Source organism: Bradyrhizobium sp. GCM10028915, from assembly GCF_042666195.1.
In the GTDB taxonomy this organism is placed as follows: domain Bacteria; phylum Pseudomonadota; class Alphaproteobacteria; order Rhizobiales; family Xanthobacteraceae; genus Bradyrhizobium; species Bradyrhizobium canariense_D.
In genome coordinates, this window is record NZ_JBHTFN010000070.1 from 274,552 (window position 1) to 331,901 (window position 57,350).

Here is a 57,350-nt window from a genome sequence, read left to right on the forward strand (position 1 = left end):
CGCATGCGGTCGTTGAGTTCGACGCCGTCCGCGGATCCTCGGAAACTTGTCCACGCCAGGCGATGAAGTCAGCCTAATCAGTGGCGTAGCGCTTGCGGGAGTTGGAAGACCTTTCCGCCTCGAGATAGGCCCGCACCGCGGCCATCGGGTCGACGAAAGCGCCAGGAACCACTAGTCTGCAACTTCAGTCGAGGATCTCACCGGGAACGCCCCCGAAAAGAAAATAGCCGTGAGGTTGCCGATCAACAAAGGACTCGATCTGACGCCTGCGCAGTGGACTGCAGCTGTGCCAGGCTTTTGTGTCAGCGGTCGTGGCTCGAATACTTGTCTTCGAAGGCTACATCCCGCGAAACTGGGCGATAATCCTGGTCATCATTGGATTTGGTGTGCCGCCCGCTTTGATCGGCTGGCCCCAGGAAACGCACGATCTCCCAGGCTCAATGAGGCGGAGCCAGGCCACCTCCGCCGGCTGGAGTCCGTTAAGGGCGCTTATCGGACGTCAGCGGCGGATTGCGAGATGGCGACAAGTGACCGATATTGTTGCAAAAGTCCTTTTTCAGCCGATGACCAAAATTCTACGGGCCGGAGGTGCGACTTTCGCTAACAAGATGCGAGGGACCTCACGGCCTCCCGCAAACCGTATTGTTTTCGCGAAAAATCTTGAGGCCTGCGACTTTCGAGTTTTGCAACACAATCGGCCCATAGCAGACCGACATAGCTGCCCCTGAGGTAGCGGATAGGATTTCAATGCGTATGCGGCGCCGCCGAACCCGTTTTAGATCGCACGATGTAGGCCTTCCGCAGTCGTAGAAGCGGTTTCTCGAAGAACTCGAATGACAGCCCCGCCAACGGTGCGAATGCCGCGAAAAGCACGGTCGCAGCTGGGAGTGCCCACCAAAAATTGGCGTCTTGGCCGGCACGGTCTTCGATGAGGGGTATCGAGACTTCGCGCAGGAAAAAATGCAGGAGATAAATCGAATATGACCACTCTCCGACCTTGCGAAGGCAGAGATCAACCTTTGGAGGAACGCTTATTCCTGAGTTGTCGTACCACGCCACGAAACTGCCAAAGGCGACGGCCTGCGCCGACGGTATTATTATCCACAATGCTGAGGGAGACGGATAGGCCCCATCGAGGTTGAAGAAGCCGCCCTTGGCATCGAATATTTGCCAGAAGACCAGGAACAGCAGCCCACACGTGAAAGCCAGGATGCGACGTGCCTTTACGCCAAGTCCAGCCGTTGCGAAGAACATGCCCATAAGAAATTGGTCGATTGCCCCGACAATGGTCCAATACGCCACGAGCTGGACCTCTCCGTATTTTACCCAAAGGAGCGCACGCAGGCAGAGGCTTAGACAGATACCGATGAGTAGGGCACAAGGCCCAAAGCGGTTGCTCAGCGCAAGTAGGTACGGGAACAGCAGGTAGAAGTGAAATTCGATCGTGATTGACCACGCTCCGTTCGGCAATGTCGGCAACATGACTCCGCGCCAGATCTGACTAAAGTAAATTGGAGACCCGACGTGAAGCTTGCCAAGAATATACCAAGCGGCCAAACACCCGGCGAGCAAGGGTACTAATCTTACTGCTCGACTCCAAAGGAACGCGGGATAGTTGATCGCCTGCCCGTTGACCAGCTTGGCGAATAGGTAGCCACTCAGTGTCATGAAGAGCCCAACGCCAACGTGGCCCTCTTCCACCAGCGCGAAAGGGAATGGCGGCACGGTTGAGAACGGCACCGGAAATTGAGTAGTTAAATGGGTGAAGTGCCACACGAAAACGAGGTAGGCCGCCAGAGCTCTTATGTGATCGAGGCGAGAAAAATATAAGCCACTGCTGGATTTCATGAAATCACGAACCATGCTCGGTCTAAATTGACCAGATATGCTAGGACCAAGTCTTCGGTCTGAGCCTGGAGTGCGGCGTTCCGATAGATGACAATCTCGGACTCGTCAGCCCTGCGAACTATCAACTTCGCCGTCGAGAAGCAAAGCGGCACGCCGCTCGACGTCATCATCAGGTCCTCACGAACCAGTCCTCTTGGAATAATTCGACCGCCTTCCGGAAATTCTTCGCCTCGAACGCGAACGTAGCTTTCCTGTCGACGTCCATTGCGAATACCGAGCCCGAATAAAGCAGTTATTGACACTAACTTTCATGAGCATCGGACAAGCCCGTGCCAAGATAGTCACACAAAACTCTTAAGGCGCGATGACAGGGACCGACATTTAGGTGCGCTCAAGCCAGTCAACCGGCGATGTGAGGAAGACTCCTTTTGGCCCGTTTGGGCCCTATCCACTGGTTCGGCCATTGTTCGCTTCTCGGGAAGACCTGAAACGACGCTCATACTCTCGAACGCGACGATAATGACCTAAGACGTCTCGTTGGTTAAGTTAACTAGCTGCTCGAAGCTTCCGCAACGCCAGGCGTTCCTGCTTCTTGACCGCTGGTGGGCGCCTGTTGCGACTCTTTCAGGAGCAGCAGCGCCGCAGCTGTGACGAGACCGGTGGTGAGCAGGTACACGGGCGATATGTTCAAACCGGGCCCTTCGATGACCAGATAGGAGAACAATCCCGCGGTCGACGCGATGAAGCCGAGCCAGGCAAGCTTCGGAAAGCGAAATCCACGTTCGCCGCGCCAAAGATCAAGCACGAGGTAGTACACGAGAAGGCTGTTGCAGAGTGCAGCCGGCAGCACGCCCAGGACGATTCCGTTTTCGAACGCGAGATAGGATAACACGCCGTCGACCTGAGCCATCACCGCGAAGGGCACATAGCGCGGATTGAGGCAGGCCAGCGCGATCGACACAAGCTCGAATGCGTAGAAGTACCGCTCGTGCATCTTCGGGAGCAGATACGGCATGAGCATGAGCGATACACAGGCGGCGAGCAGAATAAACTCCGGCCCCGCCCGTCGAGAGCGCGCGATGAAGATCGACAAGGCGAGCCCGCTCGCGGCCGCGAGCACCATGCCGACGGCGACTCCGATCGCGTACGGCAGTCCGCCAGCCAGCACCCAGATGTTCGCTGCGTTCATGGTGAGGCGATTGAAGGTGTGAGCTTGGTCCAGATAGACTGCGAACACGGAGGCCAAAGATCTACCGGCGACGAGAACCGGAATGGCGAGAACCACATAGATCCCGGGAAGGGTGGCGAGCCATGCCGGGTGGATCCTGCGGCGCAGAATCATGCCGAGTACGAACGGTCCCAGGAACACGCCCTGAGCCTTCACCGAAAAGGCCATCGCAAATGACGCAACGCCATTTCGGTCCCGCATGAACAGCGCGACGGAAACCAGCGTGAAGAAGGTCCAGATCGAATCACTCTCCGCCCACACTGCGCCGTTGAAGATTACCGTCGGTGCAAGCCAGACAGCGCAGAAGGCCAGGGAAGCGCGCAACGGCAGCTTTGTCGCTCGCCAGACGATCTGGGCCACAGTGATCGCGCAGCCCAACTCGAATACTGCCGAGATCGCTTTCACGAGGGAAAGTGGCTCGCCCAGCCAATCAAATCGGGCGGCAATCAGCAGGAGATAGCTGTAGAACGGCGTGTAGTTGGTAAAGGCTTCGGCCAGCCCGGCGACTCCGTGATCGCGAGCAAAGACATACCAGGGGATCAGGAACTGAAAGGCGTCGTCGGTCGCGTGCTCCCGGGCGAGGTAACGGAGCCCAAGGCCTGCAAACCCGCACACCATCACTAGGCCGATCGCAAGCGGCGAGTTCGTGGGCAACGTCTCGTTAGGACTGATGCAGAGGCCGGGATCGGCCGACGTGCCGATAGTGTCTTTTTTCACGCGATCGCTTTTGCTGTTGAGGTCTTTGAAGGCGCTGCGACTTCATTTTTGCGATCAACCTAGACGAGCAATCACTTCCAGTTTCATAAAGAGCGGTTCTGCCATGGGCAATTTCTCCCAGAAAGATTGTTTGGTTAGCAAAGCCTTAGTGGAACTGATGATCGTTTAAAGTGGGTCGGCCGCAGGGACGCGAGTTCGTATTGGGCCGCCTTCATGGTCCTCACGTCGCCGAACGCGCCCGCGGAAGATGCGTTGACCGCTTGGTCGCCGGCGAGCATTAGTTGCGCCTCCCGTGTGGATTAAAGGGCCCGCCGGTGGCAAGGCCGTTCGCGTGATCTCATCCGTTCGGCACGATGAAGGGTTGAATGGGAGCAACACACTTTCTCACGAGAAAGTTGCCAAAGAAGGCGATCGAGATGTCGCTCAATGTGCTCGCCTACAACATCAGGCGAGCGATTATGATCGTGGGCGTAGGCGGATTGCTGGGGGCGATGCAGGCATGAGGTCGGCTCTTCGCGGCCAAATCAGCGCCTAGATGAAGCTTCTGGTTGTCAGGAGGTCGATCCCATCGCATCAAAGCCCCGGCGGCCGCGGAATGCGCCGGTAGGCCTCAAGTTTCACCGTTTTCACAGGGCCTGGGCCCTTAGCACACATGCGAAACGATGCTCAACAAGGGCCGCTATTGGACGCGTCGCACCATTTACTTCGGTTGCACAAGGCGGCTGCTATTGAAGTGAAGCGGGAGTTCTCAACGATGGACAGCATGGCATCGTAGAGCCCAATGGATTTGATACGTCGGGCAAAACCTGGCAGAATAACATGATCGAGACGAGTTTGTTTTCGCCCGCGCCGGGCCTTTGCGCCGCGGATTTTGCGTCTCGAATAACTGATTTGAAACTGTAGAGCCATTTTCCCTATGACTGAAATTGTGAAGTTCCAGCCGCGCTCTAAGGCAGTTCGCAGGATGAGGCATGAGCACGGAAGCGAAAGGGGCGTCGAAATCGCGTTGAAGCAGGTAGGGGCACCGGATGGCCACAATGGATCGCCGATGGGCTAGCTTATGAACCGGAAAGGCCGGCTCTGGAATTTGGCTTGCCCGGAAACGCAGCCGCACCGGAAGCCGACGAGCGGCGCAACATCCGAATCTTGAGTCGTGTTGCAAAAACCTGATACTCAACAGCATGCGGCGAACCGCGGGCTGTTTGTTTCCGGCGGCGGGTGCACTGCTTCTCGTTACGCCGCAGGCGCCCCGAACCACCTCGTCAGCGCGTCCGCAAGTCCGTGATGACTTTGATCTCTCACCCAGGCCACGTGCCCGTCCGGCCGCACCAGCACGGCGCTTGGTACTGCGACTTGTCCGACGTTCGGAAGCTCCCAGGCGCCCTCGTGTTTGACATCCACTGTTTTGATGCGATCAGCCCATGGTGCGGTATCGAAGCTATTCTTCTCGCCAAGATTGAACAGCAAGCCCCGCGCGTCGTGCAGCAGCGTGAATAGTCGCAGCGGACGCCCTTCGAGTGTCAAATCGAGATCGGGGATGCGGCGCCCCAGCAGTGCGTGTCCTTTGCCGAGGTCATAGTGCACGTCGAGCCCGCTCATCATCGCGCCAAAACGCTTACGCGGCTCGTCCATGCCGAGCAGTTCGGAGACGATTTCGCGCGCGGCCTTGAGGCCGTCCTCGCCGCGCCGGAGCAGGGCGATTTGCGCCATGGTGTTGCGCAGCACGCGCGCGGCGACGGGATGGCGCTCGGCGTGGTAGGTGTCGAGCAGGGTTTCGGGCGACAAACCCTTGACCACTTGCGCGAGCTTCCAGCCGAGATTGACCGCGTCGTGCAGGCCGGTGTTGAGGCCCTGCCCGCCGACAGAGTGATGGATGTGCGCGGCATCGCCGGCGATTAGCACGCGTCCGCTGCGATAGGACACGGCCTGCCGTGCCGCATCGGTGAAACGGGAGATCCAGGACGGGCTGTGGAGTCCGAAGTCGGTGCCGTACACGGCGACGAGGGCTTCGCTGAGATCGCGGGGGCCAGGCGCGCCGGTGCGATCGAGCGTAGCTTCCGTCACGACGACCAGCACGCGCCCGCTCTCGGTCTTGCTGAGGCCGTGAAAGCCGAGCGCGTCGTGGCGCAGGCCCCATTCCGGCTCCACTCGCATCTCGACTTCGGCCATGAGGTTGCTCAGCGTCGGACCTGTGCCGATGAAGTCGATGCCGGCGGCCTTGCGCACCAGGCTGCGGCCGCCGTCACAGCCGACCAGATAGTTTGCGCGCAAGGTCTCGCCGCCGGAGAGCGTCACGTCGATGCCGGTCTCGTCCTGCGCAAAACCCGTCACCTCGCGGTTGCGATAGATCGGCACCGCGAGCTCGCTGACCCAGTCAGCCAGGATGCGCTCGATGTGGCTCTGCCGCAGGGCGAGCCCGTAAGCGTGGCGGGTGGGGAGGTCGCTGATGTCGAGCCTGGTCCAGGCGAAGCCCGCGAGCTGGGTGATCTGTCCTTCGCGCAGGAAGCGATCCGCGACGCCGCGCTGGTCGAGGATCTCGATGCTGCGCGCGTGCAAGCCGCCGGCGCGCGTGCCTGTTAGCTCCTGGTCGGCGCGCCGTTCGACCACGGCGACGTCGACATGCGCGAGCGCGAGCTCCGCGGCCAGCATCAAGCCGGTCGGGCCAGCGCCGGCGATCACCACCGCGTGGTCTTTCACTTGGTGTTGCGCGTGGCGGGCGCCAGCCCCTTTGGCGTGGCCGCGCGTCCGGGACGTCGGAAGCAGTACAGGCATGTGATGACCCTTGGTGTTGGATGGTGTTCGGGTCGAGGGTTCTACGGCAGGGGCGGGGGCTTGAAGCAAGCCCGTTGCACACCACATATCTGCGTGGGGGGAGAGAATCCTTTGTCCGCGTTCGCCGCGTTGACACGTCGGGCAAAACACCGGCATAATGCCATCATCGAAAAAGAATTTGGTTCAACCCGCGCGGACGCGATCCGCTGCGGGTTTTGTTTTGCGTTTTCTGGGCTTGCGACCTTCAGCAGATGCCGGTGGTCCGCTGCATGGTGCTGGCGAGTTCCTCGAACGAAAACGGCTTTCTGATCATGGGAAGGCCGTCGCGCCGGGGTTCACGCCCGGACAATTGCAGGATCTTCAGTTCCGGGCGGTCTCGCCTGGCCCGCTCGGCCAGTTCATGACCGTCCATGCCAGGCATGTTGATGTCGGTGATGAGGATGGAGATATCCTGGTTCTGCTTGAGCCGGTCGAGCGCATCGTGGCCGCTCCGGGCGCTGATGACTTCGCAGCCGAGATATTCCAGCATGTCAACGATGACGTCGAGCACGCTGGGATCGTCGTCAACAACCAGTACGGTATGGCTCATCGCACAACGTTCCTTCTGAAGGAATAAACGCGGGCGCCGTGGCGTAAGTTCCGGCGAGATGCGCCCCGTCTGCGGAGCGGCCTAATCGTCCTTCGACAAATCGCCGGGTTTGGTGGGAAGGTCGATGGGGCCGCCCTCGCCATTCACGAGATCGCAGTCCTTGTCGCCGGCGTCCTCAACGACGGCTTCTAGCGTGTCCCGCTCCTTGTCGCTGCGCGGCTTTCGTCCAGGAAGATTTGGCGACGTGTTTTGTGAGGTCGTCTTGAGTGTCATCTGCCGGCCCTCCTGATCGCCTAACGCGGCTTAAGCGAATTCGTTCGTTTGACACGTCTGCGAAAACACTGGCAGAATGGCATCATCGAAACGAGTTTGGTTCACCCGCGCGGAAAGCTTCCGCCGCGGGTTTTTTCGTCTCGATCGAGATCGGACGGCCGCGGCGCGTTGCGGCCACGCACTCGTCGAACCTGGTGCGCCGCCGGCCGTACCATTGCTGGCCGCGTACGCGCGAACGTGCCGGCCCACGGCGCTGGGCCAGTGCTCGCGCCGCTGCGGTCTCCGGAGCCAATCTGGTTGTCTCCTACTTCGCTACGCGCGGCTTCGAGAACTTTGAAAGGATCATCAAGCGGTGAAGATGACAGATGATGAAGTCAGGGCGATGGTTGCCGAGATGCTGGCTGAGCAACATAGGCTTCAGCAGGCGAACTTTGATGCCATCGTATTGCGGACGGTGGCATCGGTGCTGGCGTCTTTCGGAATTGATAATGACGATCGAAAGGAGCTAAGGGCGGATTTTCAGCATCTGCGCCGATGGCGAACGAGCGTCGAGCAGGCGCAGAGCTACACGCTCAAGGCCGTGATTACGGTGATCGCCACCGGTCTGATGGGTGTGGTTGGGCTAAGCGTCAAGGTCGTGCTCGGCAAGTGAGCCTCAGCCGCGACGACATTGCTGCATTCCATTCACGTCGTCCTTACCCAACGGACCGTCTCATGCACAGAATTCGCATCGTCGATGCATCCGATGGCGACATCGCCGATACATTGGTGGACCTTCACCGGTTGACGTACTTCAATGCGGCTCCCTTGCCACAATTCAACTTAGGGGCGTGGTGGCTTGCCTATCATGGCGATGAGCCAGTAGCTTCGCCGATGTCGTCCCGTCAACACACGTTCGAAATGGCTCCAGGGTGTGTTGCAGCGGCACCGGGGACGTGACCTCCAGTGCAGGCTGATGCGGGTGATCGAGGCAGGACACGGCGTACTGGACGGGACAGCATCGTCCCGGATACGACGGACAATCCGGTGTCTGCCAATAATTCATCCGGGCGGGCTATTGGCTCTTCGAACCCCATGTGCCCTGGGCTTGGCCGCATACGGTACTGGCGAAAGCGGCTTCGCTGAACGAGGAGCCAAGTTTCCCGTGGTGCGGAACGCGATTCACGCAACGCAAAAATGGTTCGCGCGAGATGAAGCGAAACACGGAACGTTCAAGGCCCGGCAGCTTGACAGCTGCCGGCCCTGTTTGCGTATTGAAGCGATACGGGCGAAGGACTTGCGAAGTCCGCGGTGCCGGGCTTTAAGTTTGCTCCTGCGGAAAATTCGGCAACGATAAGCCGATGTAAGGGAGCGCCGTCGATGCCCACCAAGCCTCAATTGCCGGAACGTTCGTCGCGGGCGACGGGCGCGCCTACCGCGCTCGATGGTCTGCTGGTCGTCGATTTCACGCGTGTGGTTGCCGGCCCGGCCTGTACGCAGACGCTTGCTGATTTCGGCGCGCACGTCATCAAGATCGAGAATCCAGACGGAGGCGATGACACGCGTGCGTATGAACACGCCGAGATCGGTGGAGAGAGTGCTGCCTATCTGAGCCTCAATCGCAACAAGCGTGGCATCACGCTCGACCTTACCGTGCCCGAGGCTCGTGAGATCGCCCTGGACTTGATTCGCAAGGCCGACGTGGTCGTCGAGAACTTCTCCAGCGGGGTCATGAAGAAATTTGGCCTGGACTATGAAGCTGTTGCGCCGCTCAATCCGCGGCTGGTCTATTGCTCGATCTCCGCCTACGGGCGCACCGGGCCGTTTGCCTCGCGTCCCGGCTTTGATCCGATCACGCAGGCGGAAAGCGGCTTCATGTCGCTCAACGGATTTGCCGATGGCCCGGCGGTTCGCACCGGCCCTCCGATCGTGGACATGGCGACGGGGATGTCTGCCTGCAACGCCATCCTGATGGCGCTGTTGGCGCGGGATCGGCTCGGTCACGGCCAGCATGTCGAGGTCGCCCTGTTCGACGTCGCGATGGGCATGACCGGTTTCTATGGCATGGCCTATCTGATCAACGGCGAAAATCCCGGCCGGTTTGGTAATTCGCCGAGTGGCTCTCCTACCGTCGGCGTGTACGAGGCCTCCGATGGACCGCTTTACATGGCCTGCGCGAACGACCGGCTCTATCGCCGGCTCGTTGTTGAGGTGCTGAACCGGCCCGATCTCATCACCGATCCGCAGTTTGCAACGCGCAAAGCCCGCTCCGAGCACAAGGAACTTCTGCGAGCAGCCATCGCGGAGGTCTTTGCAAGCGATACCCTCGAGAACTGGATGGCGAAGATGAAGCTGGCCAATATCCCGGTCGGCTATCTCCGGACGGTCGAGGAGGGGTTCAATGCACCGGAGGCGCGAGAGCGCCATCGCTTGAACCGGATTCCACATCGTACGGCAGAGTGGGTCCCGAACATCGAGCCGCCGATTACCATGAGCTTGACCGGCTCGATTGATCCTGTGGCTGCTCCATTGCTGGGCGAGCACACGGAGCAGGTCTTGCGTGATACGCTCGGTTACGACGAGCGTCGGATCTTGGAGTTCAACCAAAAGGGGGCTTTTGGATCGGGCAAGTCATCGGTGCAGGTTTGAGCCCAAGCGGTCGTTCCCTTGGGACGTGCAAATCGCGCCTTAGCGCTGCATCCGCTTGATTTGGCAAGGGTCTCGCCGCATAAATGCATGAAAGCGAGGGATACGAATGGCGCCTGGTCAAGAGCCGAGCGTAGGCCAACCCGCAGGGGCGCAATTCGATGAACCTGCCCATGCGGCAATGGTCGCGAAGGCCCGCGCGCTCGTCCCGCGGCTGCGGGAGCGGGCGGCGCGGACGGAGGAGTTGCGGCATCTGCCGCCGGAAACCGAGAAGGATCTGCACGACGCGGGCCTGTTCCGGATGCTTCAGCCCAAGCGCATTGGCGGCGCAGAACTCGATTATGTCGCCTTGATCGATTGCGCGGACCTGCTCGGACAAGCGGACGCCTCGGTGGCATGGAATCTGGCCAATCTGGCGAGCCATCACTGGATGCTCGGCATGTTCCAGCCGACGGCGCAGGAGCTGGTCTGGGGCCGTGATCCTGACGCGCTGATCGCGTCCTCGTTCATTTTTCCCGCCGGACGTGCCACGAGAGTCGAGGGCGGATACCGGCTCCATGGCAGCTGGCCGTTCTCCTCGGGCGTTGCCTCCTGCGCATGGAACATGCTTGCAAGCGTGGTCTACTCCGACGACGAGGCAGACGGCATCGAGTATCGGATATTTCTGCTGCCGAAAGCCGACTACAAGGTCCTCGACACCTGGAATGTCGCGGGGCTGCGCGGGACAGGGTCTTGCGACGTGGAGGTCAGGGACGCTTTCGTGCCCGAGGACATGACGGTTGCAGTCGGCGATCTTGACGGCGGTCCGACGCCGGGAAGCAAGCTCAATCCCAACCCGCTGTATGCGCTCCCGGTGTTCTCGCTGTTTCCCTACGTTCTCTCCGGCGTCGCGCTGGGGAACGCGCAGGCGTGTCTCGACGATTATGCGGAGGTCGTCCGTCATCGCATTTCCACCTACAACCACGCCAGGCTGAGCGACTTTCAAAGCACCCAGATCAAGATCGCTGAGGCGTCGGCGAAGATCGACGCTGCACGCCTGATCATGCGCTCGGCCTGTCTGAATGCCATGGAGGATGCAAGGCGGGGTCATCTCCCCGATATGGCGACCAAGACCCGATATCGGCGCGACGGCGCTTTTTCAGTGAACTTCTGCACGGATGCGGTGTCGATGCTGTTTGCCGCGAGCGGAGCACGGGGCCTGTTCACGACGGGCGCGTTGCAGCGACAGTTCCGCGATGCGCACGCGATCAACTCGCATCTCGCGTTCAATTTCGATGCGGCCGGGACCAATTATGGACGCGTGGCGCTGGGGCTGCCGTCCGAGAATCTCACGCTGTGAGGCCGGCCGATGAATGATCTGCCGAAGCAGCCGGCCGTTCCCGATCCGGCCAACGAACTCGCGAGCGACAGCTCGCCGATCGATCCCCGCGATTTTCGCAGCGCGCTCGGCACCTACGCCACGGGCGTGACGATCATCACGGCCGCGGCTCCCGACGGCAAGCCCTATGGCCTGACGTGCAATTCGTTCGCCTCGGTCTCGCTGAATCCGCCGCTGGTTCTTTGGAGCCTCGTTGTCTATTCCTCTAGTCTGACCATCTTCCAGAACGCCAGTCATTTCACGGTCAACGTTCTTGGCGTTTCGCAACAGGCGCTTGCGAGCAAATTCGCCAAGTCGTCTGATGACAAGTTCACCGGTGTCGAGTGGACGCCGGGCCTCGGCAACGCGCCGGTGCTCGCCGAGAGCGTCGCCAATTTTCAATGCCGCTCAGTCAATCGCTATTACGGCGGCGACCACGTGATCTTTCTCGGTGCGGTCGAGGCCTATACTTACAATGCGAAGGAGCCGCTGCTCTTCGCGCGCGGCGCGTTCGGCCGATTTCTCGCCGACGGCTAGCACAAGCAGTCACAGCCAGCGTGCTTCACTTCGCGCTCGACGGTTCAGCGCTCCCCGCCGAAAGCTTGTAGATTTCGAGCGCATCCGCGTCCGCGCCTCGCGCGGCCTTGGCAAGCCTGAAAAGTTGTCCTGCGAGCGAGGCCATGGGCACCGGCGTCGACGTCGTCTGCGCGACGTCGGCGACGGTATCGAGGTCCTTGAGCATCGTAGCGATATGACCAAGCGGCGGTGAGTGTATGCCCTGGACCATCCGCGGCACAAACAGCTGCAACGGAATGGAGTCCGCGAAGCCGCCGGCGAGGGCTTCGGGTAACCGGTTGGCATCGATTCCGGCGTTCACGGCAAGGCGTGTTGCCTCCGCAAGAACGGCCATCGCGCATCCGACGATCACCTGGTTGCACAGCTTTGTGGTCTGGCCGGCGCCGGTCGGGCCCATGTGGGTAAACCTGCGTGCCATGGCGAGCACGTAGGGGCGGACCCGCTCGATATCGCTGGCTTTTCCGCCGGCCATGATGGCAAGCGTGCCTTCCTCGGCGCCCTTGGTACCACCTGACACCGGCGCATCGATCCAGCCCGCGCCATTCGCAGCTAACAATCGCGTTGCAAGGTCTCGTGCGGCGTCAGGATGGATCGACGAGAAGTCGACCACGAGCTTGCCCGCGCCGGGCGCAGTTGAGATACTCTCGGGCCCGAAGATCACCTCTTCCACGGCAGCCGCATCCGTCACGCACATGAAGACGATGTCGGAGCTCTCCATCAAGTCACGGGGCGTGGCTGCGCGCCTGGCACCGGCTTCGACGAGCGCGGCCATCTTCCCTTCCGACCGGTTCCAGACAGTGATCTGATGGCCGGTGTTGAGCAGGCGCCGGCTCATCGGTGTCCCCATCAGTCCAAGGCCGAGATAGCCGAGCCGCTCGACGCCTTGCGGGTTTGTCTTGCTCGCTTCAGCCATAGGTTGCCTCCATCTGCCGCCGCGCGACGCTGCACTACCATACATGGCGTAACTCACGACGAAACCGCCCCGCCTGCATGGCTTGCTTGATTGTTTGAACCATGAAACATTTGCCGCGGTCGGGTTGGATGGCGCCGGTCGGCGCCTGGGCAGCGGAGTGGGCACGATGCGAACCGTTTCGAAGTGGATCCTGGCTTTGGGGGCGGCAGCGGCCGTGAGCGCGAGCGCAGGCTCGTCATCGGCACAGCAGACAATTCGAGTCGGCTGGACGATTCCGGCCGAGGAATCCAAATACTGGATGATGCGCCGCCCGGCTGAGTTTCCCAACATCGGCAAGGCCTACAACATCGAATGGACCCAGTTTCAGGGCACCGCTCCGATGACGCAGGCGTTGGCGGCGGGCGCGCTGGATTGCGCGACCCAGGCGCCGCTGTCGCTCGCCAACGGCGTGGTTGGCGGCAACCTCAAGGCCTACATCGTGGCGCAGCATGTCTTCGAGAAGGCCGGTGGTTTCTCGGTCTACTGGGCTGTCATGGACGACTCCCCGATCAAGACGATCGCCGATCTCAAAGGCAAGACGGTCGGTATCTCCGTGATCGGCGGCGGCACCCAAGGCCCGTTCAATCTGTTGCTGAAGCAGAATGGCATCGATCCGGCCAAGGACATCAAGCTGGTCGAGGTCGGCTTTGCCGTCTCCGAAGATGCGTTGCGGCAGGGCCGCGTCGATGCGGTCAACATGAACCAGCCATTTGCCGCGCGCGCGGAGGCAAAGGGCGGCACGCGCAAACTGTTCTCGCTGTCGCAGGCGATGCCGAACATCGTGCACATTCTGGAAGCCTGCCGTGCCGATTTCGTCGACAAGAACCCGGAACTCGTCAAGGCTTACGTGCGTGACATTACCTCCGGCATGAAGAAAGCGCTGGCGAACCGGGAAGAGACGTTGAAGGTCGTCAACGAAGTTCTGAAGGCACCTATTCCGGTTCTCGAGACCTATCTGCTTAAGGACAACGATTTCGGCCGCGATCCGGGCGCGGCACCGAATTTTCCCGCGATCCAGAAGATGCTGGACATCTACGCGGAGACAGGGATGCTGCCAAAATTGGATGTCGCGCAATTCAAGCATTCGACGATTGTCGCTCCGCTGCAATAGGCGATCGGGCGAATGAACCGAGCGAGAACGTCGCCGCGTCCAGGATGATCCGGGACGTTGCATGAAGAAGATGCACGTATGAAGAAGCTCCGATCTCGGATCACGACGGATGGCCTCGACCGGGCTCCGCACCGCGCGTTCATGCGCGCCATGGGGCTCGACGACGCTGCGATTGCCAAGCCGATGGTCGGCGTCGTCAGCATGAAGGGCGAACAGACGCCCTGCAACATGACGCACGACTTTCAGGTCGCAGCGGCCAAGACCGGTATCGAAGAGGCCGGCGGCACGCCGCGCGAGTTTTCGACCGTGTCGGTTTCCGACGGTATCAGCATGAATCACGAAGGGATGAAGTTCTCCCTTTTTTCGCGGGAGCTGATCGCCGACTCGATCGAAGCCGTGGTCCATGGTCTCGCCTACGATGCACTGATCGGATACGGCGGATGCGACAAGACGCTTCCCGGCGTGATGATGGGCATGGTCCGTTGCAACGTCCCGTCCATTTTCATCTATGGCGGCAGCGCGCTGCCGGGCCGCATGGACGGGCAGACCCTCACCGTGCTCGACTCCTACGAGGCTGTCGGCAGCTTCATGACTGGAGAGATCGACGGCGCCACGCTCGAGCGGATCGAGCGGGCCTGCCTGCCGACCATCGGCGCGTGCGCCGGCCAATTCACTGCCAACACCATGGGGATGGTGTCGGAGGCGATGGGCCTCACCATTCCCAATGTGTCGATGGTGCCGGGTGTCTATGCCGAGCGCGCGCAGATATCCAGGCGGGCCGGCCGCCTCATCATGGAGATGCTGGAGCGCGGCGGGCCGTTGCCGCGCGACGTCGTGACGCGGAGATCCCTGCAAAACGGTGCGGCGATCGTGGCTGCCACGGGCGGTTCGACCAATGCTGCGCTGCATCTGCCGGCGATCGCGAACGAGGCCGGGATCGCATTCACGATCGACGATGTCGGCGAGGTTTTTGCCAGGACGCCGCTGATCGGAAACCTGCGGCCTGGAGGCAAATATACGGCGAAGGATGTCTACGACGTCGGCGGCGCTGCCGTGGTGATCCGGGAGCTGATCCAGAGCGGGCATATTGATGGCAGTTGCCTGTCGATCACGGGCCGTACACTTGCCGAAGAGTATGGCGCCGCCAACCCTCCTGACGGAGAGGTCGTTTACGCGGCTCGCGCGCCGATCATGCCAGATGGCGGTGTGGCAGTGCTGAAGGGAAACCTCTGCCCTGATGGTGCGGTGATCAAGGTCGCGGGGCTGAAGAGCCAGTTGTTCGAAGGCGTGGCGCGCATCTTCGAAGACGAAGAAGCTTGTGTCGCAGCGGTTCGCGACCGCAGCTACAAGGCGGGCGATGTGCTTGTGATCCGCAATGAAGGGCCGGTGGGTGGCCCCGGCATGCGCGAAATGCTCGGCGTCACCGCGCTGATCTATGGCCAGGGCATGGGCGAGAAGGTGGCCCTGATCACGGATGGACGGTTCTCCGGCGCCACGCGCGGAATGTGCATCGGCTATGTGTCTCCCGAGGCCTTCGTCGGCGGTCCGCTGGCGCTGGTACGCGATGGCGACAGGATTCGGATTGATGCCGCGAACCGGCGGATGGACATGCTGATCGACGAGCAGGAACTCGCTGCTCGCCGACACGATTGGAAGCCGCGTCCGCCTCGTCACCGTGCCGGTGCCCTCGCCAAATATGCGCGATTGGTTGGCCAGGCACCGGGCGGAGCCGTCACGCATGAGGGCCCGGCAGAATGGCCCTGGTTCGGATGACGCCGCGAAGCTGGCCCCAAAAAGCCGTTGGTCTGGCAAGTTTCTTGCTAAGCTCGCGTCGCTGACGGAGGATGTTCAGCAAGCCTGTTGCGCAGGGTTCGCGCGAATGAAGTGAGACGGGATGAAGGTAGTGCCTTCGAGATCGAGCGAATGGGTGAGACCGGTGACGCCGCAAAAACCGGCTTCTGCAATCATCGAGATCGAGAGCGTCTCGCAGGTATTTCAGACCTCGGCGCGCAAGGACCATGTGGCGCTATCGGACATCTCGCTGGCGATCGAGGAGGGAGCCTTCGTCTCGATCCTTGGTCCGTCCGGCTGCGGCAAGTCGACATTGCTTTACGTCGTCGGCGGCTTCGTCAGCCCGACCAGCGGCTCAGCGAAGATCAGGGGACGGACGATCACGGGACCAGGGCCGGATCGCGGTCCGGTATTCCAGGAGTTCGCGTTGTTTCCGTGGAAGACCGTGCTGGGCAATGTGATCTATGGCCCTCGCCAGCAGGGCGTGCGCACCACCGAGGCGGAAGCACAGAGCCGAGCCTTGATCGAAATGGTCGGGCTCAAGGGCTATGAGAACTTCTATCCCAAGGAGCTGTCCGGCGGCATGAAGCAGCGCGTGGCGCTGGCTCGGACGCTGGCTTACCATCCTGAGGTTCTGTTGATGGACGAGCCGTTCGGCGCGCTCGATGCTCACACGCGAACGCGGCTGCAGAACGATCTGTTGAACATCTGGGAGCGTGATCGCAAGACGGTGCTGTTCGTCACGCATTCTGTGGACGAAGCAGTTTTCCTGTCGGACAAAGTCGTGATGATGTCGAAATCGCCCGGCCGCATCCGCGAGGTGATCGACATCGATCTGCCGCGGCCGCGCCGCCGCAGCGAGCTGCTGCTCGCCCCTCGCTACCAGAAATACGTCGTCGATATCGAGCGCATGTTCGACGAGGTCGAAGATACGGGATCGGCGTCATGACATCGCTGACGGCCCTGGCCAAGCGTGCCGCGCCGGTGTTTGCCTGCATCGGGCTTCTTGCGGCATGGCAGGTTGCGTCACTCGCGCTGAAGAACGACAGCTTCCCGACGGCGATCGAGGCAATCCGTGCAATCCCGGACATCCTCGGAGACAAGGAAGCGCTAATCAACATCCTGGCCTCGCTCCGCCGCATGGCGGTCGGGTTTGGCATAGCGGTGTCGGTTTCGATCCCACTCGGCCTGTTGATGGGCCGCAGCCGGGCCGTCGCGGCTTTCTTCAATCCGCTCCTGATGGTGATTTACCCGGTGCCGAAGGCAGCCTTGATGCCGATCATCATGCTGTGGCTCGGCGTCGGTGACATCACGAAGACGCTGGTGATCTTCCTCGGCGTCAGCCTGCCCGTGATCTATCACAGCTTCGAGGGCGCCAGGGCGGTGGAAGAGAAGATGCTGTGGTCGGGCGCAGCGATGGGACTTTCGCCTGCGCAACGGCTGGTCCGGATCGTACTGCCGGCGGCGCTGCCGGAAATCTTGACCGGTTGCCGCACCGGACTCGTGCTGGCGCTGATCACGATGATTACCAGCGAGATGATCGCGCGTCAGTCCGGCGCCGGCAACATCTTGTTCAACGCGCTCGACATGGGCCAATACGACACCGTCTTTGCGATGATCATCATCGTCGGCGCGATGGGAATCTGCCTGGATGCAATCTTCGAGCGGGTCCGCGCAAGGCTGGTGCGCTGGTCCGAACCGCAGTTCGACTTGCCCTTGAGCTTCTCATGATGCCGCAGCTTCGCTCCACCAGCATCATCCTTGGGCTCGCGCCGATCGTGCTGGTGATCGCGCTGTGGCAGGGCCTCGTATCATTTGGCTTCGCGCCTGCGGTGTTGCTGCCGCCGCCGGGATATGTCTTCGGCAGGCTGCTCCAGCAACTCGTGACATGGACGTTTCAGCAGGAGATCGCGGCGACCCTGATCCGGTTGTTTGCCGGCTTCGCGATTGCGGTCGTGCTCGGTGTCAGCATCGGCATCGCCGCCGCCGCCAGTCCGACTATCAACGCCGTGGTCCGGCCGATCGTGCGCGTGCTGGCGCCGTTGCCCAAGGTCGCGCTCTATCCAGCATTGCTGCTGCTGCTCGGCTTCGGTCATGGATCGAAGATCACCCTGGTGGCGGCGGATGCACTCTTTCCCATTTTGTTGTCTACCTATTACGGCGCTTCAACGGTGGAGCAGAAGCTGATCTGGTCGGCCATGGCGGCGGGAACGCCGCGCTATCAGATCCTGTTCAAAGTGGTGCTGCCGGCGGCGATGCCGTCAATCCTGACCGGTTGCCGGATCGGCCTTGTCATTTCCTGCATCGTGGTGTTTCTGGCGGAGATGATCACGTCGAGCGATGGGCTCGGACATGTCCTCGTCACGGCGGCCCGGACCTTTCAGGCCGTGGATATGTTCGTGCCGCTGATCACGATCTCGCTGCTGGGCCTGATCCTCAATGGCCTGCTCGGGGCAGTGCGCGCGTATCTGCTGCGGGGCTTCCCCGAAGCATGAACTGACGAAGAAGAGACAGGAAGACCGGGAGTAGACCATGCTGGCTGATCGCATCGAGGCAAAATGGATCGACGCATTTTGCGAGATTTTTGAGCGATGCGCCGTCAAGGCCGGCGATACCGCGGCGATCCTCTCGGAAACCCAGTCACGTGCGTTGAATGTTCATCTGGCGGAGCTCGCGCTGCTGCGCATGGGCGCGCGACCGTTCCACGTCGTCATGCCGACCCCGCGTAACCGGAATATCGTTCCGGTTCGCTCGACAGGGGCGAGCGAGGCGATCCAGCGGCTCGGCCCGGTGATCACCGCGCTTCAACAGGCCGGCTTTGTGGTGGATTGCACCATCGAGGGCCTGATGCACGCGGTGGAGACACCCGAGATCCTCAAGGCCGGCGCGCGCATCCTGGTAATCTCCAATGAGCATCCCGAGGCGCTGGAGCGGATGGTGCCGGATCCCGCGCTCGAGAAGCGCGTTCGCGCGGCGGCGAAGATCCTGCGCGGGACCCAGCGGATGCGGGTGACGTCAAAAGCCGGCACGGCGCTCGACGTCGATATGGTCGGCGCGTCCACGGTCGGCGTGTGGGGCTGGACGGACAAGCCCGGTACGCTGGCGCATTGGCCCGGCGGCATCGTCGTCAGCTTCCCCAAGAGCGGAACGATCAACGGCACGCTGGTGATGGCGCCCGGCGACATCAACCTGACCTTCAAGCGTTACCTGACCTCGCCGGTGAAGATGACGCTGAAGGATGATTATGTTGTCGAACTGGAAGGCGAAGGCACGGATGCCGCAATGATGCGCGCCTATCTTGCCGCCTGGGGCGATCGGGAAGCCTATGCGGTATCGCATGTCGGCTTCGGCATGAATCCGGCCGCGCGCTACGAGGCGCTGTCGATGTATGACCAGCGCGACACCAACGGCACGGAAATTCGTGCCGTCTCCGGCAACTTCCTGTTCTCGACCGGTGCCAACGAATTCGCCGGCCGCTACACGGCGGGCCATTTCGATCTGCCCATGATGGGGACGACGATCGAACTCGACGGGGTTGCGGTGGTGCGTGAAGGTGTGCTGCAGGACGTCTTCGGCTAGTTCCGATCAAGCACCGGCGGCCGCGCCAGGTCAAAGTGACGGAGCAGGTCGACCATGGCCTGAAGCCGTTTCGTCCGATAGGCGTCGACGTCCATACCGGAATAGTCGAGAAAGCCGGCACCTGTGCGCAGGCCGATCCGGCCCTCGTGCATGTTCCGCGAAATGACCTCCGGCGCACGATAGCGGTCGCTGCCGAGCGCGCCTTCGAGATAGCGGCTGGCATAGTAGAGGATGTCGCCGCCACCCCAGTCGATGAATTCGAGCAGCCCGAGCACCGCGTAGCGGAAGCCGAAGCCGTAGCGGATCGCCTTGTCGATCTCCTCGGCGCTCGCGACGCCTTCCTCGACCATGCGCGCGGCCTCGTTCATCGCCAGCGCCTGGATGCGCGGGACGATGAAGCCTGGTGTCGCCGCGCAGACCACCGGCACCTTGCCGATGCCTTCGAGTAGCGCCTTGACCTCCTCGATGATGCCTGGATCGGTGGCCTTGCCTGGCGAAACCTCCACCAGCGGAATCAGATAGGCCGGATTGAGCCAGTGCACATTGAGGAAGCGGCGAGGGTTCACGATCGCGCCTGAGAGATCGTCGACAAGGATGGTCGACGTCGTCGATGCGATGATCGTATCGGGGCCGACTTGTTTTGAGGCCGCCCCCAGCACGTCCCGCTTCAGCTCGACGATCTCGGGGACGCCTTCGAAGACTATTCCCGCATCGGACAGTGCCGCATCGCTCTGGCTGGCCGGCACCACCGAGACCCGCGCGATCAGCGGATCGACATCCGCCTCGGTCAGTAGCCCCAGCTTCGCCAGGTTGGCAAAGGTCTTCCTGACTTCGCCGAGCGCATCTGCCTCCAGCCTGGCGAAATCTTCGGCTGAACGGGCCTTGATGTCGATCATCGTGACCATATGCCCCGCGTAGGCAAACGCGACGGCGATGCCGCGGCCCATGCGGCCGGCCCCGAGACAGGCAATTGTGGCTCGGTTGGTCATCGGTCAAAATCCCTTGCGAAGAAGCGTCTGCAAAGCGGCCTTGTCGAGATTGCCGAGGCCCAGCGTCTCGAGGGTTCGGCCGCCTTGCGTAAAATCCTCACCGCAGATTGCGCCACCGATGGCCAGAAATCCTTTGGCCAGCGGCGTAGCGACGCCCGCGAGGCCGGCGACAGAGACCAGCAGCGATAGCCCAAGCCGCAAATCCTCTCTCATATAGCGGTGCTCAGTCAGCACGATCCGCTCGCGCCAGTCGCCGGAATCGGTCAGCCGGTCGTGCGAGCCGCGGCCATACATCCAGATCTCGCCTTCCCTTGCGTAGTGATGGGCGAGCGGAAAGTGTGGTGCGCCATATCCAAGCGCTTCGCGCACGGCGATCCGTTCGGCGTCGAGCGCGTCGGTGACCCGGCGAATCGCGGCTTGCGTTCCTTCCTTGTGGATGTCCCACTTCTCGAAATGCGCGATCGGGCCAGCATTCATCACGATCAGCGGCGGATGGATAATCGGGCCTGCATTCATCAGCGCACCCGAAAGAGCATCTCCGCACGGCTCGATTGCGCCGGGGAAAGCCTGTCCAATCACCTCAAGTGCGCGCGGCGCCTGATCGAGCGGGAAAACGCCGACCGGCAGTCGCTTGGCGCGGATGGTGATCGCCACCTCGAAGGATCCGTGCTTGCGGGTCAGCCAGGGCAAGGTTCCGGTCTCGGCAAAGCACGCCTTGGCGTGGTTGCCCGCATCCCGCGCAGCCTGGGCGAAGATCATCGAGCCGAACGTGGCCGGCGGCAGAAACACAACCTGTCCATCCCGCAGATGGGGAGCAAGCAGGCGCGCGATATCCGTCTGCGCGAAGGCGGGGGCAGGGCACAGGATCAGCTCTGCGCCCTTGACGGCTTCGGCAATGTCGGCCGTGACCAGCGCGAGCTTGACGTCGTGACGGCCGTTATGATCCTTCACTAGAATGCGCGAGCCGGCGGCGCGATGGGCTGCGACCTGATCCGCGTCGCGGCGCCAGAGCCGGACCTCATGTCCCGACAGCGCAAAATCGCCTGCGGCTGCGAAAGAGCCGTTTCCTCCCCCCAGAACCGCAATCTTCAAGATGCTTCTCCTTGCGTGCGCGATTGCGCATCAAGCTGCTTCAGCAGGAAATGCTGGACCTTGCCGAGCGCTGTGCGCGGCAGGTCCGTGACGAAAACGATGTCGCGCGGAACCTTGTAGCGGGCGAGCTGGGCCTGAAGATGCGCTTTCAACGCGTCTGCTTCGAGCCGACCGCCGGATCGCGGGATCACATAGGCGATGGGGATCTCGTCCCAGCGTGGATCGGGCCGGCCGATCACGGCGCATTCGCTGACATCGGGATGTTCGAGCAGGACGCGTTCGACCTCCGCAGGATAGATGTTCTCGCCGCCGGAAATGATCATGTTCTTCTTGCGGTCGCGCACCCAGAAATAGCCGTCCGCGTCGCACAGGCCGATATCGCCCGTACGATACCAGCCGTCTTGCAGCGCATCGCGCGTGGCGTCCGCATTGCCCCAATATTCGAAGAACACGTTCGGGCCGCGCACCGCGATCTCGCCCGGTGCGCCCGCCGGCACCTCGTTGCCGGCCTGATCAATCACTTTCGCTTCGCAGCACAGGCCGGCAAGTCCGGTCGATCCCGTGCGCGAGAGATCGCCACCAAGCCGGGTGTAGACTGCAATGGGGCATGTTTCCGTCGAGCCGTAGACCTGAACCACCGGGACGCCACGCTCCACGAAGCGGTCGATCAGATGCGGCGGCACGATGGTCGAGCCGGTCGCGACGGCTTTGAGTGATGAAAGGTCGGTCATGGTCCAGGCGGGATGCTCGCTTACGGCCTGGATGATCGCTGGCACCATCACGGTCAAGGTCGGCCGCTCCCGTTCGATGGCTGCAAGCGCGGTGTCCGGCGTGAAGCGTGCGTGAACCGTGACCGTCGCGCCCAGCTGGAGCGCCGCCGTGGTCTGGATGTTGAGGCCACCGACGTGGAAGAACGGCAGCAGCGTCAGCACATGGTCATCGGACGTCATGTTGTGCATGTGCTGGCTCATGACGCCGTTCCAGAACAACGCCTCCTGGCGCAGCACCGCGCCTTTCGGTCGTCCGGTCGTTCCTGACGTGTAGACAATGAGAAGCGGACAGGAGAGATCGGTGTGCGGGTTGCGGCCGGTGCCCCGGCTTCGAGCCAACAGGTTTTCGAATGTCGTGCCGCGGGGCGGCTCGAAATCTAGCCCGACAATTGCAGTGCCCTCGAGCTCGGCAAGAATTCCCCCAAATGCCTGCTCGAGCACCAGGACCTTGGCGCCGGCATCGGTAAGGATGAAAAGCTGCTCGGCGATAGCCAGCCGCCAGTTCAGGGGCACCAGCATCGCGCCGAGCCGCGCGCAGGCATAGAGCAGAACCAGATAATCCGGCCGGTTCAGGCTGAGGATCGCAACGCGGTCGCCCCGACCTACGCCGAGCTCCTGCTTCAATGTTGCCGCCGTCCGCTCGATGCGGGCCGCGAACGCTGCATAGCTCAACCGTTCGCCTTCGAAGGCAATGGCTGTCTTGTCTGGCGCGAACGCCGCGTTGCGATCGATCAGACTACAGAGGTCCACCGTCAGTCGTCCGTTTCGCCGGCCTCGTACAACGCTTCGTGCCCGATCCGGTCGAGGCAGAGCTCGGCGGTCCAGGGCAACATCAGCGAGCCGCAGCGGCTGTCGCGATAGATCCGCTCGAGCGGCAGCGAGCGGAGCATGGCCTGACCGCCACAGGTGCGGATCGCGAGCGCGGCGAGCTCATTGGCGCCCTCCATCACCGAATATTGCGCGGCATAGGCGCGCAGCACCTGCTCCTTGCTCGGGTTGGCGCGCGCCTCGGTGACCGCCTGGAACCAGATTGCCTTGATCTGCTCGAGCTTGATCTGCATCTGCGCGACCGCAATCTGCTTGGTCGGATACATCCTGCGCTTGACCGGCGGCGTGCCCGGTACTTCGCCGCGCAGATATCGCACGGTGAAGTCATAGGCGGCTTGCGCAAGGCCCATATAGGTCGGCGACAGCGTCAGGAACATGTGCGGCCAGCGCATCGCGGCCTGGAAATAGACACCCCTCGGCATCAGCGCCGAATCTGCCGGCACGAACACGTCCTTGAACAGCAGCGTGCGCGAGACCGTTCCGCGCATGCCGAGCGGATCCCAGTCGCCGACGACCGAAACGCCTTCCGATTTTGCAGGGATGGCGAGGTAAAGCGTATTGCGGCGCGAAGCCTTCTCGCCTTCCGCGATCTCGGTGCAGAGAACGCCGTAATAGTCGGCATGGCCGGAGAGCGATGCAAAGATCTTCTTGCCGTTGACGATCCAGCCGCCCTCGACCGGCCTTGCTTCCGTGCCGAAAGCGACGCCACCTGCCGCTGCCGCACCGCCCTCCGAAAAAGGCTGCGAATAGATCGCGCCGTCCTCGATGATGCGCTTGTAGTGGACTGCACGCCGCCGCTCGTGCTCGGCGCGGGTCCCTGCATCCATGTCGAGATCGTCGGCGAGTGGGCCCGACCACAGCGTCGAACAGACATGCATGTTCCATGTGAGCGCAGTCGCGCCGCAATAGCGGCCGATTTCGGCTGCCGCGAGGGCGTAGGTTTGATAATTCGCTCCGAGCCCGCCATGCTTCTTGGGCACGGCAATACCGAGCAGGCCGACGCGATGCAGGTCGCGATAATTCTCGGACGGGAAAATCGCCTCGCGATCGTAAGTCGCGGCGCGGCCGGCGAACACGCTCTGGCCGATCTCGCGCGCCCGGGCGATGATGCCGGCCTGCTCGTCGCTCAGTCGGAATGCGACAGGATCGAAGATCGGCGCATCCAGCGCGACCTTGTCACTCGCGCCGATGGTCTTGCTGACTTGCATGGTCATTGCGCAGTCATCCTACGTGTTGATCGCGACGGAGTTCAGGAACCGGCCGAGAGCCTCGTCAAAGGCATCGGGGCGCTCAAGGTTTGCAAGATGGCCGACACCGGCCAACTCGACATACTCGGCAGATGGAATGTAGGTCGCCGTCTTCGCCATCATTGGGGCCGGTGCGTTGTTGTCCTTGGAGCCGGACAGCAGCAGCGTCGGGATGGAAATGTCCTTGAGAGTGCTGCGTTGGTCGAAGCCAATCAACGCCAGCATCATGGCGCGATAGCTCGCCTCGGGCACGCTTGCCATGCACTCCCGTGCAAGCTCCATTCCCCTGGGATCAGGATCGTCGCCCACGAGTTCCTTCACCAGCGAGGGCGCCAGCGACTTCATCGTTTCGCCGCGATCGAGCGGCCCGAGCCGTGCGGCGATAAATGATGTCTGCCAATCGCCGTCGGCCTTGCCGAACGCCGGGCTGGTCTGCGCCAACACGACCGCGCGCGCCAGGCTTGGGGAGTGCACCAGCCATTTCTGGACGATCATGCCGCCGATGGAATGGCCGACCAGAATTGGCTTGCTCGCACCAAGCTGCTCGATGAATTGCTGAAGCGCATCCGCCAAGGCAGCGATGCTGACGCTGGGGAGCGGTGCCGACCCACCATAGCCGGGCATGTCCCATGCAATCGCGTGAAAGCGGTCGCCGAATGTGGCAAGCTGCCGCCGCCAGGCCCGTGCCGCACCGCCGATGCCATGCAGGAAAATCAGAGGTGTCCCGCCCGGATCGCCCGCTGCTTCATAGGCGAAGCGGCCATCCTTTGTTATCATTGGCGCAGGCTGCGACACGCGACATCCTTTTGCTCGGCCCTTCGATGCTAACAGGCCTGTGAGGGATGGGAAGAGATAATTTTATACTTAAAGCAATTTTCGGGCCGGTCTTCGACGTGCGGCTGTTCGAGGGGGCCGCGTCGAGCTTCGTTTGCAAAAGTTTGAAGGTTAAAATATATCGGGAAGAGCGATCAGCAGAATGCAAGGAAGCCAGCGCATGTCCGGATTACCGCATTCGCCGCACGCGCTGGTGACCGGTGGCGGTCGCGGCATCGGTCGCGCCATCGCAGCAGCGCTCGTCGAGGCCGGTGCCACGGTGACCGTCCTTGGGCGGAACGCTGCCACACTCGAAGACGCAGTCAGCGCAGGGGCAGCGCATTTTGCGGCCGTCGCCGACGTCTCGGACGAAACCTCAATGAAAGTCGCCATCGCTGAAGCGAGCGCGCGGAAGCCGATCGATATCCTGATCGCCAACGCGGGAAGCGCCGAGTCCGCGCCGTTCTCCAAATCCGACAGCGCCCTGTTCGCGCGCATGATGGATGTCAATTTCATGGGCGTGGTCCATGCTGTCAGCGCTGTGCTGCCCGGGATGAAGGACCGTCCCTATGGTCGTATCGTCGCGATCGCGTCGACGGCGGGGCTCAAGGGATACGGCTATGTCAGTGCTTACACCGCGGCCAAGCACGCTGTGGTCGGTCTCGTGCGGTCTCTCGCTCTCGAGATGGCCGGCAGCAAAGTGACCGTCAACGCGGTGTGTCCCGGTTTCACCGACACCGATCTCGTCGCCGGCAGCATCGAGAACATCATGAAAAAGACGGGGCGCAGCCGCGAGCAGGCCATTGCGGAGCTCGCGAAACATAATCCGCAAGGGCGATTGATCTCTCCTCGGGAGGTCGCGGATGCCGTGCTCTGGCTGTGCGGCGAGGGCGCCGGCGCAATCACCGGGCAGGCAATCGCTGTTGCCGGTGGTGAGATTTAGCGCGCATGGCAAAGGCGCGGAGCAAGGAAGCCAAGGAGATCGTATGAGCAGACCAGCCAATCCCGTGACCTTACCGCTTGCGGACTATTCGCCGCAGCACTTCCTGCTGGCCGTAATCGATGGTGTTGCAACCGTGACGCTCAATCGTCCGGAACGAAAGAATCCGTTGACCTTCGAGAGCTATCGCGAACTGACCGATTTCTTTCGCGCCTGCGCGTTCGACGATGCGGTCAAGTCCATCGTCATGACCGGCGCTGGCGCCAATTTCTCGTCCGGCGGCGATGTGTTCGAGATCATCGGTCCGCTCGTGAAGATGGACACCAAGGGGCTGACGGCGTTTACGCGGATGACCGGCGACCTCGTCAAGGCGATGCGGGCCTGTCCGCAGCCGATCGTTGCCGCGGTTGAAGGCATCTGTGCCGGCGCGGGCGCGATCATCGCCATGGCGTCGGACATGCGGCTTGCGGCGAGCGGAGCCAAGGTCGCATTCCTCTTCAACAAGGTCGGCCTTGCCGGTTGTGACATGGGCGCCTGTGCGATCCTGCCGCGGATCATCGGACAGTCCCGCGCCTCCGAGTTGCTCTACACCGGCCGGTTCATGACCGCGGAAGAGGGCGAGCGCTGGGGCTTCTTCAGCCGCCTCGTCACCCCGGAGCAGGTGCTGCCCCAGGCTCAACTGCTCGCCAAGCAAATCGCGGAGGGCCCGACGTTTGCCAACACCATGACCAAGCGGATGCTGGCCATGGAATGGGCGATGTCGGTGGAGGAGGCGATCGAGGCGGAAGCCGTTGCTCAAGCGCTGTGCATGACGACCGCCGATTTCGAACGGGCCTTCGAGGCTTTTGCCAACAAGGTCAAGCCGGTCTTCAGGGGCGATTAAGCCGGGCTTTGCCGGCAGCCCGCCGCAATGGGGGCTTGCGTGAAATTATTTTAGGCTTAAAATAGTTTCGGCGGGTTGAATTGGCGAGGCTCCCATGAAAGTCGCGATCATCGGTGGCGGACCTGCGGGTCTCTACGCTGCAATCCTGCTGAAGAAGCAGCGGCCGAGCGCCGAGATCGCGGTGTACGAGCGCAACCGCGCCGACGACACCTTCGGCTTCGGCGTGGTGTTCTCGGACGCCACGCTTGATAATTTCGAGAAGCACGACCTTCCGAGCTATCGCCGCATCACCCAGGAATTCGCCTACTGGGATGACATCGCCGTGCACTTCCGGGGAACGGTCCATCGGGTCGGTGGCAACGGCTTTTGTGGCTGCTCGCGGCAGAAGCTGCTCCTGATCCTCCAGGCGCGCGCGCGCGAACTGGGGATCGTCCTGAATTTCGAAGCGGACGTCGAGGACGAATCCCGCTTCGCCGACGCCGATCTCATCCTGGTCGCGGACGGCATCAACAGCCGCTTCCGCGACAAATACGTCGATCATTTCGCGCCGGAAATCGACCTGCGTGCCAACAAGTTCGCCTGGATGGGCTCGACCAGGCCGCTGGATGCCTTCACCTTCATCTTCCAGGAGACGGAGTGGGGGCCGTTCATCGCCCATGCCTATCAATATGAAGCCGGCCACTCGACCTGGATTTTCGAGACCGATCCGGAGACGTTCGAACGCGCCGGGCTGACAGGGCTGAACGAGACCCAGTCGGCTGCGCGGATGGCCGAGATCTTCGGCTGGTTCCTCGATGGGCACCAATTACTCACCAACCGCTCGACGTGGCGCAACTTTCCGATGATCCGCAGCAAGCGCTGGGTCAAGGACAACATGGTTCTGCTCGGCGACGCCAAGGCGAGCGCGCATTTCTCGATTGGCTCAGGCACCAAGCTCGCAATGGAAGACGCGATCGCGCTGGCCGAGGCGATGGACAAGGCGCCCAGCATCAAGGCCGCGCTGGACGTCTATGAGCACGGCCGCCGCGAAGAGGTCGAGAAGACGCAGCACGCCGCCGACGTCTCGCTGGTCTGGTTCGAGCATGTCGACCGCTTCTGGGATTTCGATCCGGTGCAGTTCGCCTTCGGCGTGATGACGCGCTCGAAGGCGATCACCTATGACAATCTGAAACTCCGCGCCCCCGACTTCGTGGCTGAAGTCGATAAGTCGTTTGCGAAGCGTGTTCGTGACAGCGGTTTCGACGTCGACACCGAGACGCCGATGGTGCCGCTGTTCCAGCCGTTCCGGCTGCGCGAGATGGAAATCGCCAATCGCGCCGTGGTGTCGCCGATGTGCATGTATTCGGCGAAGGAGGGCATGCCGACCGATTTCCACCTGGTGCATTATGGATCGCGCGCGATCGGCGGCGCCGGCCTGATTTTCACCGAGATGACCTGCGTTGCCCGCGACGCCCGCATCACGCCGGGCTGCGCAGGACTGTGGAATGACGAGCAGGAGGCATCCTGGCGGCGCATTGTTGATTTCGTCCATGCGAATTCAGCCGCAAAAATCTGCCTGCAATTGGGGCACGCCGGGCGTAAGGGTGCGACCAAGCTGATGTGGGACGGCATGGACCGTCCGCTCGAGGAGGGCGGCTGGGAGGTGTATTCGGCATCGCCGCTGCCCTATTTCCCCGACAGTCAGATTCCGCGTGAGCTCGATCGGGCCGGCATGAACGTAGTGAGAGATGCCTTCGTCGCGGCGGCCGAGCGCGGCGAACGCTGCGGCTTCGACATGCTCGAATTGCACTGCGCCCACGGCTATCTGCTTGCGAGCTTCATCTCGCCGCTGACGAACACCCGCACGGATGAGTATGGCGGCTCGCTCGAAAACCGCCTGCGCTTTCCGCTCGAGATCTTCGAGGCGCTGCGGGCCGTGTGGCCGTCGCACAAGCCGATGTCGGTGCGCATTTCCGCGACCGACTGGGCCGAGGGTGGCACCGGCGGCGACGACGCAGTGGCGATCGCGCGGGCCTTTGCCGAAGCCGGCGTCGACCTCGTCGACGTCTCGACCGGGCAGACCGTGCGCGATGCGCAGCCGATCTATGGCCGCATGTTCCAGACCCCGTTTTCCGACCAGGTCCGCAATGAGGCGCGCGTGGCCACGATGTGCGTCGGCAATATCACGACGGCGGACCAGGCCAACACCATCCTGGCCGCCGGCCGGGCGGACCTGGTCGCGCTCGGGCGGCCGCATCTGGTCGATCCCTCCTTCACCATGAGGGCGGCGGCCTGGTACGGAGCGGACGACGCGTTCTGCCCGCCGCAATATCTTCCCGGAAAAGATCAGATTTTCCGCAACAGCGTGCGCGACCGGCAGGATCTCGAGGAGCTGAGAATTAAGGCTAAGCCCAAGACCCGGGCCGAGCTCAAGGCGGAGGCGACAAAGCCGCTTGCGGCGGAGTGACCGCCCGTGCGAATTTGGCCGCGTTGCCTGGTGTGTACCGAGTGGAGTGAGGGCGATGAAGGCGATTATCGTCGGTGGCGGTATCGGTGGTCTCACCACCGCATTGATGCTGCGCTCGCGGGGCCTCGCTTCCGAGATTTTCGAGCAGTCTGACACCATCCGCGAGCTTGGCGTCGGCATCAACACGCTGCCGCATGCCATGCGCGAGCTGGCAGGCCTCGGTTTGCTCCAGCAGCTTGACGATGTCGCGATCCGCACCGACCAGCTCTATTACCTCAACCGTCACGGCCAGGAAGTCTGGCGCGAGGCTCGCGGCATCGACGCCGGCCATGACGTGCCGCAATTCTCGATCCACCGCGGTCGACTTCAGGGCGTCATCCATCGTGCTGTCGAGGAGCGGCTCGGGCCGGAGGCCATCCACACTGGCTGCCGCCTCGGTGCCTTCACGCAGGACGAGAGCGGCGTCACCGCTTACTTCTTCGACCGCTCAGGCGCGCACATCCATACCGCGCGCGGCGACATCCTGATTGGTGCCGACGGCATCCATTCGCGGGTCCGTGACACGCTGTTCCCGAGCGAGGGGCCGCCATGCTGGAACGGCCTGATGCTGTGGCGCGGTGCGCGGGATTGGCCGCTGTTCCTCACCGGCAAATCGATGATTGTGGCCGGCGGGCTCAACGCCAAGGTGGTGATCTATCCAATCGCGGAGGGATCGAGCCCGGCGAACCGTCTCACCAACTGGGCGGTGCTGGTGAAGGTCGGCGAGGGCAATGTCCCGCCGCCACGAAAGGAGGACTGGTCGCGGCCGGGCCGGCGCGAGGAACTGATGCCGCATGTGGCGCGCTTTTCGGTGCCCTACGTCGACGTGAAGAGCCTGATTTCGGCCACGCCCGAGTTCTACGAATACCCGACCTGCGACCGCGATCCGTTGCCCTATTGGTCATCGGGCAGAGTCACGCTGCTCGGCGATGCCGCGCATCCGATGTATCCGGTCGGCTCCAATGGCGCCTCGCAGGCGATCCTCGATGCGCGCTGTCTCGCTGACGCGCTGGTGCGCGCCGAGCATCCGCGCCAGGCATTGCTTGAATACGAGAAGAAGCGCCTGCCGATGACCGCGGATATCGTCCGCTCCAACAGGCGTGGCGGTCCCGAGGGCGTCATCGACGCCGTCGAGCAGCTCGCGCCTGATGGTTTCGACAATGTCGACAACGTGCTGAGCTATTCCCAGCGCGAGGCGATCGTGCGCGGCTATGCCACCAAGGCTGGCTTCGCCGCAGTGCCGGGACTTGCGGCGGTGCGGGCTTAAGATGCCCTGCTAGCCGCCGGGAGGTGGCGGCAGGAAGTGGATGTTGAACTCGGCGGCCATCGCCACCACGTCCTCGGGCTTCTGTTCCTTCATGTTGTGGAGGCCCCAGAACAGGTCGAACAGCTTGCGGGTCGGTGACACCCAGAACAGCACCTTCGCGGTCTGCTCCGACTTGTTGAAGATGCCGTGCGGCACACCCATGCCGAGCCGGATCAGGTCGCCCGCGGTCGCCTGCGACTCGGAATTGCCGAGCATGAAATCGAGCTTGCCCTCCAGCATATAGAGATATTCATCCTGGTCGGGATGGATGTGCGGCGGCACAAACGTGCCCGGTGGCAGCGTCGCATGCCAGGAGAAGCTGTGCTCCGTGTTGCTCTTCGGCACATAGGTCTGGCCGAGGATGTTCCAGGAGATGCCCTGGATTCCCTCATTGGCCCGTGTAATGCCGGTGATTTCGCTCTTCATTGTGATCCTCCCTCAACGCGACGTGCGGCTTAGTTCGCCGCCTTGCAGTCCTTGGCGTAGCGGTCGCCGTAATTCTCAAAGACCTTCTGAACGATCTCGGTCTGGAACTTGCCGTCCGCGCGCTTGGCGACCTTGGTCAGGTAGAAATCCTGGATCGGATAACCATTGGTGTTGAACTTGAAGGCGCCGCGCAGCGAGGTGAAGTCGGCCTTTTTCAGAGCGGCCGCGACCGCATCCTTGTTGGAGAGATCGCCCTTCACGGCTTTGACGGCGCTGTCGATCAGCATCGCGGCATCATAGGCCTGGAAGGCGTAGGTGCCGGGCACGCCGTTATAGGCGGCCTCGTAGGCGGCGACGAACTTCTTGTTCTGGGGATTGTCGAGATTGGGCGCCCAGTTCGCGCCGCCGAACATGCCGACCGCCGCGTCCTGTTGCGCCGGCAAGGTCGATTCATCCACCGTGAAAGCCGAGAGCACCGGAATGCTGTCGGCGAGGCCGGCCTGCTTGTATTGCTTGACGAGATTGACCCCGAGGCCGCCGGGCATGAACGTGAAGAGCGCATCGGGTTTCTGCGATGAAATCTTGGAAAGCTCCGGCTGGAAGTCCAGCGTGTTGAGCGGCATGTAGGATTCCTCGACGATCTCACCCTTGTAGTCGAGCTTGAAGCCGGCGACGGAGTCCTTGCCGGCCTGATAATTCGGCACCATCAGATACATGCGCTTGTAGCCGCGATCCTGCGCGACCTTGCCGAGGATTTCGTGCACCTGATCGTTCTGATACGAGGTCACATAGAAGAACGGATTGCAGTCCTTGCCGGCAAAAGTGGATGGGCCGGCATTGGGGCTGATCAGGAAGGTTTTCGATTCCGTCACCGGCCGGTGGATCGCCTGAAGGATGTTGGAGAAGATCGGGCCGACCACGAAGTCGACCTTGTCGCGCTCCAGCAGCCCCTTGACCTTGGTGACCGCAGCGTCCGGCTTCAATTCGTCGTCGACCACGACGACCTCGACTTCGCGGCCGCCCATCTTGCCGCCGAGATCCTTGACCCCGAGCGCAAAGCCGTCGCGAACCTGTTGGCCGAGTGCAGCGGCGGGTCCCGACAGGGTCACGATCACACCCAGCTTGATTTTCTCCTCGGCGAGGGAAGGGCTCACCGCGGTGCCAAGCAGCAAGGCGGCCGCGGCCAACGTCATTTGCGTCTTCATGATCTGTCCCCCGTGATAACAGGACTTGCGCTGCAAGCCGCTACTTCAATCCAAGTTTATGCCGATGATTGCTGCCGCGGCAAGCGAGCTCAAAGCGTCGTCATCCGGCGGGCAGCGGTGCATGCAAGGGGCGCGCCAATTATTTGAAGCCTAAAGAAATCGGCATGCGGTCGATTGTTGCGGCTTTACGCTTGCAGCCGGCGTCGATTTATTTGAAGCTCAAAACGTGGGGGATCCGTGCCGGGCGCCAATGCCGGCCGTGAGTGACTGCATCAACATGCTCGATTCCGAGACCAAGGCCGTTGAAACTCCGGAGGATCACGCCGAAGAGCTTCGGCTGTGGCTACGCCTCTTGACCTGCACGACCCTGATCGAGGGCGAGGTTCGTGGCCGGTTGCGGCAGCGCTTCGACGTCACATTGCCCCGTTTCGACCTGATGGCGCAGCTCGACAAGGCACCCGACGGCATGACGCTGTCCGACGTCTCCAAGCGCATGATGGTCTCGAACGGCAACGTCACCGGTCTGGTCGAGCGCCTCGTGGAATCCGGTCATCTCGACCGCCGCACGTCGGAGACGGACCGCCGCGTCCAGGTGATCCGGCTGACTAAACTCGGTCGCGCCGAGTTTCGCAGAATGGCCACGGAACACGAAACCTGGATCGCCGATCTCTTCGCCGATCTGACGCCGAAGGATGTGCGCGAATTGATGCGGCTGCTCGCCAAGACCAAGGCATCGGCGCAGAAATCAGCCGCTCGCCGCCGGGCTTAGGTCCGCGGCTGAGGCACCCACCAATACCGTTGCCGCCGGAAAAAGCATGGGATGCCCAAAATCCGCTATTGCGCGAAATTGCTTTAAGCCTAAAATGTTTCCGAGTGAGTGCTGCCGGGTGCTTTCCATGCTGAAAGGAGCGTGCGATGGCCAACGCCGCCAAGGTTCAAATCTCGGGTTCGCATGACGACAATGCCGCGACAGCCCATGTCGATGCGTTCGCGCGGCAGCATCTTCCGCCACGCGAGCTCTGGCCGGAATTCATCTTCACACGACCGGAACTGCAATATCAGCCCCGCCTGAACTGCGTCAGCTATTTCCTGGACCGCTGGGTCGAGCAGGGACATGGCGACGCTGCCTGCGTGATCAGCCCCGCCGTCAGCTACACCTATCGTGAGCTGCAAACGCTCGTGAACCGCATCGCCAATGTGCTGGTCGGCAAGCTTGGTCTCGTCACCGGCGGGCGCGTGCTGCTTCGCTCGGCCAACAATCCGATGATGGTCGCGACCTATCTGGCGGTGATCAAGGCCGGAGGCATTGTCGTGGCGACGATGCCGCTGTTGCGCGCCAAGGAGCTGTCCTATCCGATCCAGAAGGCGGAGATCACGCTCGCGCTCTGCGATGGTAAGCTTGCCGAGGAAATGGAGAAGGCGAAAGCCGCAGCCCCCGGCCTCAAGCGCGTGGTCTATTGGGGCAACGGCAGCGGCGACTCGCTCGAGGCGCTGATGGGGGATGCAAGTCCGGAGTTCAAAGCCGTCGATACTGCATCCGACGACGTCTGCCTGATCGCGTTCACGTCGGGCACGACCGGCGATCCCAAGGGCACCATGCATTTCCACCGTGACATGCTGGCGGTCTGCGATGGTTATGCGCGCAACATCCTGCGGGCGGAGCAGAAGGATCGCTTCGTCGGCTCGGCACCGCTCGCCTTCACGTTCGGCTTCGGCGGCGTGCTGTTTCCGATGCACATCGGCGCCTCCTTTGTCGTTCTGGAGAAGACGGCGCCCGACGACATTCTGAATGCGATCGAGCAGTACAAGACCACGGTCTGCTTCACCGCGCCGACCGCGTACCGGGCGATGATTGGCAAGCTTCCGGGCCGCGATATTTCCTCGCTTCGCAAATGCGTGTCCGCCGGCGAGACGCTGCCCAAGCCGACATTCGATGCCTGGCTGAAGGCGACCGGGATCAAGCTGATGGACGGCATCGGCTCGACCGAGCTGCTGCACATCTTCATCAGCGCGACCGAGGACGAGATCCGCCCCGGTGCGACGGGCAAGCCGGTGCCGGGGTATGAAGCGAAGATCGTCGACGATTCCGGCAATGATTTGCCGCCGGGCACGATGGGACGGCTCGCGGTCCGCGGGCCGACCGGATGCCGCTATCTCGCCGACGAGCGGCAACGCAAATACGTCCAGAACGGCTGGAACATCACGGGCGACACCTATCTGATGGATAGCGACGGCTATTTCTGGTATCAGTCGCGCTCGGACGACATGATCGTGTCGGCCGGCTACAACATCGCAGGCACGGACGTCGAGGCGGCGCTGCTCACGCATCCCTCGGTCGTCGAATGCGGGGTCGTCGGCGCGCCAGACGAGGCGCGCGGCATGATCGTGAAGGCCTATGTCGTTGCCGCGCCGGGCGTAACGCCGGATGCCGAGCTCGTGGCTGCGTTGCAGGAGCATGTCAAACGCGAGATCGCGCCATACAAATATCCGCGCGCGATCGAGTTCGTGACGCAGCTACCGAAGACCGAGACCGGCAAACTAAAGCGCTTTGCCCTGCGGCAACTGGCGCAGACCGCGGTGCCGTCCTCCGGCGTCGCGGCGGAATAGAAGGATAGAAAATTGTCAGTGACCACGCCGAAAGGCCCGCACCTCGCGGTGCTGCCGACAACAGCCGAGGATAAAACCCGCTCCAGGGCGCAGGTGCTCCAGCCGTCCGGTTGGCCGGTACCGAAAGGCTATGCCAACGGCATGGCCGCCGAGGGACGCATCGTCGTCACTGGCGGCGTCATCGGCTGGGATGACGAGGAGCGTCTCGCGGAGGGTTTTGTCGCGCAGGTGCGCCAAACCCTAGGCAACATCGCCGCGATCCTCGCGGAGGCCGGTGCGCAGCCCGAGCATCTGGTGCGCCTGACCTGGTACGTCGTCGACATGGACGAGTACCTGGCGAACCTGAAAGAGCTCGGCAAGGCCTACCGCGCCATCTTTGGCGCGCACTACCCGGCGATGGCGCTGGTTCAGGTCGTCCGGCTCGTCGAGAAGGCGGCGCGCGTCGAAATCGAAGCCACCGCCGTCATCCCGCGCTGAACTGACGGCTTGTCCAGCTCGCCTTTTTTAGGTTCGCCTTGGCGAGATCACCTAGTCCTCAGGCTCCGCATCCGGCGCAAGATCGGCGGAGCGGAACGGCTTGGCCTTGTCGAGTTTCCGGTAGGCGCGCGAGGCGGTCCGCAACAGTTTCTTTTCGCGCTTGCGGTTGAGGAAGCGAATGCCCGCCTCGGGAACGGCCTCGTTCAATGACGCCGCCAAAGTTTGCCCTCGCGCATCGTCATTCAATCGCCCGAGGGACTTTTGCGCCTTGCGCAATTGCTTGAGGATCGACTGCTGCTTTGTCAGCGACTCGTCTGCGAACAGGTCCTCGAGCGACTCGATCGAATAGGTCAGCCGTTTGTTGAGAAGCCGCAGCTTGTGCCGTTTCTCGACGTCGAGCTTGCGGAGCTTGCGTGCTTTCTTGAGCAGCGTCTTTTCCCATTCCGTGAGTTTCGCTGTTGCGTGGTCGGCGAGCGTGCAGCGGCGTAGCCTGATAGCTTCCTTGCTGCGCCGGGTCGACCAGAGGCCGCTCTCGATCCAGGCTGACGTCTGCGCGACGAGATGGCGATACCGCGCGGATTGCAGCGCGCGCGCCAACTGGCGATGGCTCTCGGCGCGCTTCTCATCCCAGTGCTGGAGCTCGGCAATCACGGTCAACTCGCCGCCACTTTCGGCGATGACCCGTTCGATCGCCACGTCGAGGTCCCGTACCACCCCGAGCTGGCTATTCAGCCATTTCAGTTCGGTCCAGACCTCCGGGCGAAGGGCGTCATCGACCATCGGCGAGAAGAAGCGGATGGCGGTGCGCAGATGCGTCAGTGCAATCCGGATCTGGTGCAGTGCCTCGGGATCGCCGCGGCAGGTGCCGTCATGCTGGGCGCGAACGGCGGCGAGGTGACGGCGGGCGATGATCCGGAACGCCGTGTCGCAGACCAGGCCGGGGCTGAGGCGGCCGGGCAGGGCATTGCGCCTCGCCGCAGGCTTGACGCGCGCGGCCGTCGAACTCGTGCTGGGTCGCGCCATTTGCAGATTGCCTTACTTGCTCTCGGCGATCGCGTCCCGGCAGTTCTGGAGCGTCTGCTCTTGCGTCCCGGATGCATCGATGGTCGCCCAACCGACATGGCCGATATTATAGTGCTCTTGCAGCGCGGCAACCTCTTGCGTGGCGTCGGATGCGTCGCCCCGGCGGCCCCCGATCCGCGCCTGCCGGGTCGCGAGGTCTGCAACCAGAAACAGGCCGCTCAGCGGCACGTTGCGCTCGCGCGCCAGGGTGGCGACCGCGTCTCGTTCGCCCTGACGGGCGAACACGCCGTCGATGATCGCTGAATGGCCTTGCGCCAGCACCCGCCCGGCGTGCTGAGCCAGCGTGTCGTAAACGCGGGCCGTGACCTCGGGCGTGTATGCGGATGCCGGCAGCCGGTCCGTTTCCTCGACCCCTAACATCTGCTTGCGGACGAGGTCGCTGCGCAGCACGACGGCGCCCGGCTGCGGCGTAACGTCCGGCGCGAGCGCGCGTGCCAAAATCGTCTTTCCGGTGCCTGACAATCCGCCGATTGCAATCAGCCGGCGAGCGGGCGGCTGGATCAGCGCGCGGGCGAGGCCAAAATAGCGCCGCGCCCCGTCGAGAATGCTGGGATCATCGGAATGCGGCGGCTTCAGCCGTGCCAGCGCGACCTGGGCGCGGATCGCCGCCCGGACGGACATGAACAGCGGCAGTGCGGAGAGCGCGTCGAGATTTTCGACCGGAGTCGCGGCGAGATAGCGGTTCAGCACGATGTTGGCCGCGCGTGCCTGATTGTGGTGCAACAGATCCATCAATCCGAATGCGAGATCGTAGAGCACGTCGGTCGTTGCCATCCGGGCGTCGAACTCGATGGCGTCGAACAGCACCGGCTTCTCGTCGATCGACACGATGTTCGCAAGATGCAGGTCGCCATGGCAGCGGCGCACGAAGTCTTTTCGGCCGCGCTCTTCGAGCAAAGGTCGGAGGCGGAGGAACATTGCTTGCGAGTCTCTGCCGAGTTCTGCGATCTCTTCGGCTTCGAAATGATTGCCGGTCCGCAGGCCATTGCTGTTGCCATCGATCAGGCCGGGGATGGAGGAAACCCATGCGTTGCCGTCGGCGCAAACAGCCTGCGCATGCGAAGCCGCGATCGCGTCGGCGACAGCCGAGGCAAAAGTGTCATCCAGCGCTCCGGCCTTGGCCAGATGATCCAGCGTCCGGCTTTCGTCGAAGCGCAACATGTCGACCGCATACTCGATCGGCCCGCCGCTTCCGTCGACCTTCACCGATCCATCGGGCTCTTCCGTGATCGCCACGACGCGGTGATAGATCTGCGGCGCCAGCGGCCGGTTGATCCTGATCTCCTCCTCACACGCCGCCTTGCGCTTCTCGAGCGTTGAGTAATCGAGGAATGGAAACTGCACGGCGCGCTTGATTTTCAGGGCGCGCCTGCCTTCGAGGAAGACCGAAGCTGCGTGCGTATCGATCCGCCTCACGTTCGGATGACCCGCGGAATTGGTGAGCGCCGCAAAGATCCGGTCCTGGGTCGCAGAATCGTCTGTCATTCCAGCTGGTACGTCCAGATGCGTCGGAAGCGGCTCACCCGCGATCAGGGTAATCCATAGAAGCAGATCGCGGCCAGTCCTTGACTTCGGTCAACGCCTGTCTCCTTCCGGCCGATCGGAGTTCCCGGGCTTGACGAGGATCAAGCGTCCCGACCAAAGCCGGCCTATTCTGGTGCCTGAGGAGAATCCCGATGCCGATCAAGGACGTCTTTCTGCCGCTCGTCGGCCAGCCACGCGGCCCGGCCCTTGCTGCGATCGAGACATGCGTAGCCGTTGCCGCCGACCTCGGCGCCAGGATCACCGCGCTGGCACTTGAGGAGGATGTCTTCGTGCGGCCGAAGGTGATGCTCCCCGATGCGACCGAGGCAAACCGGACGCTTGGCGCGGGCGACAGTCAGCATCTCCTGGATGCGTTCACCCGCGCAACCTCCCGCACCGGCATTCGCGCTCAAAGCCGGTCGGCCAAGGTGCCGGCAGACCAGATCGCGTCAGTCCTGGCCGAGCACGGACGCTTCAGCGATCTCACGCTGCTCCCCGTGACGCCACACGACAGCCGAACCGAGCACATCATCGAGACGCTCCTGTTCGAATCCGGGCGGCCAGTGCTGCTCTGCCCGGAGCAGCATGTGGACGAGCTGCGCCCGGAATTGGAGAACGTCATGATCGCCTGGGATCATTCCGCGCGTGCGGCGCGTGCGGTCGGCGACGCGCTGCCTATCCTTCAGGCAGCAGCCCTGGTCCGCGTGGTGACCGTGGCGGACGACAAGTCCGACGCGATCGTGCAATCCGGCACGGCTCTGGTCGATCATTTGAGGGAACACGGGGTCTACGCCTCGTTCGAAACCGCGAAGGGCAACGGCAGCTCGATTGGCAAGGTGCTCGGAAGCTGGGCGAATTCCCATGCCATCGATGCGATCGTGATGGGCGCCTACCATCATTCGCGCCTGAACGAGATCGTTTGGGGCGGTGTGACAAAGACCGTCATTGGCGAACCACCGTGCTGGGTTATGCTCTCGTACTAGGCGGATCGCCAGTTTATCGGCCTGATCGTCAACCATCGGAACCGCCACCGACCGGGCGCATTTGCTTTCATGTCAATCTATCGTCTGAAGAACCTGCTGTCGCCGCGTTCGGTTGCGCTCGTCGGTGCGAGCGCCCGCCCGGTCTCCGTTGGACGCGCCGTTCTGGAGAACATCCGTAAGGCCGGATTCACGGGACAGTTCGGCCTCGTCAATCCGCGCCATGCCGAGATCGGCGGCGTCGCGGCCGTGGACAGCCTCGATCAATTGCCGTTCTTGCCCGAGCTTGTGATCATCACCGCGCCGGCGCGCGCGGTTCCCGGCATTGTCGATCAAGCCGGGCGGCGCGGCTCGGCCGGTGCCCTGATTGTCTCGGCTGGGCTCGGCCACGGACCGGGATCCCTGCACGAGGCCGCCATCACTGCGGCCCGCAAATACGGCATGCGGCTGATCGGGCCGAACTGCCTGGGCATCATGATGCCCGGCGTGAGCCTCAATGCCGGTTTTGCCGCGCACATGCCGGGGCCCGGGAATCTCGCGCTGATCTCGCAATCGGGGGCGATCGCGGCCGGCATGGTCGATTGGGCCGCGCAGCGCGGCGTCGGCTTCTCCGGCATCGTCTCGATCGGCGATCAAATCGACGTCGATCTTGCCGATCTGCTCGACTATTTCGCGATGGATCACAAGACCCGCGCGATTCTGCTCTACATCGAATCCATCAAGGACGCGCGCAAGTTCATGTCGGCCGCGCGTGCCGCGGCGCGCGTGAAGCCGGTCGTCGTGGTGAAGTCCGGCCGAATGGCGCAGGGCGCGAAGGCGGCCGCCACCCATACCGGTGCGCTCGCGGGGGCCGACGCCGTCTATGACGCCGCGTTCCGCCGCGCGGGCGTCCTGCGGGTCTCCGATCTGCGCGAGCTGTTCGATTGCGCCGAGACGCTCGGCCGCGTCGAGTCGCCGGCGGGAAAGCGCCTCGCCATCCTGACCAATGGCGGCGGCATCGGTGTCCTCGCCATCGATCGATTGGTCGAGCTCGGCGGCATTCCGGCGAGCATCTCGGCGGACGCCCGCAAGAAACTCGATGACGCGCTGCCGCCGACCTGGTCCGGCGCAAATCCCGTTGACATCGTAGGTGACGCCGATGCGTCGCGCTATGCGGCGGCGCTCGACGTGTTGCTTGCCGATCCCGACAACGATGCGGTCCTCGTCCTCAACGTGCAGACCGCGATCGCCTCGGCTGCCGATATCGCAACGATGGTGACCGAACGCGTCAAGGGATATCGCGAGAAGCACCGCAATTGGGCCAAGCCCGTGTTCGCCTCGTGGATCGGAGCAGACCAGAACATCATCGAAACACTGTCCGGCGCCGGCATCCCGAACTATCCGACCGAGGATGATGCCGTGCGCGGCTTCATGTACCTCGTGAGGCACCGCGAAGTCGTGGAGGAACTGAGCCAGGTTCCACCGGCGATGCCCGAGACTTTTGTGCCGGACGCACGTGCCGCAAGACAGATCGTAGCTGCTGCCATCGCAGACGGCCGCCAATGGCTCGAACCCGTCGAGATCAAGCACCTGCTCGAAGCCTACGATATCGCGATGGTGCCCACATACGCCGCGGCCGATGTCGAGCAGGCGGTGGCCTACGCGAAAGACATCTTTGCGCAAGGCGCCACCGTCGTGCTGAAAATCATGTCGCGCGACATCGTCCACAAATCCGATGTCGGCGGCGTCGTGCTCAATCTGACGACGGTCGAGGCGGTGCGCACCGCTGCCACCGACATTATCGCTCGGGCGAGAAAGCTGCGTCCCGAAGCTCGCATCGAGGGCGTCATCGTGCAGGCGATGGTGGTGAAGGCTAAGGCCCGCGAGTTGATTCTGGGCCTCGCCGACGATCCGACCTTCGGCACGGTCGTTGTGTTCGGCCGCGGCGGGACCGCGGTCGAGATCATCAACGACAAGGCGCTTGCGCTTCCGCCGCTCGATCTGCAACTGGCCCGCGACCTGATCGACCGCACGCGCGTGTCCCGGCTGCTTCGCGCTTACCGGGACGTGCCGGCGGTGAAGCCCGACGCCGTCGCCATGGTCCTGGTCAAGCTGGCGCAGATGGCCGCCGACATTCCCGAGATCCGCGAATTCGACATCAATCCGCTGCTGGCGGATGAAACCGGCGTGACCGCGGTCGACGCTCGCGTCGCGGTCGGGCCGCCGGAACGGAAGTTTGCCGGCTCCGGCGCCGCCAACTTCGCCGTTCGGGCCTATCCGTCGCAATGGGAGCGCCGCCTCAAGCTCAAGGAGGGCTGGCGGATCTTCGCGCGGCCCCTGCGTCCGGAGGACGAGCCGACCATCCACGCATTCCTGCGTCATGTCACGGCGCACGATCTTCGTCTGCGTTTCTTCGCGCCGATGAAGGAGTTCACTCACGAGTTCATCGCGCGCCTGACCCAGCTCGACTATGCGCGCGCGATGGCATTTATCGCATTCGACGAGGCGACCGGTGAGATGGTCGGCGTTGTCCGACTCCATTCGGACTCGATCTACGAGAGCGGCGAATATGCGATCCTGCTGCGGTCCGATCTCAAGGGCAAAGGTCTGGGATGGGCCCTGATGCAGTTGATCATCGACTACGCGAGATCGGAAGGCCTCAAGGCGATCTCGGGTGATGTTCTCAGGGAGAACACCACCATGCTGGAGATGTGTCGCCAGCTCGGCTTCGATGTGAAGCCGGATCCGACCGAGCCGGATATATGCGATGTCAGGCTGAAGCTCTGAGCGCGCCGCTACAGCTGGCCTTGAGACAGGTCAAGCCAGCCGCCCCATGCTGGCCTAGAACTGCCGGCTGAACGGGCCCCGGTTGTCCCGATGAGGTGGAATCGTGAACTCCGAACCGCTGTTGCTGGCGAGGCCCTCCGGCGAAGAGCTGAAATTGTGCCCAGAAGGGCCGTGGATTGCCGCGAACGTGTCGCTGCTGGAGACGTTGTCCCGGTCGGTCGGGGCGGATGTCGATCGATCCAGAGCCGTGACGCTGGACATGTCGGGCGTCAGCGCGCTTGACACGCTCGGCGCCTGGGTCCTGGAAAAGCTTTCGCGCAGGGCTTCATCATCCGGTCAAGCGGCCGAGTTTATCGGTGTCGCCGACCATTTCAGCGGCCTGATGGACGAGGTGCGCCAGGTCAACCGCCACACGCCGCTGCCGGCGCCCGCACCCAACCCGATTGTGCTCAGGCTGAACGATCTCGGCAAGTCCACGGTCGGCGCGCGCCAAGACATCACGATCTTTCTCCAAATGCTGGGCGCGTTGTTCATCGCCGTGATCGGCGTGCTGCGCCGGCCGCGCTCGCTGCGGCTGACATCGCTGATCTATCAGCTCTACCGCATCGGCTGGCAGGCCATCCCCATCGTCGTGCTGATCACCTTCCTGATCGGCGCTATCATCGCCCAGCAGGGATTCTTCCATTTCCGCAGGTTCGGCGCGGAGTCCTACACCGTCGACATGGTCGGCATCCTGGTGCTGCGCGAGCTTGGCGTGTTGATCGTCGCCATCATGGTCGCCGGCCGTTCGGGAAGCGCCTACACTGCCGAGCTCGGCTCGATGAAGATGCGCGAGGAGATCGATGCGCTCTCGACCATGGGCCTCGATCCTGTCCACGTCCTGATTCTGCCGCGGGTTGCGGCCCTGGTGATTGCGCTGCCGATCCTTGCCTTCATCGGATCGATTGCCGCACTCTATGGTGGCGGCCTGGTCGCGCAGTTCTACGGCGGTATGGCGCCGGCGATCTACATCGCGCGGCTGCACGAGGCGATCTCGGTCACCCATTTCGAGGTGGGCATCCTGAAGGCGCCGTTCATGGCGCTGGTGATCGGGGTAGTCGCCTGCAGCGAGGGCTTGCGCGTGAAGGGCAGCGCCGAGTCGCTGGGACGACAGACCACGACGTCGGTGGTCAAGTCGATCTTCCTGGTGATCGTGCTCGACGGCCTGTTCGCGATCTTCTTCGCCTCGATCGGAATGTGATCATGGGCGAATCGCAAGAGCAGTTCGCGATCCGCGTCCGCGACCTCGTGGTCGGCTTCGGCCGGCAGACCGTGCTCGATCATCTGACGCTCGACGTACGCCGGGGTGAGATCCTCGGGCTCGTGGGGGCGTCGGGTGGCGGCAAGTCGGTGCTGATGCGAACCATCATCGGCCTCATCCCGCGCCAAGGCGGGACCATCGAGGTTACGGGACGGCCAATCGGCGGCCGCACCGAAGGCGCGGCCACGACCTGGGGCATCCTGTTCCAGCAGGGCGCGCTGTTCTCTTCGCTGACGGTCCGGCAGAACATCCAGTTTCCGCTCCGTGAAAATCTCGTCCTGTCGCAGGAGCTGATGGACGAGATCGCGGTCGCCAAGCTCGAAATGGTCGGGCTGCGGCCGCAGGACGCCGATAAATATCCGGCGGAGCTATCCGGCGGCATGACCAAGCGCGTGGCGCTGGCGCGCGCGCTCGCGCTCGATCCGCCGATCCTGTTCCTGGACGAGCCGACCTCAGGCCTCGATCCGATCGCGGCGGGCGATTTCGATGCGCTGATCGGGACGCTGCAAAAGACCCTCGGCCTCACCGTGTTCATGGTCACCCATGATCTGGCGAGCCTGACAACGGTCTGCGATCGGGTCGCCGCTCTCGCCGACGGCAAGATCGTGGCGATCGGTCCGATGCGCGAGCTGCTGCAATCCGAGCATCCCTGGGTGCGCGCCTATTTCCACGGCAAGCGCTCGCAGATGCTGCAACACGAGATGAGATGAGACATGGAAACCCGCGCTCCCTACGTGCTGATCGGCAGTTTCGTCCTGGCCGCGATCCTCGCGGTGTTCGGCTTTGTCTATTGGCTGAACAACACCGGCGGGATCGGGCCGCGCACCAGCTATCACGTGCAATTCCAGGGCCCGGTGCCCGGTCTTCTGGTCGGCGCCGGCGTGCTGTTCAACGGCATCCGCGTCGGCGAGGTCACCCAGCTCGGGCTTGCGCCGGACAATCCACGCTTCGTCAATGCGACGATCTCGGTTGCTTCAACCACGCCGGTGCGTGCCGACAGCAGGGTCGGGCTCGATTTCCAGGGGCTGACCGGCGTGCCGGTGGTGACGCTTGAGGGAGGCGTCATTGTCACTAAATCCGGCGAGCCCCATACCTTGATTGCCGAGGCCGGTGCGGGCCAGAGCATGACGCAGGCCGCGCGCGATGCACTGCGGCGGGTCGATACCGTGCTGGAGGACAATTCGGGTCCGCTGAAGGACACCATCGCCAATCTCAAGACCTTCTCCGACGGGCTTGCGCGCAACACCGGCAAGATTGACGGCATTTTGGCGGGCCTGGAGAAGATGACCGGTGGCGGAACGCCGGCGCAGAAAGTCACCTATGACCTGCGCACGCCGCAGAACCTCGGTCCGGCCGGCAAGACGCTCTCGGCGTCACTGGCCATTCCCGAGCCGACGGCGGTCGCCATGCTCCAGACCCAGCGCATGCTGTTCGCGCCGGGCGGCGATAATCCGGGCTTTGCGGACTTCCTCTGGGCCGACAGCATTCCCAAGCTGATACAGGCGCGTCTGATCGACAGTTTCGAGAACTACGACATCGCCCACGCGCCGTTGCGCACGGCCGATCTCGGGCAAGCGGACTATCAGCTGCTGATCGACATCAGGCGCTTCCGCATTGCCACCGAGGGGGAGGCACGGGTCGAAATCGGACTGTCGGCCCGGATCGTCGACAAGAACGGCAAGGTGATCGCCTCGCGTCTCCTCGAGACCAGCGAAAAGCTCGACAAGGTCGAGCCGGCCATAGCGGTCGCAGCGTTCGGTGTGGCCTTCACACGCATCGCGAAGGAGCTGATCGGCTGGACGGCGCAGGCGGTGTGAGGGCGGCTATTCCAGGGTCTTGAGGTAGGACAGGAGATCGTGGATCTGGTCCGGACTGAGCTCGAAGGCCGGCATGTCGGCGTGGCCGGTGTTGATGCCCTCGGCCAGCGCCTCCCCAAGGCTCTCGATGGGATAGCGCTGGTGCAGGGTCCGCAGCGGCGGTGCGATCTTGAGCGGACTGTTCGACGCACGGTCGATCGCGTGGCAGCGCGCGCAATTGGCTCGCGCAAACGCCTTGCCGCGTTGTTCGGCGGTCGGGGCAGCCAGGGCAGGCGTCATCAGAAGCAACCCGATCAAGCCGTGACGCAGCGTTCCTTGCAGCATGTAAAGCGACCCCATTTACGTCTAGGAGAAGAATAGAGCGGGGATTCCCTCCAAAATTGATCTGGGTCAACCGGCTTTGGCGCACTGCAGTAAAATGCAGCTGCGCGGCGGGATGGGCCTGATGGGCAGCCGGCGCTTGGAGCGGTCGATGAAGCCCGTAGTCACGATTGAGCCGAACTGGCAGCTCTGCAGCGATTGCGCCGTCCGCGCATCAGCGGTTTGTTCGTCGCTGGATGCGGTCGAGCTTCGGGAATTCGAGCATCTCGGTCGACGCGTCCATTTTTCCTCAGGCGAGACTGTGTTCTGCGAGGAGGACATCACGACCTCGTTCTACAATCTGCTCGAGGGCGTCATGCGGCTGTACAAGCTGCTGCCCGACGGCCGCCGGCAGATCGTGGGCTTTGCCTTGCCCGGCGATTTCCTGGGGATGAATATTTCGGGCAGGCACAATTTTTCGGCCGATGCGATCGGCGCGGTGACCGTATGCCAGTTCGCGAAGTCACCCTTCGGCCGTTTCATCGAGGACCGGCCGCATCTCCTCAGGCGGATCAACGAGCTGGCGATTCGCGAGCTGAGCCAGGCCCGGGACCACATGGTCCTGCTCGGTCGCCGTTCGGCGGACGAAAAGGTTGCGGCCTTTCTGCTCGGCTGGCGCGAGCGGCTGGTCTCGCTGAAGCGGGCGTTGGACACGGTTCCGCTTCCAATGAGCCGCCAGGACATCGCCGACTACCTCGGCCTGACCATCGAGACCGTCAGCCGCACCTTCACCAAGTTGGAGCGCCACGGCGTGATCGAGATCATTCATGGTGGGATCAGCCTGCTCGATCCGGCGAAGGTCGAGGCCTTGGCCGCAGCCTGATTCCGACGCAGCGCGGCTCGATTTTTGATCGGGATCAATGCATTCGGCCGCGTGCCCCGAATAATGCCTGAAACCACAGGGGAGGGCATCATGCCGGCTGACGCGTTGCTTATGAGCACCATTGTCGTGGCAATCTTTGTCACATTCGCCGGGGCTCTGGCCTGGGCAGACCGGCAAACCAGTGCAGCCCGGCCCGAGTCCGACGTCAAGCGTCGAAGCTTCTGAGATCACCCTCCCATCTTGCGGCGCCGCGGGGCGGGCTATGCCGTGCGAGTTCGGGACGGTTGGCAGCGCCTCAACGCAAGGTGGCGTGCGGCACTTGCAACTCTGCATCGACTGGGACGCATTGGCTCATCCTTCGGCTGCCGGCTTCACGCCTGACCGCGGCATTTTCGCCGCGTTTGCCTCAAATAGGGCACATGCTTTCCGGTTGAAAAACTGGGCTACACTGACTACGCAGGGACCCCAGTGCCTCGCAGTCTTAGGAGCCCAGTGGCGTGCCTCAGGACAAGACCGGCGACGACCCCCGACAAGCGGCGGGGAATAAATTATCGGTCCTGCGCAAGCACCCGATCTTTGCGGATCTGGAGCCGGAGGCACTGGATCAGCTCTGCCGTTACGCCAAGCACACCACGGTGAAGCGCGGCGCGACGATCGCCGCCAAGGGCGATCCCGGCAACAATCTTTTCGCGGTGATCACAGGGACGGTGAAGATTTCCTCGTCGTCGCCCGACGGCCGTAACGCCATTCTCAATCTGATCGGTCCCGGAGAGATCTTCGGCGAGATCGCGGTGCTCGACGGCGCCCCCAGGTCGGCCGATGCGACCGCCAACACCAATTGCGAGCTCTACATCATCGATCGCCGGGACTTCCTGCCGTTCGTGAAGAGCCAGCCGGCGCTCGCGATGAAATTCATCGAGCTGCTCTGCGCGCGCCTGCGCTGGACCAGTCAGCAGGTCGAGCAGGTGATCCTGCAAAATCTGCCGGGCCGGCTTGCGAGCGCGCTGCTCGGCCTCACCGAAGAGCGCAAGTTCGACTCCGGCAGCGGCACGCTCGCCATCACGCAGCAGGAGATCAGCGAGATGGTGGGGATGACGCGCGAGAGCATCAACAAGCAATTGCGCGCCTGGGCGGGCCGCAACTGGGTTCGCCTCGAGCACGGCGCCATCGTCGTGCTCGACATTAATGCCTTGCGCGAACTCGCCGAGAGCGGGCTCGACAGCTAGCTGTCGATGATCGCGACGGCGCGGGTCCAGCCTGCGGAGGCCCGCTCGATCTTCACCGGAAAGCACGAGACGGTGAACCCGGTCGAAGGCAGCTGGTCGAGATTGTGCAGCTTCTCGAGGTGGCAATAGCCGATGTGCCGCCCCGCCTTGTGGCCCTCCCAGATCAGGCCGGCATCTTTCGTTTCGGCATATTTCTTCGCGGTGTGGACGAACGGTGCGTCCCAGCTCCAGCCGTCGGTGCCGGTCAGCCGCACGCCGCGTTCGAGCAGATACATGGTGGCCTCGTAGCCCATGCCGCAGCCTGAGCTGACATAATCGGCTTGGCCGAACCTGGCGCCGGCGCCGGTGTTGACGACGACGATCTCCAGCGGCGACAGCGCATGCCCGATCCGCCTCAACTCCTTCTCGACGTCGTCGGCGCTCGCCACGTAGCCGTCGGGCAGATGCCGGAAGTCGAGCTTCACGCCGGGCTGAAAACACCATTCCAGCGGGACCTCGTCGATCGTCCATGACCGCTCGCCGCGATTCATGGTCGGATGGAAGTGCCAGGGCGCATCGAGATGCGTGCCGTTATGGGTCGACAGCGAGACCTGCTCGACGGCCCAGCCCTGGCCGTCCGGCAGATCCTGTGCCGTGAGGCCGTCGAAGAACTGCAGCATCCGCGGCAGGCCCTGCTGGTGATCGATGTACTGGATCGTCGGGTGATTGCCCGGCGGATCCGCCGTCACGTCGTTTCTGAGCGGCACGGAGATGTCGATCAGCTTCCGCGGCATAGGCATTCCTCGGGATGTCCGTTTTGCTTCGCAGCATCTTGAGAGGACCGCACCGGCGGCGTCAAGCAACGCGCATGAACGCTTGCCGCGCCAGACGACATATGATTTCGGAAAAACTGGACGAGGAGCCGGCTGTCTGCCCAAAGCCGGTCTGATCCATCGATGCAACTCTAGCATTGATCGATGCCGGATTTGGCTTGGACAGAGAATGCCGCGCGCCCTAGGGACGACGATGGCGCTTGACTTCACACCGGAAGTGGAGCGACCCAAGGCGGCCCGCAGCATCTGCCCAACGATATAATCACCTCAGGAGGAAGCCCAGATGAAGATACTCACCGGCGTCATCGCAGCCGCTCTGCTGGCGGTCTCAGCCCCCTTGGCGACCGCACGCGATTTCCGTTCCGCCGACATCCATCCCGCCGATTATCCAACCGTCGAGGCCGTCAAGTTCATGGGCAAGCAGCTCGCCGCGGCGAGCGGCGGCAAGCTCGGCGTGAAGGTGTTCCCCAACGGTGCGCTGGGCTCCGAGAAGGACACCATCGAGCAGCTCAAGATCGGCGCCCTCGACATGATGCGGATCAACGCATCGCCCTTGAACAACTTCGTGCCGGAAACCATCGCGTTGTGCCTGCCCTTCATCTTCCGGGACACGCAGCACATGCGCACTGTCCTTGACGGCCCGATCGGCGACGAGATCCTGGCGGCCATGGCGCCCGCAGGCCTGATCGGCCTTGCCTACTACGACAGCGGCGCCCGGTCCATTTACACCGTCAAGGCACCGATCAAGTCGCTCGCGGACGTCAAGGGTCTGAAAATTCGTGTCCAGCAATCCGATCTGTGGGTCGGCATGATCCAGAGCCTCGGGGCCAATCCGACCCCGATGCCCTATGGCGAGGTCTATACCGCTCTCAAGACCGGTCTGGTGGACGCTGCCGAGAACAACTGGCCCTCTTACGAGTCCTCGCGCCACTTCGAGGCCGCCAAGTTCTACAACGTCACCGAGCACTCCCTGGCGCCCGAAGTTCTCGTGATGTCCAAGACGGTCTGGGACACGCTGAGCAAGGAGGACCAGGCGATGGTCCGCAAGGCGGCCAAGGAATCGGTGCCCGTCATGCGCAAGCTCTGGGACGAACGCGAGCAGGCCTCCCGCAAGACGGTCGAAGCGGCCGGCGTTCAGGTCGTGACGATCGCCAACAAGGCGGAATTCGTCGACGCGATGAAGCCGGTGTACGACAAGTTCGCGGGTGACGAGAAGCTGAAGAGCCTCGTCAAGCGTATCCAGGACACGAAGTAAGGCCATAGCGTCGGTCCGGCGTTGCCGACTGGCGACGCCTGACCGACGCATTGGACGCGCGCAAGGAGACTTGCAAGGAGACTTGGATGACAGACCCTCACGTCGCAGACCACGAACTGGACGTTGCCGGACGCCCGTCCACCGGCTTGCTGTCCCGGATCAATGCTCCGGTCGCCCGGCTAGGGATGTATCTGTCGGTGACCGGGCTGCTCGTCATCGTCACCATCGTCTTCTACCAGGTGTTCGGACGCTACGTGCTCAATTCCAGCCCGACCTGGACGGAGAACCTTGCGTTGGTTCTTATCCTGTATGTCACGTTGATCGGCGCCGCCGTCGGTGTGCGCGATGCCGGACATATCGGCATGGATAGTTTGCTGGTGATGCTGCCGGATCGCGCGCGGGAGAAAATCGAGCTTGTGATCCACGTCCTGGTCGCCGGCTTCGGCGTCGCGATGGCCTATAACGGCTGGATCCTCGGAGCCTCGGTCGGAACCGTGAAGATCCCCAATCTCGGGCTGCCCGAGGTCATCCGCTACGTGCCGCTGATCGCCTCCGGCGTCCTGATCGTCTCCTTTTCAATCGAGCACATCATCGCTCTCCTGCGCGGCGAAGAGGTCGTCCCCTCATGGAACTGATCATCCTCGGCGCCACTTTCTTCGGCTTCCTGGTCCTCGGCGTCCCGGTCGCCTTCGCGATCGGCCTCTCGGCGATTTGCACCATCCTCTACGAAGGCCTGCCGGTCGCGGTCATCTTCCAGCAGATGATGTCGGGGATGAACATCTTCTCCTTCCTCGCCATCCCGTTCTTCGTCTTCAGCGGTGAGCTGATGCTGCATGGCGGCGTCGCCGACAAGATCGTGCAGCTTGCCAAGAATCTCGTCGGACACATCCGCGGCGGGCTCGGCATGTCGAACGTGGTCGCCTGCACGCTGTTCGGCGGCGTCTCCGGCTCGCCCGTTGCCGACGTGTCGGCGATGGGGGCGGTGATGATCCCCATGATGAAGAAGGAAGGTTTCGACACCGACTACGCCGTCAACGTCACCACCCATGCCTCGCTGGTCGGAGCGCTGATGCCGACCAGCCACAACATGATCATCTATGCGCTCGCCGCCGGCGGCAAGGTTTCGATCGGCGCGCTGATCGCCGCCGGGCTCCTGCCGGCCCTGGTGCTGATGGTGTGCATGCTGGTCGCCGCTTACGCGGTCGCGGTGAAGCGAGGCTATCCGGCCGGCAAGTTCCCGGGCTGGCCCGCGGTTTTTCGCTCGTTCGCGGCCGCTCTGCCCGGCCTTCTGATCGTCGGCATCATCCTGGCGGGCATCCTGTCCGGTGTGTTCACGGCCACCGAATCCGCGGCCGTCGCGGTCACCTATACGATCCTGCTGACGTTCTTCATCTACCGCACCATGACCTTGCCGAACTTCCTGCGCGCTGCGGCCAAGGCGGTGAAGACGACGGGCGTGGTGCTGCTGCTGATCGGCGTCTCCACCATGTTCCAGTATCTGATGGGGCTTTACGAGGTTGCCGACTTCGCCGGCGAGATGATGAGCAAGGTCTCGACCCAGCCCTGGGTCATCTTCCTGCTCATCAACGTCATCCTGTTCGTGCTGGGCACGTTCATGGACATGGCAGCGACCATCCTGATCTGCACGCCGATCTTCCTGCCGATCGCGATGAAGGCCGGCATGGATCCGGTGCAGTTCGGCATGCTGATGCTGATCAACTGCGCGCTCGGGCTGAACACCCCGCCGGTCGGGACCACGCAGTTCGTGGGCTGCGCCATCGGCGGCATCTCGGTGGGCGCGGTGATGCGCACCATCCTGCCGTTCTACGCCGCCCTCATCGCAGCTCTGATGTTCGTGACCTACGTTCCCGCCTTCTCGCTGTGGCTGCCCCGCCTGCTGATGGGCTACAAGGGATAGCAGCAATACAGGAGAATCTATCCGTGACTGACTATCGCAAGCTCTTCGATCTCACCGGCAAGACGGCCGTGGTGCTCGGCGCCGCCTCGGGCATCGGCAAGTCGTCGGCCGAGGCGCTGGCCGGGCTCGGCGCCCGTGTCGTCTGCGCCGATCGCGCGATTGACGCCGCCGAAGCAACTGCCGCCGGCATTCGTGAGAAGGGCGGCTGGGCCGAGGCGGCTGCGTGTGACGCCGCGAGCGCTGCGGACGTCAATGCGCTGGCCAAGACCGTGATGCAGAAATTTTCGCGGCTCGACATCGCGGTGACGACGCCGGGGCTCAACATTCGCAAGACCATCCTCGATTACACCGAGGAGGATCTCGACCGCGTCCTCAACCTCAACATCAAGGGCACGGTCTGGTTCTTCCAGGCCTTCGGCCGCATCATGGTCGAGCAGAAGGGCGGCAGCATCATTGCCTGCTCCTCGGTGCGGGCGGTGACCATCGAGCCCGGCCTCGGCGTCTACGGCTCGACCAAGGCGGCCATCGGCCTGCTGGTGAAGGGCTTTGCCTCCGAGGTTGGGCGCTCCGGCGTGCGCGTCAATGCGATCGCGCCGAGCATCGCCGAGACCGCGCTGACTGGCCCGTTCAAGCAGCGTCCCGACATCTACAATCTCTACGCCGGCCACACCGTGTTCAACCGCTGGAGCAGCGCCGACGAGGTCGCGACCGCCGTTGCCTATCTCGCCTCGGACGCCGCGAGCTATGTCAGCGGCAGCACGCTGTTCGTCGATGGCGGCTGGACTGCCGTCGACGGGCCGCCGACCGGCCTCACCCAGTTGCACACGTAGGGCGCTTACCTACCCGGTGAAGCCGGCGCGCTGGCGCAGGTCCTTGCGGTCTGCGCCGGTCAGCAACGCGATCAGCGTGGCCGCCTCTTGTGGATGTGCGGCCCGCGTGGTCACGCCGGCCGTGTACATCGTCACGAGCTCGCAGCCCGGCGGCAGCGCTCCTGACAGTGCGATGCCGTCGGTCGCGATAATCTCGGTAGCCTGGGTGCAGCCGATCGGATGCGCGGCGGTGGATGCCGCAAGCTCCCGCATCGCGGTCGCGCCGTTCGGAAAGATTTTCAGGCGCGAGGCGACCTCGTAGGCGATGCCCAGCTGATCCAGCACTTTTGCGACGTGCTGTCCGGCGGTCGAGGCTTTCGTGTCCGGGACGTAGATCGCATCGGCGCTGCGCAGCACCTCGCGCAGGTCAGTTTCGGTCTTCACGGTCACCTTGGGATCGCGGCTGCGGACCGCCAGCGCGGTCTCGACCCGCCCGACATCCGAGATCGAGGAGAGGATGACGAGCGTCTCGTCGGCAAGCTTTGCAAGCAGCGCCTGCGTCAGGATCACCAGATCGGCCGCCGTTCCCGTGCGCAGCTTGTCGGCCATGATGCCGACCGCGCCGAACTCGCCGTCGATGCCGAAGCCGGTCTGCATCTTGAAGGGATCACTGAGGCCGCGCACCAGGCCTTGCGCCGCGCCTCCACTCAAAATGCTCACTGTCGTCACGATGGCAGCTCCATGGCTGCAATGATCTTGTCGCGGGTGATCGGCAGGTCGCGCACGCGCACGCCGAGGCAATCGTAAACGGCATTCGCGATCGCCGCCGTCACCGGGCCGTGGGCGGCCTCGCCGGCGCCGACGGGCTCGATCTCCGGCCGCTGCACGATCTCGACATCCACCATTGGCACCTCGCTGAAGGTGAGGATGGGATAGTCGGTCCAGGACGTCGATGTGACGCGCGTGCGGTCGAAGCGGACGCGCTCCTTCAGCACCCAGCTCGTCGCCTGGATCGCGCCGCCCTCGATCTGGTTGATGACGCCGTCCGGGTTGATGGCCTCGCCGACATCGACCGCCAGCGTCAGCCGCTTGACGCGGATGTCTTCAGTGCCTTCGACCTCCGCAATGGCGGCGCAATAGGCCCCCGTATTCTTGTAGCGGGCGAAGCCCGCGCCATGACCGATGCCAGCCTGCTTCTCCGGTTTCCACTGCGCGCGTCGTGCCGCGGCCCGGATGACGTCCTTCGCGCGTTCGTCGCGCAGATGGCGCAAGCGGAACGCGATCGGGTCTTCGCCGCGCAGGGCGGCGACCTCGTCGAGCAGGGACTCGATCGCGAACACATTGCCTTGTCCGCCGAGTGTGCGCAGCGCCGAGGTCCGCACCGGCATCGTCAGCAGCCGGTGACTCGTGACCGTCCAGGCCTTGAGGTCGTAGAGCGGAACGGAGTTGCGGTCGCCGCCGCCGCCATTGGCTGGGGGCGGATTGGTCGAGATCAAGCGCGGGTAGGGGTTCGTAATCTCGGTTGCGGCGAGCAGCGCGGGCTGCGCCGCGCGCCCCGGCCGCGCCGCGTGGCCGTTGCTCCAGATCGCATGGCGCCAGCCGACGATCTCGTTGTCCGCATTGAGATCGGCCTCGATCTCGATCGCCATCGCCGCGCCAAACGGTGCATAGGACATCTCGTCGTGGCGCGACCACTGCACCCGCACCGGACGGCCGCCGGCAGCTTTCGCCAGCAGCACGGCATCCAGCGCGACATCGTCAGCGGCATTGTGTCCGTAGCAGCCCGCGCCTTCCATGTGCTCGACCACGATGTTTTCTGGCGGCAGCTCGAGCACGATCGCAAGATCAGCGCGCAGCAGGTAGACGCCTTGGCTGTGGGTCCAGACGTGGACGCGATCGCCGTTCCATTGGGCCATCGCACAGGACGGTGCGATCGAAGCGTGCGCGATGTAGGGACGGATGTATTGCCGGCGGAGGGTGCGAGCAGCCTCCTTTATCGTTGCCGCAGTCGTCCGGACATCGATCACGGTGGTCTCGACCGGCTGGCTCTTCAAGAACCCGGCCAGATCATTTTCATCGGGCAGCGGCTCGCCGGCCGACCATGTCCCGCCCTTGCGCAAGGCTTTCAGCGCGGCTTCCGCCGCTGCCTCGCTGTCGGCGACCACGCCGGAAAAACCGCCATCGCGGACGATCGCGACGAGCCCGGGAACGGCTCTCGCCGCCGTCTCGTCGAGCGCGATCAGCCTGGCGCCCGAGATGTCCGGCCGCAGCACGCGTCCGTGCAGCAAGTCCGGCAGCGGACAGTCATGGATAAAGCGCGCCCGTGCCAACACCTTGTCGGGAATGTCGAAACGCTGGACCGAATGTCCGGCCACAGTGCGCTTGGCGACAATCTTCGCCGTCGCGCCCGCATTGGCGTCGCGGTCGAGCGAAACGTCGCCGGCCAACTCCCAATAGCTGGTCCTGACATTGCCGGGGCCCGAGATCGTGCCGTCATCGATCTCGAGCAGCGATGCATCGACACCGAGACGTTCGGATGCCGCGGCGAGGAAGCGCTGGCGCACCTCGGCACAGGCGTGGCGCAGCGCGCGGCCCGACTGCTGGATCGAAAGGCTGCCCGAGGTGACGCCCTCGTTCGGGCTTGCCGCCGTGGAGGCGCGGATCATCTCGATGCGACCAATATCGACGTCGAGCTCGTCGGCTGCGATCTGCGCCAGGGCCGTGACGATGCCCTGTCCGATCTCGACCTTGCCGGGCGAGATCGCCACACGGCCCTCGCCGATGAGCTTCACCCAGGATGACAGCTTGGGATTGGCCGCAAGGCTGACCGGCAGTGTCGGGGCAGGGGACGGCACACTCATGATGTCGCCATCTCCGCGGCCGCCCGCAACACGGCGCGGACCATGCGGTTGTGCGATCCGCAGCGGCACAGATTGCGATCGAGCGCGGCTCTCACCTCGGCCTCCGTCGGCGACGGATTGCGCTTCAGCAGCGCCGCCGCGCTGATCAGGATTCCCGATACGCAATAGCCGCATTGCATCGCCTGCTCGGAGATAAAGGCGCGTTGCAGCGGATGCGGTTGCTCCGCGGTGCCGAGGCCTTCCACCGTGACGACCTCCTTGTTGGCGACCGACCACATCGGCATGTCGCAGGAGGCCATCGCGCGATCACCGACCATGACATGGCAAGCGCCGCACTCGCCGGCCCCGCAGCCGAAATGCGGACTTGTGACGCCGAGCCGGCCGCGCAGCACATCCAGCAGCGTCTGATCCGGATCGGTCTCGACGGCCGTCGCCGTGCCGTTGAGCTGGAACTGAATGGTCGGCATTGTCGCGCTACGGCCTCAGGACTTGTCGAACTTCTTGACGACGTCCGCCCATTTCTCGATGTCGCCGCGCAGGAATTTGTCGAATTGCTCCGGCGTCATCGACATGGGCACCGCGCCCTGCGCAGTCCAGAGCTTGACGATGTCGGGACGCTTCACCATTGCGTTCACGGCGGCATTGAGCTTGTCGATCACGGGTTTCGGCGTGCCGGCCGGAGCCATCAGGCCGAGCCAGATCGTGGCTTCATAGCCTGCGACACCCGCCTCGATCGCTGTCGGCACATTCGGCAGCACGGCTGAGCGCTGCTTGCCGGTGGTCGCGAGCGCGCGGACCTGATTCTCGCCGATGTTCGGCGCCATTGCCGGCACCGCATCGATCATCATCTGCACCTGCCCGCCGATCACGCCACTGCGGGCCTCGCCACTGTTGCGGTAGGGGACATGGACGAGATCGATGCCGGCCATCGCTTTGAACAGCTCGCCGGCCATGTGATAGGGCGTGCCCTGGCCGGAGGAGGCGTAGTTCAATTTGCCCGGCTGCGACTTGGCGAGCGCGACGAACTCCTGCAGCGTCTTCGCTGCGACTTGCGGGTTCACCACGATGACGAGATCGGAAGAGTTCACCGGTGCGATCGGCGCGAGGTCGCGCATCAGCTCGTATTTGCGCTTGTCCGGCGTCAACAGCGATTCGTTCGCGGTCTGGGTGTTGGACATCATCAACAGCGTGTAGCCGTCGGCGGGCGACTTCGCCGCTTCGACCGTGCCGATGACGCCGCCGGCGCCGGTGCGGTTCTCGATCACGAAGGGCTGGCCAAAACTCTCCTGGAGCGCATTGCCGATCTGCCGGGCCGCGACATCGGCCGGTCCGCCGGCGCCGAAGGGCACGACGATCCGGACCGCGTGGTTGGGATAGTCCTGCGCCAGGGACGGGGCTGCGGAGCATGCGCTGAGCAGGCCGGCGGCCAGCGCCAGCATGAATTGTCGGGCCGTCACACCCACCTCCCTGATGTCGTTCTTGTTGGTAAGCACTGTAGCGGCAGGGGAGGCGGACTGTCGACGCCTCACAAGGCCGATGGTGCCTGGAATATCCTGCGGTTTTCGGTGTGGCGGCGCCGCTCTTCGCGGTCGCGGCAGGAACCGGCGGCGCACGCGGTCTGAGCAAATCGCATGGGCGTTGCCGGATAAATACCCTCGGCTGACAGGTATTTTGGTGTTACCAAATTGGACATGAACCAGCACGCCAAGATCGAAATCCGCCATTCGACCTGTCCGCATGATTGCCCGTCGGCCTGTGCCCTCGACATCGAGGTGGTCGAGGGGCGCAGCATCGGTCGTGTCCGCGGTTCGAAAAAGCAGACCTATACGGCCGGCGTGGTCTGCGCCAAGGTCGCCCGTTATGCCGAGCGCATCCATCACCCCGATCGGGTGACCTATCCGATGCGCCGCACCGGGCCGAAGGGCTCCGGTCAGTTCGCGCGGATCAGCTGGGACGAGGCGCTGGACGAGATTGCGGATCGCTTCAACCAGGCCGAGCGCGAATTCGGCGCGGAGTCAATCTGGCCCTATTATTACGCCGGCACAATGGGGCTGGTGATGCGCGACGGTCTCAACCGCCTCACCCATGTGAAGAAATATTCGCGGTTCTATCAGACCATCTGCGCCAATGTCGGCCGCATCGGGTTCGCGATCGGCACCGGCAAGATCGCCGGCGTCGATCCGCGCGAGATGGCGCTGTCCGATCTGGTGGTGATCTGGGGCACCAACCCCGTCAACACGCAGGTCAACGTGATGACGCACGCCGCCCGTGCCCGGAAGGAGCGTGGCGCCAAGATCGCGGCCGTCGACATCTACGACAACGAGACCATG

Annotated in this window: 50 protein-coding genes and 2 pseudogenes (1 of these 52 running past the window's edge); 31 read left to right on the top strand and 21 right to left on the bottom strand. The window is 63.2% G+C overall.

Translation table 11 applies throughout. The features are described 5' to 3' along the window. Positions 1-744 precede the first annotated feature (744 nt). Both ACFQX9_RS34825 and ACFQX9_RS34830 read right to left on the bottom strand, forming a co-directional pair. Entirely contained in the window at positions 745-1,863 is a 1,119-nt protein-coding gene (locus tag ACFQX9_RS34825; RefSeq protein WP_377791757.1) for an acyltransferase family protein, read from the bottom strand. A 535-nt stretch (positions 1,864-2,398) separates the two neighbouring features. Then, the gene (locus ACFQX9_RS34830; RefSeq protein ID WP_377791758.1) at positions 2,399-3,793 is read right to left on the bottom strand and encodes a hypothetical protein; all 1,395 of its coding nucleotides are present in this window, start codon (positions 3,791-3,793) and stop codon (positions 2,399-2,401) included. 338 nt (positions 3,794-4,131) lie between these two features. Here ACFQX9_RS34830 and ACFQX9_RS34835 point away from each other — a divergent pair. After that, a pseudogene (locus ACFQX9_RS34835) lies at positions 4,132-4,296 on the top strand (IS5/IS1182 family transposase); the annotation flags it as partial. A 730-nt stretch (positions 4,297-5,026) separates the two neighbouring features. Here ACFQX9_RS34835 and ACFQX9_RS34840 read toward each other — a convergent pair. From ACFQX9_RS34840 to ACFQX9_RS34850, 3 genes are all read right to left on the bottom strand, one after another. Continuing rightward, a complete protein-coding gene (locus tag ACFQX9_RS34840; RefSeq protein WP_377791759.1) occupies positions 5,027-6,565 on the bottom strand; it encodes an FAD-dependent monooxygenase in 1,539 nt (512 codons plus the stop codon). Positions 6,566-6,809: 244 nt separating this feature from the next. Further along, the gene (locus ACFQX9_RS34845; RefSeq protein ID WP_377791760.1) at positions 6,810-7,154 is read right to left on the bottom strand and encodes a response regulator; all 345 of its coding nucleotides are present in this window, start codon (positions 7,152-7,154) and stop codon (positions 6,810-6,812) included. Positions 7,155-7,235: 81 nt separating this feature from the next. Next, complete coding sequence (locus tag ACFQX9_RS34850) at positions 7,236-7,427, bottom strand: hypothetical protein (RefSeq protein WP_085360126.1); 192 nt, start codon at positions 7,425-7,427, stop codon at positions 7,236-7,238. A 352-nt stretch (positions 7,428-7,779) separates the two neighbouring features. On the opposite strand from ACFQX9_RS34850, the gene ACFQX9_RS34855 reads away from it, so the two are divergent. From ACFQX9_RS34855 to ACFQX9_RS34875, 5 genes and pseudogenes are all read left to right on the top strand, one after another. Continuing rightward, positions 7,780-8,079 (top strand): hypothetical protein, encoded by a 300-nt coding sequence (locus ACFQX9_RS34855; protein ID WP_085384722.1) that lies wholly within the window; start codon positions 7,780-7,782, stop codon positions 8,077-8,079. A 62-nt stretch (positions 8,080-8,141) separates the two neighbouring features. After that, positions 8,142-8,552 (top strand): annotated as a pseudogene (locus ACFQX9_RS34860) (GNAT family N-acetyltransferase). Positions 8,553-8,786: 234 nt separating this feature from the next. Continuing rightward, a complete protein-coding gene (locus ACFQX9_RS34865) occupies positions 8,787-10,055 on the top strand; it encodes a CaiB/BaiF CoA-transferase family protein (protein WP_166517601.1) in 1,269 nt (422 codons plus the stop codon). 106 nt (positions 10,056-10,161) lie between these two features. Beyond that, positions 10,162-11,391, top strand: coding sequence for an acyl-CoA dehydrogenase family protein (locus ACFQX9_RS34870; RefSeq protein ID WP_377791761.1), 1,230 nt, complete (start codon positions 10,162-10,164; stop codon positions 11,389-11,391). A 9-nt stretch (positions 11,392-11,400) separates the two neighbouring features. Continuing rightward, a complete protein-coding gene (locus ACFQX9_RS34875) occupies positions 11,401-11,946 on the top strand; it encodes a flavin reductase family protein (RefSeq protein ID WP_085349517.1) in 546 nt (181 codons plus the stop codon). Between the two features lie 25 nt (positions 11,947-11,971). Here the strand turns inward: ACFQX9_RS34875 and ACFQX9_RS34880 are convergent, their stop codons facing one another. Next, positions 11,972-12,943: an NAD(P)-dependent oxidoreductase gene (locus ACFQX9_RS34880; protein ID WP_085394661.1), complete on the bottom strand. Its 972-nt coding sequence runs from the start codon at positions 12,941-12,943 to the stop codon at positions 11,972-11,974. A gap of 121 nt (positions 12,944-13,064) precedes the next feature. On the opposite strand from ACFQX9_RS34880, the gene ACFQX9_RS34885 reads away from it, so the two are divergent. The 6 genes from ACFQX9_RS34885 to ACFQX9_RS34910 all read left to right on the top strand — a co-directional run bounded on the left by ACFQX9_RS34885 (position 13,065) and on the right by ACFQX9_RS34910 (position 19,418). Continuing rightward, positions 13,065-14,048, top strand: coding sequence for an ABC transporter substrate-binding protein (locus tag ACFQX9_RS34885; protein WP_377791762.1), 984 nt, complete (start codon positions 13,065-13,067; stop codon positions 14,046-14,048). Positions 14,049-14,126: 78 nt separating this feature from the next. Next, the gene (ilvD, locus tag ACFQX9_RS34890) at positions 14,127-15,821 is read left to right on the top strand and encodes a dihydroxy-acid dehydratase (protein ID WP_377791763.1); all 1,695 of its coding nucleotides are present in this window, start codon (positions 14,127-14,129) and stop codon (positions 15,819-15,821) included. A 121-nt stretch (positions 15,822-15,942) separates the two neighbouring features. Further along, complete coding sequence (locus ACFQX9_RS34895) at positions 15,943-16,788, top strand: ABC transporter ATP-binding protein (protein WP_377791764.1); 846 nt, start codon at positions 15,943-15,945, stop codon at positions 16,786-16,788. Next, complete coding sequence (locus ACFQX9_RS34900; RefSeq protein WP_085349513.1) at positions 16,785-17,570, top strand: ABC transporter permease; 786 nt, start codon at positions 16,785-16,787, stop codon at positions 17,568-17,570. The genes ACFQX9_RS34895 and ACFQX9_RS34900 overlap by 4 nt, the downstream gene beginning before the upstream one ends. Next, a complete protein-coding gene (locus ACFQX9_RS34905) occupies positions 17,567-18,334 on the top strand; it encodes an ABC transporter permease (RefSeq protein WP_377791765.1) in 768 nt (255 codons plus the stop codon). The genes ACFQX9_RS34900 and ACFQX9_RS34905 overlap by 4 nt, the downstream gene beginning before the upstream one ends. Positions 18,335-18,371: 37 nt before the next feature. After that, the gene (locus ACFQX9_RS34910; RefSeq protein ID WP_377791766.1) at positions 18,372-19,418 is read left to right on the top strand and encodes a peptidase M29; all 1,047 of its coding nucleotides are present in this window, start codon (positions 18,372-18,374) and stop codon (positions 19,416-19,418) included. Here ACFQX9_RS34910 and ACFQX9_RS34915 read toward each other — a convergent pair. From ACFQX9_RS34915 to ACFQX9_RS34935, 5 genes are read right to left on the bottom strand one after another with little or no spacing between them, the layout of a single operon-like run. Continuing rightward, positions 19,415-20,407 carry a 3-hydroxybutyryl-CoA dehydrogenase gene (locus ACFQX9_RS34915; protein ID WP_377791767.1) on the bottom strand — a complete coding sequence of 331 codons (993 nt, stop codon included), beginning with the start codon at positions 20,405-20,407 and terminating at the stop codon, positions 19,415-19,417. The two genes, ACFQX9_RS34910 and ACFQX9_RS34915, sit on opposite strands and share 4 nt — an antisense overlap. A gap of 3 nt (positions 20,408-20,410) precedes the next feature. Next, positions 20,411-21,499 carry an NAD/NADP octopine/nopaline dehydrogenase family protein gene (locus ACFQX9_RS34920; RefSeq protein ID WP_377791768.1) on the bottom strand — a complete coding sequence of 363 codons (1,089 nt, stop codon included), beginning with the start codon at positions 21,497-21,499 and terminating at the stop codon, positions 20,411-20,413. Beyond that, positions 21,496-23,019 (bottom strand): class I adenylate-forming enzyme family protein, encoded by a 1,524-nt coding sequence (locus tag ACFQX9_RS34925; RefSeq protein ID WP_085394654.1) that lies wholly within the window; start codon positions 23,017-23,019, stop codon positions 21,496-21,498. The genes ACFQX9_RS34920 and ACFQX9_RS34925 overlap by 4 nt, the downstream gene beginning before the upstream one ends. Positions 23,020-23,021: 2 nt before the next feature. Beyond that, positions 23,022-24,311, bottom strand: coding sequence for an acyl-CoA dehydrogenase family protein (locus ACFQX9_RS34930; RefSeq protein ID WP_377791770.1), 1,290 nt, complete (start codon positions 24,309-24,311; stop codon positions 23,022-23,024). Between the two features lie 12 nt (positions 24,312-24,323). Continuing rightward, the gene (locus ACFQX9_RS34935) at positions 24,324-25,121 is read right to left on the bottom strand and encodes an alpha/beta fold hydrolase (protein ID WP_377791771.1); all 798 of its coding nucleotides are present in this window, start codon (positions 25,119-25,121) and stop codon (positions 24,324-24,326) included. A 217-nt stretch (positions 25,122-25,338) separates the two neighbouring features. On the opposite strand from ACFQX9_RS34935, the gene ACFQX9_RS34940 reads away from it, so the two are divergent. From ACFQX9_RS34940 to ACFQX9_RS34955, 4 genes are all read left to right on the top strand, one after another. Then, positions 25,339-26,100, top strand: a complete 762-nt coding sequence (locus ACFQX9_RS34940) for an SDR family NAD(P)-dependent oxidoreductase (RefSeq protein WP_377791772.1) — start codon at positions 25,339-25,341, stop codon at positions 26,098-26,100. A gap of 43 nt (positions 26,101-26,143) precedes the next feature. After that, positions 26,144-26,980 carry an enoyl-CoA hydratase family protein gene (locus tag ACFQX9_RS34945; RefSeq protein ID WP_377791773.1) on the top strand — a complete coding sequence of 279 codons (837 nt, stop codon included), beginning with the start codon at positions 26,144-26,146 and terminating at the stop codon, positions 26,978-26,980. Between the two features lie 94 nt (positions 26,981-27,074). Then, positions 27,075-29,426 (top strand): bifunctional salicylyl-CoA 5-hydroxylase/oxidoreductase, encoded by a 2,352-nt coding sequence (locus tag ACFQX9_RS34950; RefSeq protein ID WP_377791774.1) that lies wholly within the window; start codon positions 27,075-27,077, stop codon positions 29,424-29,426. 55 nt (positions 29,427-29,481) lie between these two features. Next, positions 29,482-30,732: a flavin-dependent oxidoreductase gene (locus ACFQX9_RS34955; RefSeq protein ID WP_377791775.1), complete on the top strand. Its 1,251-nt coding sequence runs from the start codon at positions 29,482-29,484 to the stop codon at positions 30,730-30,732. A gap of 9 nt (positions 30,733-30,741) precedes the next feature. Here the strand turns inward: ACFQX9_RS34955 and ACFQX9_RS34960 are convergent, their stop codons facing one another. Together ACFQX9_RS34960 and ACFQX9_RS34965 are read right to left on the bottom strand one after the other, a co-directional pair. After that, positions 30,742-31,197, bottom strand: a complete 456-nt coding sequence (locus ACFQX9_RS34960) for a cupin domain-containing protein (protein ID WP_007601580.1) — start codon at positions 31,195-31,197, stop codon at positions 30,742-30,744. A gap of 29 nt (positions 31,198-31,226) precedes the next feature. Next, entirely contained in the window at positions 31,227-32,402 is a 1,176-nt protein-coding gene (locus ACFQX9_RS34965; RefSeq protein ID WP_085360095.1) for an ABC transporter substrate-binding protein, read from the bottom strand. A 250-nt stretch (positions 32,403-32,652) separates the two neighbouring features. Between ACFQX9_RS34965 and ACFQX9_RS34970 the strand changes: the two genes are divergently transcribed. From ACFQX9_RS34970 to ACFQX9_RS34980, 3 genes are all read left to right on the top strand, one after another. Beyond that, positions 32,653-33,171, top strand: coding sequence for a MarR family winged helix-turn-helix transcriptional regulator (locus tag ACFQX9_RS34970; RefSeq protein WP_377791776.1), 519 nt, complete (start codon positions 32,653-32,655; stop codon positions 33,169-33,171). 146 nt (positions 33,172-33,317) lie between these two features. Beyond that, positions 33,318-35,009 carry a benzoate-CoA ligase family protein gene (locus tag ACFQX9_RS34975; RefSeq protein ID WP_377791777.1) on the top strand — a complete coding sequence of 564 codons (1,692 nt, stop codon included), beginning with the start codon at positions 33,318-33,320 and terminating at the stop codon, positions 35,007-35,009. A gap of 18 nt (positions 35,010-35,027) precedes the next feature. Next, positions 35,028-35,486, top strand: a complete 459-nt coding sequence (locus ACFQX9_RS34980) for a RidA family protein (RefSeq protein WP_377791854.1) — start codon at positions 35,028-35,030, stop codon at positions 35,484-35,486. 51 nt (positions 35,487-35,537) lie between these two features. Here the strand turns inward: ACFQX9_RS34980 and ACFQX9_RS34985 are convergent, their stop codons facing one another. Both ACFQX9_RS34985 and ACFQX9_RS34990 read right to left on the bottom strand, forming a co-directional pair. Then, on the bottom strand, positions 35,538-36,509 hold the full coding sequence (locus tag ACFQX9_RS34985) for a CHAD domain-containing protein (protein WP_377791779.1): 972 nt from the start codon (positions 36,507-36,509) through the stop codon (positions 35,538-35,540). Between the two features lie 12 nt (positions 36,510-36,521). Then, positions 36,522-38,054 (bottom strand): AAA family ATPase, encoded by a 1,533-nt coding sequence (locus ACFQX9_RS34990; protein WP_377791780.1) that lies wholly within the window; start codon positions 38,052-38,054, stop codon positions 36,522-36,524. A 191-nt stretch (positions 38,055-38,245) separates the two neighbouring features. Between ACFQX9_RS34990 and ACFQX9_RS34995 the strand changes: the two genes are divergently transcribed. The 5 genes from ACFQX9_RS34995 (at position 38,246) to ACFQX9_RS35015 (ending at position 44,956) form a co-directional block, all read left to right on the top strand. Continuing rightward, positions 38,246-39,076, top strand: coding sequence for a universal stress protein (locus tag ACFQX9_RS34995; protein WP_247471747.1), 831 nt, complete (start codon positions 38,246-38,248; stop codon positions 39,074-39,076). 69 nt (positions 39,077-39,145) lie between these two features. Then, on the top strand, positions 39,146-41,839 hold the full coding sequence (locus ACFQX9_RS35000) for a GNAT family N-acetyltransferase (RefSeq protein WP_377791781.1): 2,694 nt from the start codon (positions 39,146-39,148) through the stop codon (positions 41,837-41,839). Between the two features lie 103 nt (positions 41,840-41,942). Continuing rightward, positions 41,943-43,079: an ABC transporter permease gene (locus ACFQX9_RS35005; protein WP_377791782.1), complete on the top strand. Its 1,137-nt coding sequence runs from the start codon at positions 41,943-41,945 to the stop codon at positions 43,077-43,079. Between the two features lie 2 nt (positions 43,080-43,081). Next, on the top strand, positions 43,082-43,849 hold the full coding sequence (locus tag ACFQX9_RS35010) for an ABC transporter ATP-binding protein (protein WP_377791783.1): 768 nt from the start codon (positions 43,082-43,084) through the stop codon (positions 43,847-43,849). A gap of 3 nt (positions 43,850-43,852) precedes the next feature. Then, complete coding sequence (locus ACFQX9_RS35015; RefSeq protein ID WP_377791784.1) at positions 43,853-44,956, top strand: MlaD family protein; 1,104 nt, start codon at positions 43,853-43,855, stop codon at positions 44,954-44,956. A gap of 6 nt (positions 44,957-44,962) precedes the next feature. Here ACFQX9_RS35015 and ACFQX9_RS35020 read toward each other — a convergent pair whose 3' ends face one another. Further along, entirely contained in the window at positions 44,963-45,280 is a 318-nt protein-coding gene (locus ACFQX9_RS35020) for a cytochrome c (RefSeq protein ID WP_085384723.1), read from the bottom strand. Positions 45,281-45,428: 148 nt separating this feature from the next. Here ACFQX9_RS35020 and ACFQX9_RS35025 point away from each other — a divergent pair, with 148 nt between their 5' ends. Together ACFQX9_RS35025 and ACFQX9_RS35030 are read left to right on the top strand one after the other, a co-directional pair. Next, positions 45,429-46,139, top strand: coding sequence for a helix-turn-helix domain-containing protein (locus ACFQX9_RS35025; protein ID WP_247369620.1), 711 nt, complete (start codon positions 45,429-45,431; stop codon positions 46,137-46,139). Between the two features lie 497 nt (positions 46,140-46,636). Beyond that, positions 46,637-47,365 (top strand): Crp/Fnr family transcriptional regulator, encoded by a 729-nt coding sequence (locus tag ACFQX9_RS35030; RefSeq protein ID WP_018454810.1) that lies wholly within the window; start codon positions 46,637-46,639, stop codon positions 47,363-47,365. Here the strand turns inward: ACFQX9_RS35030 and ACFQX9_RS35035 are convergent. Next, entirely contained in the window at positions 47,362-48,138 is a 777-nt protein-coding gene (locus ACFQX9_RS35035; protein WP_018454809.1) for a cyclase family protein, read from the bottom strand. The genes ACFQX9_RS35030 and ACFQX9_RS35035 overlap by 4 nt on opposite strands. Positions 48,139-48,460: 322 nt before the next feature. Here ACFQX9_RS35035 and ACFQX9_RS35040 point away from each other — a divergent pair, with 322 nt between their 5' ends. From ACFQX9_RS35040 to ACFQX9_RS35055, 4 genes are all read left to right on the top strand, one after another. Further along, complete coding sequence (locus ACFQX9_RS35040) at positions 48,461-49,432, top strand: TRAP transporter substrate-binding protein (RefSeq protein WP_085349491.1); 972 nt, start codon at positions 48,461-48,463, stop codon at positions 49,430-49,432. An 86-nt stretch (positions 49,433-49,518) separates the two neighbouring features. Then, positions 49,519-50,067 carry a TRAP transporter small permease gene (locus tag ACFQX9_RS35045; RefSeq protein ID WP_026232817.1) on the top strand — a complete coding sequence of 183 codons (549 nt, stop codon included), beginning with the start codon at positions 49,519-49,521 and terminating at the stop codon, positions 50,065-50,067. Then, a complete protein-coding gene (locus ACFQX9_RS35050; protein WP_018454806.1) occupies positions 50,058-51,350 on the top strand; it encodes a TRAP transporter large permease in 1,293 nt (430 codons plus the stop codon). Before ACFQX9_RS35045 ends, ACFQX9_RS35050 begins: the two co-directional genes overlap by 10 nt. A gap of 23 nt (positions 51,351-51,373) precedes the next feature. After that, a complete protein-coding gene (locus ACFQX9_RS35055) occupies positions 51,374-52,180 on the top strand; it encodes an SDR family NAD(P)-dependent oxidoreductase (protein ID WP_085360076.1) in 807 nt (268 codons plus the stop codon). Between the two features lie 9 nt (positions 52,181-52,189). Here the strand turns inward: ACFQX9_RS35055 and ACFQX9_RS35060 are convergent, their stop codons facing one another. From ACFQX9_RS35060 to ACFQX9_RS35075, 4 genes are read right to left on the bottom strand one after another with little or no spacing between them, the layout of a single operon-like run. Then, positions 52,190-52,888 (bottom strand): molybdate ABC transporter substrate-binding protein, encoded by a 699-nt coding sequence (locus ACFQX9_RS35060; protein WP_377791786.1) that lies wholly within the window; start codon positions 52,886-52,888, stop codon positions 52,190-52,192. Then, the gene (locus ACFQX9_RS35065) at positions 52,885-55,020 is read right to left on the bottom strand and encodes a molybdopterin cofactor-binding domain-containing protein (RefSeq protein ID WP_377791787.1); all 2,136 of its coding nucleotides are present in this window, start codon (positions 55,018-55,020) and stop codon (positions 52,885-52,887) included. Before ACFQX9_RS35065 ends, ACFQX9_RS35060 begins: the two co-directional genes overlap by 4 nt. After that, positions 55,017-55,487, bottom strand: a complete 471-nt coding sequence (locus tag ACFQX9_RS35070) for a (2Fe-2S)-binding protein (RefSeq protein ID WP_085394637.1) — start codon at positions 55,485-55,487, stop codon at positions 55,017-55,019. The genes ACFQX9_RS35065 and ACFQX9_RS35070 overlap by 4 nt, the downstream gene beginning before the upstream one ends. Before the next feature lie 15 nt (positions 55,488-55,502). Continuing rightward, a complete protein-coding gene (locus tag ACFQX9_RS35075; RefSeq protein ID WP_198959230.1) occupies positions 55,503-56,459 on the bottom strand; it encodes a tripartite tricarboxylate transporter substrate binding protein in 957 nt (318 codons plus the stop codon). Between the two features lie 252 nt (positions 56,460-56,711). Here ACFQX9_RS35075 and ACFQX9_RS35080 point away from each other — a divergent pair, with 252 nt between their 5' ends. Next, positions 56,712-57,350 carry the 5' end (the start) of a molybdopterin-dependent oxidoreductase gene (locus ACFQX9_RS35080; RefSeq protein ID WP_377791788.1) on the top strand. 1,452 nt of this gene lie beyond the right edge of the window, so 639 of the gene's 2,091 nt are visible here — the first part of the coding sequence; it begins with the start codon at positions 56,712-56,714; its stop codon lies beyond the right edge, outside the window.

Coding starts and splice junctions, on each gene's coding strand:
- ACFQX9_RS35075 (WP_198959230.1), bottom strand. CDS start 56,459: ATGCTGGCGCTGGCCGCCGGCCTGCTCAGCGCATGCTCCGCAGCCCCG.
- ACFQX9_RS34845 (WP_377791760.1), bottom strand. CDS start 7,154: ATGAGCCATACCGTACTGGTTGTTGACGACGATCCCAGCGTGCTCGAC.
- ACFQX9_RS34960 (WP_007601580.1), bottom strand. CDS start 31,197: ATGAAGAGCGAAATCACCGGCATTACACGGGCCAATGAGGGAATCCAG.
- ACFQX9_RS34825 (WP_377791757.1), bottom strand. CDS start 1,863: ATGGTTCGTGATTTCATGAAATCCAGCAGTGGCTTATATTTTTCTCGC.
- ACFQX9_RS34915 (WP_377791767.1), bottom strand. CDS start 20,407: ATGACCAACCGAGCCACAATTGCCTGTCTCGGGGCCGGCCGCATGGGC.
- ilvD (WP_377791763.1), top strand. CDS start 14,127: ATGAAGAAGCTCCGATCTCGGATCACGACGGATGGCCTCGACCGGGCT.
- ACFQX9_RS35040 (WP_085349491.1), top strand. CDS start 48,461: ATGAAGATACTCACCGGCGTCATCGCAGCCGCTCTGCTGGCGGTCTCA.
- ACFQX9_RS34945 (WP_377791773.1), top strand. CDS start 26,144: ATGAGCAGACCAGCCAATCCCGTGACCTTACCGCTTGCGGACTATTCG.
- ACFQX9_RS34880 (WP_085394661.1), bottom strand. CDS start 12,943: ATGTATGGTAGTGCAGCGTCGCGCGGCGGCAGATGGAGGCAACCTATG.
- ACFQX9_RS35025 (WP_247369620.1), top strand. CDS start 45,429: ATGAAGCCCGTAGTCACGATTGAGCCGAACTGGCAGCTCTGCAGCGAT.
- ACFQX9_RS34885 (WP_377791762.1), top strand. CDS start 13,065: ATGCGAACCGTTTCGAAGTGGATCCTGGCTTTGGGGGCGGCAGCGGCC.
- ACFQX9_RS34930 (WP_377791770.1), bottom strand. CDS start 24,311: ATGACCATGCAAGTCAGCAAGACCATCGGCGCGAGTGACAAGGTCGCG.
- ACFQX9_RS35035 (WP_018454809.1), bottom strand. CDS start 48,138: ATGCCGCGGAAGCTGATCGACATCTCCGTGCCGCTCAGAAACGACGTG.
- ACFQX9_RS34935 (WP_377791771.1), bottom strand. CDS start 25,121: ATGATAACAAAGGATGGCCGCTTCGCCTATGAAGCAGCGGGCGATCCG.
- ACFQX9_RS34965 (WP_085360095.1), bottom strand. CDS start 32,402: ATGAAGACGCAAATGACGTTGGCCGCGGCCGCCTTGCTGCTTGGCACC.
- ACFQX9_RS34975 (WP_377791777.1), top strand. CDS start 33,318: ATGGCCAACGCCGCCAAGGTTCAAATCTCGGGTTCGCATGACGACAAT.
- ACFQX9_RS34940 (WP_377791772.1), top strand. CDS start 25,339: ATGTCCGGATTACCGCATTCGCCGCACGCGCTGGTGACCGGTGGCGGT.
- ACFQX9_RS34905 (WP_377791765.1), top strand. CDS start 17,567: ATGATGCCGCAGCTTCGCTCCACCAGCATCATCCTTGGGCTCGCGCCG.
- ACFQX9_RS34985 (WP_377791779.1), bottom strand. CDS start 36,509: ATGGCGCGACCCAGCACGAGTTCGACGGCCGCGCGCGTCAAGCCTGCG.
- ACFQX9_RS35070 (WP_085394637.1), bottom strand. CDS start 55,487: ATGCCGACCATTCAGTTCCAGCTCAACGGCACGGCGACGGCCGTCGAG.
- ACFQX9_RS34910 (WP_377791766.1), top strand. CDS start 18,372: ATGCTGGCTGATCGCATCGAGGCAAAATGGATCGACGCATTTTGCGAG.
- ACFQX9_RS35010 (WP_377791783.1), top strand. CDS start 43,082: ATGGGCGAATCGCAAGAGCAGTTCGCGATCCGCGTCCGCGACCTCGTG.
- ACFQX9_RS34840 (WP_377791759.1), bottom strand. CDS start 6,565: ATGCCTGTACTGCTTCCGACGTCCCGGACGCGCGGCCACGCCAAAGGG.
- ACFQX9_RS34895 (WP_377791764.1), top strand. CDS start 15,943: ATGAAGGTAGTGCCTTCGAGATCGAGCGAATGGGTGAGACCGGTGACG.
- ACFQX9_RS34850 (WP_085360126.1), bottom strand. CDS start 7,427: ATGACACTCAAGACGACCTCACAAAACACGTCGCCAAATCTTCCTGGA.
- ACFQX9_RS34995 (WP_247471747.1), top strand. CDS start 38,246: ATGCCGATCAAGGACGTCTTTCTGCCGCTCGTCGGCCAGCCACGCGGC.
- ACFQX9_RS34865 (WP_166517601.1), top strand. CDS start 8,787: ATGCCCACCAAGCCTCAATTGCCGGAACGTTCGTCGCGGGCGACGGGC.
- ACFQX9_RS35065 (WP_377791787.1), bottom strand. CDS start 55,020: ATGAGTGTGCCGTCCCCTGCCCCGACACTGCCGGTCAGCCTTGCGGCC.
- ACFQX9_RS34875 (WP_085349517.1), top strand. CDS start 11,401: ATGAATGATCTGCCGAAGCAGCCGGCCGTTCCCGATCCGGCCAACGAA.
- ACFQX9_RS34990 (WP_377791780.1), bottom strand. CDS start 38,054: ATGACAGACGATTCTGCGACCCAGGACCGGATCTTTGCGGCGCTCACC.
- ACFQX9_RS35015 (WP_377791784.1), top strand. CDS start 43,853: ATGGAAACCCGCGCTCCCTACGTGCTGATCGGCAGTTTCGTCCTGGCC.
- ACFQX9_RS35000 (WP_377791781.1), top strand. CDS start 39,146: ATGTCAATCTATCGTCTGAAGAACCTGCTGTCGCCGCGTTCGGTTGCG.
- ACFQX9_RS34900 (WP_085349513.1), top strand. CDS start 16,785: ATGACATCGCTGACGGCCCTGGCCAAGCGTGCCGCGCCGGTGTTTGCC.
- ACFQX9_RS34950 (WP_377791774.1), top strand. CDS start 27,075: ATGAAAGTCGCGATCATCGGTGGCGGACCTGCGGGTCTCTACGCTGCA.
- ACFQX9_RS35050 (WP_018454806.1), top strand. CDS start 50,058: ATGGAACTGATCATCCTCGGCGCCACTTTCTTCGGCTTCCTGGTCCTC.
- ACFQX9_RS34870 (WP_377791761.1), top strand. CDS start 10,162: ATGGCGCCTGGTCAAGAGCCGAGCGTAGGCCAACCCGCAGGGGCGCAA.
- ACFQX9_RS34970 (WP_377791776.1), top strand. CDS start 32,653: ATGCCGGCCGTGAGTGACTGCATCAACATGCTCGATTCCGAGACCAAG.
- ACFQX9_RS35020 (WP_085384723.1), bottom strand. CDS start 45,280: ATGCTGCAAGGAACGCTGCGTCACGGCTTGATCGGGTTGCTTCTGATG.
- ACFQX9_RS35045 (WP_026232817.1), top strand. CDS start 49,519: ATGACAGACCCTCACGTCGCAGACCACGAACTGGACGTTGCCGGACGC.
- ACFQX9_RS34955 (WP_377791775.1), top strand. CDS start 29,482: ATGAAGGCGATTATCGTCGGTGGCGGTATCGGTGGTCTCACCACCGCA.